Below are 55,406 nucleotides of genomic sequence, written 5' to 3'. Positions count from 1 at the left end.
CGGCTTATATCGAAGCGCTGACGCCTTCGGAAAAGGTGATGCGTCGTTGAGTTTGGCTTTGGGGTGAGGGCGCCGCGCAGCTCGTTGCGCGGGCCCAAGCCCGGTAAGAGGACTGTTGATGCAAGAGATTTCCACGAAGCCTTACCTGCTGCGCGCGCTCTACGAGTGGTGCACGGACAACGGCTATACGCCGCACATCGCGGTCCGGGTCGACAATCAGACGCGCGTGCCGCGTCAGTTCGTGCGCGACAACGAGATCGTGTTGAACATCAGCTTCGAGGCGACCAGCCAGTTGCAGATGGGCAACGAGTGGATCGAGTTCAGCGCGCGTTTTTCCGGCAAGTCGCACAAGATCGAGGTGCCGGTCGCGAATATTCTCGCGATCTATGCGCGCGAAAACGGCCAGGGTATGGCGTTTCCGGTCGAGTCGGCGGGCGGCGAAGCGCAGGATTCCGGCGCCGATGCGGTCCCGGCGGACGAGGCCGCAGCGCCGGCTGCGCCCGCAGCGCCGCGCGCGGTCGAGACGTCGCCGGCGAGTGACGCAACTGCGACGAAGGCGGATAGCGCGACGAACGTCCCCCAGCCGGACGATGATGGTTCGAAAGGTGGCGGAAGGGCTCGCCTCAAGATCGTAAAATGAAGTAGAATCACGGCCTCATGCCGGCTTAGCTCATCAGGTAGAGCGCTTGACTTGTAATCATGAGGTGGCGGGTTCGAGTCCTGCAGCCGGCACCAGTAGTACGAAACGGGGTTTCTGTTCAATCAGAAACCCCGTTTTTTTATTTGCGGGTCCGCAATTCAATTCACTGGCGTGCGATTAACCTGATCCTGCCGGGATGCACAAATGGTCGTATTGCGGATGGAAACGAGCTTGAATGCGTTGAACGCCAAAAGATGGCTAATGGCGATTAAACGTTAAAAAGACGAGTTGCGGACCGCGACGGGTCCGCAACTGAAGGACGGCCTATTTGTCTGACTGGGGCGCTAGGCGGACTATCACGCCGCGCCACTTTTGATCTCTCAGGTTCTTTTTTCAGCCATATTGTTACTAGTGAGAACTATACCGAGAGGATACGCGTCTGTCTATTTGCTCATTGAAGTCGATGTTAAAACGTCGCGTTACGCAATAGGCAGTCGATTCTCTATTTATGCATTTTGCATATTCTCGGCATTAAAGCTTTTCTGTCCCACAAAATGAATATTGGATCAGCGTCGAGAAAACGACGTGTATCGGCAATTGTCGTCGCAGGCCGGCTTGGTGATTGAAGTGCCTTTGCGTGCGATGGCGCCGACAGCACGGTGCGGGATCGCTCACGCCTTTCGCCATCAAGGCCGCCGGTTGGTCTTATCGAGCCTTTGCGCACAGTATCGGTGAGACCGCCAACGGCTCAAAATCACCATATCTCTTTCACCTTGTCGATTGTGGATTTTTTTGTCCACATTTCGTACGCCGACGCCCCGCTCCAATCCCGCCCGTCCGCGAATAGCGCACCGTGAAACCGCGCGACAGAGGTACTATTCGGGCGTCAGTCGGCATCGCTAACAAGTACTCCGGCGGGCCGCGCCCCCAACGACGCAACGTTTTCCGCACGTCGCTTCCGCAACACCGATCCCACCTCACCATGACCAGCCCCGCAACCATTACCTGGCCCGAAGCCGACGGCCCCCGCACCGCACGCTGGCGTTCCGAAGCCGCCGTGCCGCCGCCCAAACGTGTCATCGTCGCTGACGACCGTACCACCGCCGACTCGGCCTACCGCCTCGCCTGCGAAGGCACCGCGCTGCTGTGGAACGGCGACTTCCAGAACGCTCGTCAGTTGCTCCAGGCGGTCACGCGCCGGCTCGAGCGCAAACCGCGCAAGCACGGCGAAACGCCGGTCGACGCGTTCAACCTGCATCGTCAGGCGCAGTCGCAACGCGCGCGCACGCTCGGCATGATCCTGATTCCGCTCGACGCCGCTTACGGGATTCCACTGCGCCGCGCACCCGACGTGCAACAGGCCTGTACGGAAACCTACGGCCCGCCCAACGACGAGGCGTCGGTCGTGTCGCTGCGCGAACTGCTCGGTCTGATTGGCGCGTTTGAGTGGCGCAAGAAGGGTGTCGAGATTCCCGCGCTCGGCGAGCGCATCCATCCCCACTACGGCGTGTTTTCGCCGGTGCGTGGTGAGTACGTTGATCTCGTCGCGCGCACGCCGCTGCCGTCGCTGAACAAGGCGTTCGATATCGGCACCGGGACCGGCGTGTTGGCCGCGCTGCTCGCCAAACGCGGCGTAAAGAAAATCGTCGCAACCGATCAGGATCCGCGAGCGCTCGCCTGTGCGCGCGCGAACCTCACGCGCCTCGGCTACGACCAGCAGGTCGAGGTCGTGCAGGCGGATCTGTTTCCCGAAGGCCGGGCGCCGCTCGTCGTGTGCAATCCTCCATGGGTGCCGGCAAGACCCGCCTCACCGATCGAATATGCGGTCTACGATCCGGAAAGCCGCATGCTGCTCGGCTTCCTGAAGGGCCTCGCGGAGCATTTGTCGCCGGGCGGAGAGGGCTGGCTGATCCTGTCGGATTTCGCCGAGCATCTCGGCTTGCGGTCGCGCGAATGGCTGCTTGCCGCAATCGAAAAGGCCGGACTGACGGTGGTGGGACGCGAGGATATTCGCCCGCTCCATCCGAAGTCGACCGATGAGACCGATGCGCTACACGCGGCGCGGGTGGCCGAGGTGACGTCGTTGTGGCGTCTCAAGGCGCGTTAAGCGGATGAGGCGGGTGAGGCGGGGCGCGATGCGTTGGCGCGGCTGAGAGGCGGCGCGTCGCACATCACGCTGACGCGCCTCGCGTCCCGGGAAACCTCGTGATACGCCACACGGCAGCGCCGTCGTTGTGGTGCCAAAAGCGCATTGGCGGGCAAAAAGTCGGCAACAGGTGCGTGTGCCGCGAAACGAGAACGCTGCGTCTCTGCGCATCGCGCCGGTGTGTCTTGCGTCTTGAAGCGTGCGATACGCCACGCGCCTGCCGTCCTGTTATAGCGCCCAGAGCACCTCAGTTGACCGGACGGCGGAAGAAATGGTGAGGCGTGCTGCCGCGAGACCAGAAAGCGGCAACCCGCGGCGGCATCACGCCAGCGCGCCGCGCGCCTTAAGCGCCTTCAGATACGCCGCAGCCCCCGCGCCGGCCACCAATCCACTGGCAAAACAGGCCGTAAGCAGATAACCGCCAGTGGGTGCCTCCCAATCGAGCATCTCCCCGGCACAAAACAAGCCGGGCAGCCGCTCGATCATCAGATGCGCATCGAGCGCCTCGAACGGGATCCCACCAGCGGTGCTGATCGCTTCCGCGATAGGCCGGGCGCGCGTGAACCGCACCGGGAGCGCCTTGATCGCATGCGCGAGGCCGTTTGCGTCGGCAAACGCCTCCTTCGACAAAATCTCGTGCAGCAAAGCCAGTTTTACGCCGCCAATCCCGATTCTTCCGTGCAGGTGACTTGCCATCGAGCGTGAGCCGCGCGGCCGCGTCACGTCCGCGACGACTCGCTCGAGCGTCAAGCCTGGCGCCAGATCCAGCGCGATCGTCGCCTCGCCGTCGGCCAGAATCCGCTCGCGGATCGTCGCCGACATCGCGTAAATCAGGCTCCCTTCGAGGCCCGTTTCGGTCAGAAGTATTTCACCTTGTCGACTGTGGACTTTATTGTCTACGTCGGTCAGCGTGATGGCGACCGGCTTGATCGGCTGACCGGCAAAACGCTCGCGCAGATATGGGCTCCAGTCGGCGTCGAAGCCGCAATTCGCCGGCCGCAGCGGCGTCACCGGCACCTGACGGGCGGCCATCGGCGGGACCCACGCGGCGTCCGATCCGAGGCGCGGCCAGCTTGCGCCGCCGAGCGCGAACACGACGGCATCGCAACTCACGGTGTGCTCGCCGTCGGGCGTCTCGAACCGCAGCGTGTGCGCGATGGCGTCCTCCGCGTCGGGACCCCAGTCGCGCCACTTGTGCCGCATATGAAACCGCACGCCCGTCTCACGCAGCCGATGCAGCCACGCGCGCAGCATCGGTGCGGCTTTCATATCGGTGGGAAACACGCGCCCGGAACTGCCGACGAAAGTGTCGACCCCCAGATCCTGCAACCACGCCCGCAGCGCGTCGGGTCCGAAGACGTCCAGCAGCGGCGCGATCCGTTCGCGGCGCGCGCCGTAGCGGTCGAGAAACGGCTCGCGCGACTCCGAATGCGTGATGTTCATGCCTCCTTTGCCCGCCAACAGGAACTTGCGGCCGACCGACGGCATCGCGTCGTAGACGTCGACTTGCACGCCCTGCCGGGCGAGTGCCTCGGCTGCCATCAGGCCGGCGGGGCCGCCGCCGATCACGGCGACACGGGCGGAATCCAAGGAAGAGCGCATGCGGTCCTGCGGATAAGCGGAAGGAAGAAGCGGCGCGCCTGCCGGACCGAACGATCCCGAGCGGCGCGAAGGGCGCTATTTTCACACCGCGCACGGCACAGGGCAAACGCACGGCCAACACGGCAGGCCGAAAAAAGCTGCGTTCAGGGGCTTGCGCAGCCGTCCGGCGCACGTTCGCATCTGTGTTCCAGACCCGCGCGACCTATACTTTCAAACACCTTCCCTCGGACGCCGTGCGCGTCTTTCTCGCATCAAAACCAGGCCACCGACTGCTTACCGCCCCGACGCGGCCACCGCTGCGATCAATGCTGCACGCAAGGCCGGCAAATGCCGGCATCGCGGCGATCGCCGCCGCGCGACGGCCGGCGTCATGGCTCGCGCGTGCGCCGCTCGCGCGGAGGGTCGATTGTTTGAAAAATCAAGGAGCCAGCCATGAGCCGCAAATACATCGATTGCCGCGAATTCCCGAGCGAAATGAACTGCACCGTCGCGCTATCCGCCGACAGCGACAGCGAATTGCTCGAAGCCGCCGTGCAGCACGCCGTTGCGATCCACAAGCACTCGGATTCGCCGGAACTGCGTTCGCAACTCAAGACGCTGTTTCATGAAGGCACACCGCCGGCTGAGGCGCCGCGCGCGTGAGGGAATCGTCCTTGCGGACGAAAAATGTCTCGTCCGACCCGGGCGCGCGGCTTGGAGCCGTCGCCCGCGGATCGCGGCGTTCTCGCGTAAGGGGTTCTCCTGAACGCTAGCCGGGGTACGCCTCGTCCACCTTCAGCCCGGCGAGCTTGAAGATGACCCGCAGCGTTTGCGGTTTGATGTCGCGTCGCGACGCGAGCGTGGTCATCACGAAGTCGAGCACTTTGGCGTACTTGAGCATCGTCAGACACGTTTCCATGTCGACGCTGCCATCGCGCATGACTTCGGCGAGGCGCAGCATTTCGGTGGAGATGTCGCGCGCCATCTCCAGTTCGAGTTGCTGCTTCTCCGACCAGGCCGGCGTCGCGATGAGCTTCGCCAGCATTTCCTGAAATTTTTGTTCCACGTTTCCGTTGGGTACCGTATCCATTGCCGCCTCTTCTATCATCCGAGCACGCGTCCGGTTGAAGTCTCGGCGCGCTGCTTGTTACGTAACGTTCGGCCCACTTTCTGGGGCCGTCTTCCCCACATGCATTCGGTTCGCGTGTTCGGTGCCACGGCCGGCAGCTTCTTGTTATCGGCGACACGGCTTGCGGGATCGGCCGAAGCCGGGGCGCAAGCTGTTTTTCAGTCACTCCCGGCACGTTTCCCGTGATGCTTTTCGAGCAGGAAACGTTCCAGGTTAATGCATTTCTCGCATGGTTTCCGCGGCTCGCTGGGTGAGCGAGTCGCACTTTGGGTAAACTGGCAGCAACTTTTCCCTTTTTCCGTCATCTGTCGCACGTTCGCGCTGCAATTGTTGGCGGTACCTACGATGTCCAGCAAAACCCACGAAATCCGTCCGAACCAATCCGTCGAGTTGCTGAAGGAGCTCCATATCCTCACGCGCGACGGCAAGATGAATCAGGACAGCCGCCGCAAGCTGAAGCAGGTCTATCACCTGTTCCAGTTCATCGAGCCGCTGCTCAAGGACCTCAAGGACCAGCAAGGCGCCTTGACGCTCGTCGACCACGGCGCGGGCAAGTCATACCTAGGTTTTATTCTTTACGATCTTTTCTTCAAGGAGTTTCAGAGCGCGGCGGGTGGGGCTTCACACATTTACGGCATTGAAACCCGCGAAGATCTCGTTACGAAGTCCGAAGAATTGGCCGTGCGGCTGGGTTTCACGGGGATGTCGTTTCTGAACCTGTCGGTCGCGGAGTCGATTTCGTCGACGCGTTTGCCGGCGCAGATCGACATCGTGACGGCGCTGCACGCGTGCAATACCGCTACCGACGACGCGATCCGATTCGCGCTCGACAAGCGGGCCAAGTACATCGTAGTGGTGCCATGCTGTCAGGCCGAGGTGGCCGGCGTGCTACGGCAGAACAAGGGCAAGTCACTCGGCAACGCGTTGACCGAGATCTGGCGGCACCCGTTGCACACGCGGGAATTCGGCAGCCAGATCACGAATGTGCTGCGCTGCCTGCAGCTCGAGGCGCATGGGTATCAGGTCAGCGTGACCGAACTGGTCGGCTGGGAGCATTCGATGAAAAACGAACTGATCATCGCGCAATACAAGAATCTGCCGCGGCGCCGGCCGGCCGAACGGCTCAACGAAGTGATGGACACGCTCGGTATTCAGGAGTTGAAAGAGCGGTTTTTTGTTGAGGCCTGATGTGATGTGTTCCGGCCGATGAGGTGAGGCTTCTTCAGTGAGAAAAGCGGCTTTTGCGGGCGAGCGCCATTCGCGCCACCGGGATTGCATTGCCGCTCTCTGTCCCCGCGCCTACGTTCAGCGCTTCATCAATTCGTTCCAGCCTGCAAGACCGATTCGCCGCAACGTCGCCTGATTGCGCTCGTAAATATCTTCGGCATCGGGGAACGCCTGAACCGCTCTCTCGATGCTGTCTTCGCGCAGCAGATGCAGGATCGGATAGGGTGCCCGATTCGTGTAGTTCTCGATATCGTCCGGGGCGCTGCCTTCGAACTGGTAAGAGGGGTGAAAGCTCGCGATCTGAACGACACCTTCGAGCCGAAGCTGCTTGATGAGCCGGTCGGCGAAAAACAGGCAATCGTTGAAGTCGAGAAAATCGCCGAGCGCGCGCGGCAGGATCAGCAGCGTGGTGTCGATGGCCTCCGGATCGGCGGCCTCCAGCGTCTGCAACTCCGCTTCGAGATCGGTCAAGACGGCTTCCATGTCCACGGCCTCGCTCACGGCGTAGCGAATTTGCCCCTTCGTGTGCACGGCTTTCGCGAAAGGACACAAATTGAGTCCGATCACGGCCTCGGTCAGCCAGTGACGGGTGGCGGCAACGACGGCATCGTGGGATTCGGCGGGCAACGGCATGGCAGGCGACACGGCGGACAAAGGCGGGTGGGGAAAAGCACCATTCTAACGGCGCGAGCCGGCGCCGCTCTGCTCATGGCGCGATCCCCGGCGCGCAAAAGGCGCAACCCCGGCTCGACCCTGCTTCAGATCAAACCGCCCGCGTCCCACCGCATGCGGCGGCGATCAACTGCGCGGCGACTTTCGGTGCGGCCAGGATAGGCCCGCACCCTGGGCCGTAAGTCTGGCTGGCCGCATAGACGCCCTCCATCACCACAGCGAGTGCATTCGCGAGCGCCTCTGGATCGTCAGCGGCGGCCGCCGTCGACAGTTCGATGAGCCGTGCCATCAAACGCTGCTTGTTGCGAAAGACGAACTGCCGGGCCGGATGCGTGGGGTCCGAAAACTCCACCGACACGTTCACGAACGGACAGCCGCGATAGTCGTCCACCGACGCGCGCACCGAGAGGTCGTCGAAATACTGCTGAAGCTGCTTCGCCGGCTCGCCCGGATACTTCGCGAAACTCCTCTCCACGTAGCCGAAGAACCGCTCGTCCTGCTGTTCCAGATAAGCCATCACCAATTCGTCTTTCGACGAGAACTGGCGGTACAAACTCATCTTGTTCACGCCTGCACGCTCGACCACCGCGTCGACGCCAACCGTACGCACGCCTTCGCGGTAGAACAGTTCGCTCGCGGCGTGCAGCAGATTGCGCTGCGCCTGCGGCCCGGCCGTCTGCGCACCGCGCGCACGGGCTTTACCGGTCGGCTTGGGAGTGTTGCTCTCGGACATGATGGGCCACCTGATCGGAACTCAATTGACGCCTTGACATGTTACCGACCAGTAACTAATATCGCAACACTATTGTGACTGATCTGTCACAAATCATTTACGGAATTCGTAATAATGCGAACGACGCAGCCTGCGAGGCGAAGCGTCGATTGGAGAACCAATGAACTGGGCAGCGAGACTGATTGGCGGACGCTTCCACTACGGCTGGTTGACAGTCGCGGTGGTGTTTCTGGTATTGCTGGCGGCGGCCGGCACGCGCGCCACGCCGAGCGTGATGATGGTGCCGCTCGAGCACCAGTTCGGCTGGAGCCGCGCGACGATCTCGCTGGCGATCTCCGTGAACATCGCACTCTACGGCCTGATGGGGCCGTTCGCGGCGGCGGCCATGCAGCGCTTCGGCGTGCGTCCCACGCTGCTCGTCGCGCTCGGCACGATGGCGGCGGGCGTAGCGCTGTCGTCGCTGATGACGCATCCGTGGCAGATGGTGCTGATCTGGGGCGTGATGGTGGGCGGTTCGACCGGCGTCGCCGCGCTGTCGCTGTCCGCGACCGTGGTGACGCGCTGGTTCACCACGCGCCGCGGCCTCGTCATGGGCATTCTCACGGCCAGTTCGGCCACCGGCCAACTGGTGTTCCTGCCGATGCTCGCGGCCATCGCCGAGCATTACGGCTGGCGTCAGGTCGTGTGGGTCGTCGCACTCGCGGCGGCGGTGGTGATTCCGCTGGTCGCGTTTCTGCTGCCCGAGCGCCCCGTCGACATGAAACTGCGTCCGTATGGCGAACCGCACGACGCGCCGGTCGCGAGCACCGTCACCAAACAGAATCCGCTCGCTATCGCGTTCGGCACGCTGGCCATGGCGAGCAAAACCCGTGATTTCTGGCTGCTGTTTTTCAGCTTCTTTATCTGCGGCGCGAGCACCAACGGCTATGTCGGCACCCACTTGATCGCGATGTGCGGCGACTACGGCATGACTGAGGTGCAGGGTGCGTCGCTGCTCGCCGCGATGGGCATCTTCGATCTGTTCGGTACGACGCTGTCGGGCTGGCTGTCGGACCGCTTCAATAGCCGCGTGTTGCTGTTCTGGTATTACGGCTTGCGGGGCTTGTCGCTGATGTATTTGCCGCACGCGTTCGGTATCGACTTCTTCGGTCTGCCGTTGTTCGCCGTGTTCTACGGACTCGACTGGATCGCCACCGTTCCGCCGACCGTGCGTCTCGCAACCGATGTGTACGGCAAGGAAGCGGCGCCCGTGGTGTTCGGCTGGGTGGTCGCGGGCCACCAGCTCGGCGCGGCGTTCGCGGCGCTGGGCGCGGGCATGCTGCGCGCGAGCCTCGGCACGTACACGGTGGCGTCGATGATTTCGGGTGGGCTGTGTCTGGTCGCCGCAGTGATCGTGTTGCGGATCAATCGGCCCGCGAAAGTGCCGCAGCCGCAGGCGGTGTAAAGCTGCGCTGCGTTATGAAGCAACGAAGCAACATGGACGGCCACCGGGTGAATCCGGCGGCCGTTTCCTTTGGCAAGCCACGCGAAAACAAACTGACTGCTTGTTGGAGCGCGCGCGCCGAACCCCGGTTATGCTATGTGACCCCGGGCGACCGCCCGGCGATCATGAATTTCGACCGAGAGAAGCGCATGACCAACAAACCCGCCCCTACCGAAGTTGCCATTCACGAGCTGATTGCGGGCCGCTGGAGCCCACGCGCATATTCGAGCGAGCCGGTGAGTCGGGAGCATTTGCGCTCCGTGCTCGAAGCGGCGCGCTGGGCGCCGTCTGCCTACAACGCGCAGCCGTGGCGTTTTCTCGTCTTCGATCGCAGTGTCGATGAAGTTTCGTTCAAGCAGGCTTTCGCGACGCTGGTGCCGTTCAACCAGGGCTGGAATTCGCGCGCGCCGGTGCTGATCGCCGTGACCACGCACACGCTGACCAACAAGGGTGAAGTGAACCGCTGCGCCGCGTACGATGCCGGTTCCGCCGCGATGGCGCTGGTGTTGCAGGCACATGCGCTCGGGCTGGCCGCACATCAGATGAGCGGCTTCGATCCGAACGCGTTCCGCACGACATTCGCGTTGCCGAACGACGTCGACGTGATCGCGATCATTTCGCTCGGCCACTACGGCGAAGTCGACAAGCTCGATCCGGTGCTGCGCGAGCGCGAGAAATCGGTGCGTCAGCGTCTGCCGCTCGCCGACGTCGCCTACGGCGGCGGCTGGAAGAAGGCTCTGTGAGCGGCTCACCGCGCTAGATGCGAAAAGCGCGCGGCACCGTCCGCGCGTTGTTTATTCCACCTCGTCCGCGACGCTCGAGAGCGGCGTCGCCACATGTTCGAGCGATTTCCGCTCCGCGTCCACGCCCCAGATCGCCGCCACCACAGCCGCCACGAGCATCAGCCCCGATCCCACCAGGTAGCCCGAGAACACTGCGCTGCGCTGATGCGTGTCGATCAGTCTCCCGAAAAACGCCGGGCCGATGATGCCGCCGAGCGCCGTGCCGAACGCGTAGAAGATTGCAATCGCCAGCGCGCGGATTTCGAGCGGAAATGACTCGCTGACCGTCAGATACGCCGAACTCGCCGCTGCCGACGCGAAGAAGAAAATCACCATCCAGGCAATCGTCTGCGTGACGACGGTGAGCAACTGCTGCTCGAACAGATACCCGCTCAGCGTCAGCAGAATCGCGGACATGCCGTAAGTCGCCGCGATCATCTTGCGCCGCCCGATCACGTCGAAAAGCCGTCCGAGCAGCAGCGGTCCGAGAAAGTTGCCGAGCGCGAAGGGCAGCAGATACCAGCCGATGTGGTCGCCCGGCACCTGGTAAAAGTCGGTGAGCACGAGCGCGTAAGTGAAGAAAATCGCGTTGTAGAAGAACGCCTGCGCGGTCATCAACGTGAGGCCGACCAGCGCGCGGCGCCGGTGCACGTTGAAGAGCGTATGGAACACCTCGCGCAACGGCGTATGCGCACGGGCGCGCAGCCGCAGACGTGTGAGCTGGTCGTCGGAGAGCGTGTGGCCTTCGTCGCGAAAACGCCCTTCGATGCCTTCGACGATCGAGCGCGCGTCGGGCTCGTCGCCGTGCGTCAACAGCCAGCGCGGGCTTTCGGGCACCCAGATGCGCATTGGCAGGATCACCAGGGCGAGCACCGCGCCGATGAAGAAGCAGGCGCGCCAGCCCCAGTCGGCCGGCAGCAGGTGAGGATCGAGCAGCACCAGCGAGCCAGCCGCGCCGAGCCCGGCGCCGACCCAGAACGTGCCGTTGATGCCCAGATCGGTCCAGCCGCGCACCCGCGCCGGGGTGAATTCCTGGATCGTCGAGTTGATCGCCGTGTATTCGCCGCCGATCCCCGCGCCGGTCAAAAAGCGAAACAGCATGAAGCTGGCCAGATTCCACGAAAGCGCGGTCGCCGCCGTCGCGGCCAGATAGACGGCGAGCGTGATGAAAAACAGCTTGCGGCGGCCGAGCCGGTCGGTCAGCCAGCCGAAACCCAGCGCCCCGAGCACTGCGCCGGCGATGTATGCGCTGCCTGCCAGGCCCACGTCGGCGTTGGAAAAGCGCAACGACGGACTGGACTTCAGCGCGCTCGCGACGGCGCCCGCCAGGGTCACTTCGAGGCCGTCGAGCAGCCACGTGACGCCCAGCGCCACCACGATCAGCGAATGAAAGCGGCCCCACGGCAGCCGGTCGAGCCGCGAGGGCAGGTCCGTTTCGATCAGCGTGGCGTTTTTCTCGTGAACAGCGGCAGTCGGCGGCGCGCTCATTGCTTGAAGTCTCCTCAATCCGAAAATTTGGCGGCGTATCCTGTCGAAAAGAGCAATATTCGTTCCGTCGAACGATCTTTTGCGTTATAGCGGCCGTTCGAAAGCGTTAGTTGATGCTAGCTGAGCTTTCGTGTTACAAAGCCGCTCCCCTTTCTGTCCGCGCCAGCTGAGCGGCGATGCCTGCCATGAACTATTGCGCGATTGACTTCGGTACTTCCAACTCGGCCGTGGCCGTGCCTGACGGCGCTTTGCTCAAGCTCGCGCCGGTCGAAGGCGCCTACACGACGCTGCCCACCTCCGTCTTTTTCAACACCGACGAAGACACCCGCGAATTCGGGCGGGCGGCGCTGGCGGCGTACATCGACGGCTTCGATGGTCGGCTGATGCGCTCGATGAAAAGCATTCTCGGCTCGCCGCTCGCCGAAAACTCGACGGATCTGGGCGACGGCTCCGCGATCAAGTACACGGACGTGATCGCGATTTTTGTCGATCACCTCAAGCGCTCGGCCGAAAAGAGCACCGGCGGCGCGATCGATCGCGCGGTGCTGGGCCGCCCGGTGTTTTTCGTCGACGACGATCCACGCGCCGACCAGATGGCGCAGCAGCAGCTCGAGGCCGCCGCGCGCTCGGTCGGCTTGCGGGAGATTCACTTCCAGTATGAGCCGATCGCGGCCGCATTCGACTACGAATCGCATCTGACGGAGGAAGGGCTCGTGCTGGTGGCCGACATCGGCGGCGGCACGTCTGACTTTTCGCTGGTGCGGGTCGGGCCAGAACGGATGAAGCGCGTCGAGCGCAAGGACGACGTGCTGGCGCACCACGGCGTGCATGTCGCGGGCACGGACTTCGACCGCCGCGTCGAACTGGCGACGATCTTGCGCGAACTCGGCTATCAGTCGCTCGATCCGGAAGGGCGCGAGATCCCAAACCGTATCTACTTCGATCTGGCGACCTGGCACTTGATCAACACGGTCTACGCGCCGAAGCGCGTCAGCGAACTCGCGCTGATGCGGCACCTGTTTTCCCACGTCAAGCACCACGACCGCCTGATGCGCGTCGTGGAGCGCCGCCTGGGGCACGCGCTGGCGGCCCATGCGGAAGAGGCGAAGATCGGTGTGGCGGCAGGCGGCGAGACCGTCATCGATCTCGACGAAGTGGAAGACGACCTGCGGCTCGCCTTCGACGAAGCGCAACTCATCAAAGCCGGTCAGGATGAGACGCAACGCATCGTGCAGGCGGCGCGCGATACGGTCCAGGCGGCCGGCGTCGCGCCGCGCGACGTCAGCGCAGTGTATTTCACGGGCGGCTCGACCGGGCTCGCATTTCTATCGGGCGCATTGGCGGCGGCATTTCCGGATGCGAAAGCGGTATTCGGCGATCGACTCGCCAGCGTTGCAACGGGACTCGGTATTCACGCCCGGCGTCTGTTCGGATAACCGACAAACTAATCCCTCGCATACTGCGAAGATAATCAGCGCATTCAGTTTGCGATGGATATAAAAAAACCCCGCCGAGGCGGGGTTTTTTGCGTCCAGAAGGAAGCGTGTCGCTTACACCGGCTTGATGTTAGCGGCTTGCTTGCCCTTCGGGCCCGTCTTCACTTCAAACGTAACCTTTTGGTTTTCTTGCAGCGTCTTGAAGCCTTCCGTGCGGATTTCCGAGAAATGCGCGAACAGATCTTCGCCACCGCCGTCCGGCGTGATGAAGCCAAAGCCCTTTGCGTCATTGAACCACTTGACGGTACCGGTTTCCATATTACTTGTTCCTAAAGATGGTGAATAAGGCCGAAGCCCAGAGGGTGCATGAAAATCAAGGAAGGGGGTAATGGGACCAACCGGAGTACCGTTGATGGGCGAACTACGAAAGACCAATTCACTCGCCGCTTGAAATCCTGCCCGAACGTTATACGGGCATTTCCAGAGAAGGTCAACAGTATCGTCAAATCTTTTCCTGTATTTAACGGATAGGCGCAGTTTTTGCTTACAAAGCTTTCTGTCGCCTCGATCTTTTTGCCAGGGAGAACCCTTGGTTTCGCTGCATCAGGTCGGTGCAACCGTTAAACTACGCGCCGCGCGTCGGTTGCACCTGTCAGAACAGGTCCGCCGCGCACGCATGCGCGTCACCCGTCTCCAGCGCCACAAGCGATGTCACGCGGTGCCGACATGGTTCTGATACAGGAGAAGACGTGAAAAGTTCTATACAACGGAACATCGGGCCGTTCGCACTACTGCTGACCGGCTTGGGCTCGATCATCGGATCGGGCTGGCTGTTCGGCGCATGGAAGGCCGCCAAAATTGCCGGTCCCGCCGCCATTTGCGCCTGGGTCATCGGCGCAGTCGTGATTCTCGCGATTGCTCTGACCTACGCGGAACTCGGTGCGATGTTTCCGGAATCCGGCGGTATGGTGCGCTACGCGCGCTATTCGCACGGTGCGCTGGTCGGTTTTATCAGCGCGTGGGCCAACTGGATTGCGATCGTTTCGGTGATTCCGATCGAAGCCGAGGCATCCATTCAATATATGAGCACGTGGCCCTATGCGTGGGCGCATGCGCTCTTCGTCGACGGATCATTAACCACTAACGGGTTATTGCTGTCCGCCGGCCTCGTGATCATCTACTTCCTGCTGAACTACTGGGGCGTCAAACTGTTCGCGCGCGCCAATTCGGCGATCACGATCTTCAAGTTCCTGATTCCCGGCGCGACGATCCTTGGCTTGATGCTGACCGGCTTTCACAAGGAAAACTTCGGCGAAACAGGCACGTTCGCGCCGTACGGTTGGTCGTCGGTGCTGACGGCGGTCGCGACGAGCGGCATCGTGTTCGCGTTCAACGGTTTTCAGAGCCCGATCAACCTCGCTGGCGAAGCGCGCAATCCGGCCAAGAGCGTGCCGTTCGCGGTGATCGGCTCGATCCTGCTGGCGCTGGTGATCTACGTGCTGTTGCAGATCGCGTATATCGGCGCGGTGAACCCGAGCGACGTCATGAAGGGCTGGAGCCACTTCAACTTCGCGTCGCCGTTCGCCGAACTCGCAATCGCGCTGAACCTGAACTGGCTGGCGATCCTGCTGTACGTGGATGCTTTCGTCAGCCCGAGCGGCACCGGTACGACCTATATGGCGACCACCACCCGCATGATTTACGCGATGGAGCGTAACAACACGATGCCGAAGATGTTCGGCAACGTGCACCCGTTCTATGGCGTGCCGCGTCAGGCAATGTGGTTCAACCTGTTCGTGTCGTTCCTTTTCCTGTTCTTTTTCCGCGGCTGGAGCTCGCTGGCGGCGGTGATTTCGGTCGCCACGGTCATCTCGTACCTGACGGGCCCGATCAGCTTGATGGCGCTGCGCCGCGCGGCGACGGACCTCGAGCGTCCGCTGCACATCGTCGGCATGAAGGTGATCGCGCCGTTCGCGTTCGTGTGTGCGTCGCTGATCCTTTACTGGGCCAAATGGCCGCTCACCGGCGAAATCATTCTGCTGATGGTCGTCGCGTTGCCGGTGTACTTCTACTTCCAGGCGAAGTCGGGTTTTGCTGGCTGGGGCCGCGATCTGAAGGCGGCATGGTGGCTGGTCGCCTACCTGCCGATCATGGCGGTTCTGTCGCTGATCGGCAGCAAGGAGTTCGGCGGTTTCGGCATCCTGCCGTACGGCTGGGACATGCTGGTGGTGATCGCGTTCTCGCTGGTGTTCTACTACTGGGGCGTGAATAGCGGCTACCGGTCGGAGTATCTGGAAGAGCGTCAGACTCACGACGAAGTGCTCGAAGGCATTGCCGTGCACTAAGCGCCGCGCTGAGCCTGTCGGCCGGATCGCGGTTGGGTCCGGGACGAGAAAAAGCCCGCCTGAGTTGCTCAGGCGGGCTTTTTTGTTGGCTGTCGCGTGGGAGGGCGTTGGCTGCTTACCGGCGCCAGACTCAGGCGCTGCCGAACACGTAGTTCGTCATCGCGAGCGAGCGCTGATAAGTGCCGAGCGACTGGATGGCCAGCGAATAATCGTCGTCCGCCGCGCCCAATGCGGCGAATACGGGCAGCAGATGCTCGTCGGTCGGATGCATCAACACAGCGTGCGGCGCCTGGCGGCGGTAGTCAAGCAGCGCATCGACATCGTGCGCGGCGAGTTTCGTTTCGAACCAGTCCGTGAACTCGGTCACGCGCGGATCAGCATCTTCCGGGCGCGCGGAGAAATCGGCGGCGCGCAGATTGTGCGTAATCTGGCCGGAGCCGATCACCATCACACCATCGTCTTTCAACGCGCGCAGCGCACGACCTACTTGGAAATGATGTGCGGCGTCCATGTGCGGCTGGATCGACAACTGCGCGACCGGCACGTCCGCGTGCGGGAACATCAGCAGCATCGGTACCCAGGCGCCGTGGTCGAGCCCGTGCGGCTGGGTGTCCGCGCGGATACCGTTTTCGCCGAGCAGAGCGGCGGCGCGGTGAGCGACATCGGGCGCGCCCGGCGCCGGGTACTGGATTTCGTACAACTGACGCGGAAAGCCGTAGAAATCGTGGATGGTTTCCGGCGTCGTGGCCGTGCTCGCCAGCGGATGCGCGGTGCCCCAATGGGCCGACAGCATCAGTACAGCTTCTGGACGCGGCAGCTGCGCGCCTAATACGCCGAACGCCGCGGACGGCATCGACGGATCGATCGGCAGCGTGGGCGCGCCGTGGGACAGGAAAAGCGAGGGTAGGCGGTTCATGGCAGCAACGCAGTCGCAGGGACACGGCGCAAAAGTTGGGTTGCTATCAATATAGGCCCGCACCATCGTTTGATAAACGGGTGAAGAGAGAATAGATTGTGTCGCCGTTGTTATCAATTCGGGCGCGCAGCGCACCGGGCAGAGGCGGTAGGACAACGTCTGCTACTGCTGAGCGTCGCGCAATCCCGTCCACGAGGGCGACAAAGCCGGTCCGAGCGCGAACAGGTCCAGCACGCGCGCCACGGTGTGATCGACCATTTCGTCGATCGAGGCCGGTTGGTTGTAGAACGCAGGCAGCGGCGGGAAGATCACGCCGCCCATTTCGGTAACGGCCGTCATATTGCGCAGATGCGCGAGATTGAACGGCGTCTCGCGAACGAGCAACACGAGGCGGCGACGCTCCTTGAGCGTGACGTCGGCGGCGCGGGTGATCAGGTTGTCGGAAAAGCCGTGCGCGACGCTTGCGAGCGTCTTCATCGAGCAGGGGGCGACCACCATGCCGTCGGTGGCGAACGAGCCGGACGCGATGCTCGCACCGACATCGCGCACCGAATGGACGACATCCGCGAGAGGATGCACGTCTTCCTTGCTCAACTGGAGTTCGTGCTGGATATTGAGCCAGCCTGCGCTCGAAATCAGCAGATGGCTCTCGACGCCGCCGAGCCTGCGCAGCGTCTCGAGCAACCGGATGCCGTAGATGGCGCCGCTCGCGCCGGTGATCGCGACGATCAGCCGGCGTGGCGCCGCAGCGCGTGTTTCCATGGCTCGCGGCGCCTTATCGGGATAAACGGAACGGCAGGGGCCGCTCAGGCCGCGGCGAACAGTTGCTGCAGTTCGCCCGATTCGTACATTTCCATCATGATGTCCGAGCCGCCGATGAACTCGCCCTTCACGTAGAGCTGCGGAATGGTCGGCCAGTTCGAGAACGTCTTGATGCCCTGGCGGACTTCGTCGTCTTCGAGGACGTTGACGGTCTTGAGCTCACCGACGCCGCACGCTTTCAGAATCTGGATGGCGCGACCGGAGAAGCCGCACATCGGGAACTGAGCGGTGCCCTTCATGAAGAGGACGACGTTGTTTTCGTCGACGATTTGCTTGATGCGTTGTTGCGTATCCATGACTGACCTTGCGGTTCCGTGATGTGTAGGGAGTAGGCTGAAATGATAGCGGATTTCGGTACGGCCGGCCGAGGGTCGATTTGTCCGTGCGTCCACTGTGAGTGTTCAGCGGGGTAGTCGGGGGCATGCAGGCGCCTCGCCGCCCAGCCGCCCGCCAGTGATCCGCTCGATACCGGCAAGATCCCGTTCCGAGCGCACCTGCGTGAAACCTTGCGCGCTTAGCAGCGCGCGCACGGCTTGCGCCTGATCGTAGCCGTGCTCGATCCACAAGGCGCCATGAGCGGCGAGGTGAACGGGCGCGCCGGCGACGATGGCGCGGATCGCGTTGAGCCCGTCGGCTTCATCGGTGAGCGCGCCGCGCGGCTCGAAACGCAAATCGCCTTCCGACAAATGCGGATCGCCGCTCGCGATATACGGCGGATTGCTGACGATCACGTCGAAGCACAGTGCTGGCTCGAGCGAGTCGTACCAATCGCTTTGCCCGAGCGATACGGTGCCGCCCGGGCGTTTCGCCTCCAGCAGGCGAGCGGCGTTACGCGTGGCCACCGCCAGCGCTTCCGCTGAACGGTCGAGCGCCCAGACCCGCGCGTCGGGCCGCGTCGATGCAATCGCCACGGCAATCGCGCCGGTGCCGGTGCCGAGATCGAGCACGCGCGGCCGCGCGATGTTTTCCATCGCCGCCAGCGCGGTTTCGACCAGCAATTCGGTCTCGGGACGCGGAATCAGCACATCCGGCGTGACTTCGAAATCCAGCCCGAAAAATTCCCGCGCGCCGACCAGTTGCGCGACCGGCTCACCGGCCACGCGCCGCGCTTGCAGTGTCAGGTAACGCTGGACGCTCGCGCTGTCGAGCGCTTCATCGCTGCGCGTGATCAATTGCGTGTGCCGCCAGCCGAGCACGTGCGTGAGCAGAATCCGCGCTTCGAGCGGCGGCAGCGGCGAGGCGCGCAGCAGTGCGGCGGGCGTGCTCGCCGTGGCCGGGGGCGCCCGGTCGGCGGGGTTGTCTGGCGTGGCGGGCATCATCGGCGTGTCAGTCCGCGTCGCCTAGGGAGGCCAGCAACTCTGCCTGATGCTCGCTGACGAGCGCCGCGATCAGTTCGTCGAGATCGCCATCCATGATCGCGTCGAGCCGATACAGCGTCAGGTTGATCCGGTGATCGGTCAGCCGCCCTTGCGGGAAGTTGTACGTGCGAATCCGCTCCGAGCGGTCGCCCGAGCCGATCAGGCTCTTGCGTGTGGCGGCTTCCTTCGCCTGCTGTTCATGCGACTGCTTGTCCTTGATACGCGCGGCGAGCACCTTCAGCGCGCGGTCCTTGTTCTTGTGCTGCGAGCGGTCGTCCTGACACTCGACGACGATGCCGGTCGGCAAGTGCGTGACGCGCACCGCGGAGTCGGTCTTGTTGATGTGCTGCCCGCCCGCGCCGGACGCGCGGAACGTGTCGATGCGAAGATCGGCGGGATTGATCTCGACTTCGCCGATTTCGTCAGCCTCGGGCATCACCGCGACCGTGCAGGCGGACGTGTGAATGCGGCCCTGCGTTTCGGTGGCCGGCACGCGCTGCACGCGATGGCCGCCGGACTCGAACTTCAGCTTCGAATACACGGCTTCGCCGGCGATCCGCACGATCACTTCCTTGTAGCCGCCGAGATCCGATTCGCTCGCCGACATCATCTCGACCTGCCAGCGATTGCGCTCGGCAAAGCGCAGGTACATGCGCAGCAGATCGCCCGCGAACAGCGCGGACTCGTCGCCGCCCGTGCCCGCACGGATTTCGACGAAGATATTGCGGTCGTCGTTCGGATCTTTCGGCAGCAGCATTTTCTGCAGCTCCGCGCCGAGCTGCTCCATGCGGTCGCGCGCCGCGCGAATTTCATCTTCCGCGAAGTCGCGCATCGACGTGTCCGCCAGCAGTTCCTGCGCGGTTTCCTCGTCGCTGCGCGCCTCGCGCCATAGCGCGTAATGCTCGACCACCGGCCCGAGTTCGGCGTGCTCGCGCGTGAGCTTGCGGTATTGATCGAGATTCGAGGTGATGTCCTCGCGGCTCAACAGGTCGTTCAGTTCGGCCAGCCGCGTAGTGAGCTGGTCGAGCTTGCGTTGCATGCTCGTTTTCATCGGACGGGTTTCGGAGCGGGCTCCGGGAAGGACGGCGACTAGGGGTGTGGGCGGATGCCCTGAACGGAAGCACGTCGCGCGCCACTGGCGGGCGGCGCGGACAGCGCGGCTGGCTGCGCCGCTAACGCTCGGTGGAACCGGAGTGCTTGTAGAAACCGCTCATCAGTTCGATGAGCGTGTCGCGGCTATCGCCGCTCGCGCGATTGAGCGCGTGCGTCGGGCCGTGGATCAGCTTGTTGGTGAGCGCTTGCGACAGCGCTTCGAGTACGGCGGCCGGGTCGTCGCCGCGTGCGAGCATCTTCTGCGCACGCTCGACTTCGGCGCGGCGCAGCACGTCGGCCTGCGTATGCATGTGGCGGATCACCGGCACGATGCTGCGTGCGTCGAGCCATTGCATGAAATTCTGCACACGCGTTTCGATGATCGCTTCGGCCTGCGCGACCGCGGCTTGCCGTGACGCATTGCCTTCGCGGACGATCGCGCCGAGGTCGTCGACGGTGTACAGGAAGACGTCTTCGAGCTGGCCGGCTTCGGGCTCGATATCGCGCGGCACGGCGAGGTCGACCATGAAAATCGGCCGGTGACGACGCGCTTTGACTGCCCGCTCGACCGCGCCGAGCCCGATGATCGGCAACGTGGACGCCGTGCACGACACGATGATGTCGAACTCGTGCATCCGCGCCGGCAGCTCCGACAGCGGAATAGCCCGGCCGTTGAAGCGCTCGGCGAGCCGCGAACCGCGTTCGGCCGTACGATTGGCGACCACCAGCTCACGCGGATGTTGCGCGGCGAAGTGCGTCGCGCACAATTCGATCATTTCGCCCGCGCCGATGAACAGCACGCGCTGGTTCGAGACCTTGTCGAAAATCCGCTGGGCGAGTCGCACAGCGGCTGCCGCCATGGAAACCGACTGCGCGCCGATTTCGGTCGTGCTGCGCACTTCCTTCGCGACGGCGAAGGTGCGCTGGAACAACTGGTTCAGATAGGTGCCGAGCGCGCCGGCTTCCGACGCGGTGCGCACCGCGTCCTTCATTTGTCCGACGATCTGCGTCTCACCCAGCACCATGGAGTCGAGCCCCGACGCGACGCGGAACGCGTGGCGCACGGCTTCCGACTGCGGCAGCGCGTAGACGTGGGGCGCGAGTTCATCGATGGGCAGGTTGTGGTACTTCGAAAACCACTGGATCGCGGCTTCTCGCGCGGCCTGGTCGTCGGTGGCGCAGTAGAGCTCGGTACGGTTGCAGGTGGACAGAATCGCCGCTTCCGGCGCCGTGCGGGCCGTGTGGCCGAGCCAGACGCTTTTGAACGTGTCCAATGCAGGCTTGATCTGTTCGAGCGGAAACGCCACGCGTTCGCGCAGGGCGACAGGCGCAGTGTGGTGATTGATTCCGATCGTGAGAAGCTGCATTTTCGGGGGCTATGGTTTAGCCCAATATTATAGCGTTTTCACGATTCTTACATCCTGCACCCGCCAACCCGCCTTCAATCTGCCTCCACAACGGCTTCTGGCGGGATCGCGTCGAGCTGATAGCCGTAGCCGTACACCGGCGTGAGGGCATAGCCGAGTTCGGGGCGCAACTGCAATTTGTTGCGTACCCGTGACGCGTGTGTGTCGATCGTGCGTGACTTGACGTCGCGGCGGCGCGCCCAGACGGTTTCGAGGATGTGCGCGCGCGACACTGGGCGCGCCAGATTGTTGAACAGCAGCAGCGCGAGGCGGAATTCCTTGGGGGTCAGGATGACCGTCAGTCCGCGGAAGGTGACGGCGAAATGCGCCGTGTCGAATGCATAGCCGCCGATCGTGTCTCGCCGCCGGTTGGCCGGCCGCCGCAGGCCGGCGCGGCGCAGCAGCGCGTCCACCCGGGCCAGCATTTCCGGGCCGCGCACCGGTTTGTTGAGGCAATCGTCGGCGCCGGCGTGCAATGCGGCGACGATCTGGCTTTCGCGCGGCGCCGACATCAGCACGATGACCGGCAGGCTCGGCAGGATGGAGCGGGCGCGCGCGATCACGTCTTCGGCGCAATGGTCGCCGGCCCAGCTGGCCGTGATCAGAAGATCGAAGAACTCGTCGGTGGCACGCTGCAGGAAGGGCGCGCTGGCGGTGAACTGCTGGCACACATGGCCGCCCGCGAAGATCAGCCGCTCGACCAGTTTGGCGTGTTGCACATCCGGTTCGATGAGGGCGATTCGCATAGCGCGGCTTCAGCTGGCAACGACCGGGAATTGGATTTTTCCGCACAGTGTGCGGCTTGCCTAACCTCATCCCGACCCCTAAACTCAACCGCTATGCGGAAAGCGCCGTGCTGAACTTCCAATAGTTAATGAGACAAAAATGCTAGCTGTCGTGCCCCCTTGCGAATATCAGACAAATCGGAAAATGCGCGAGCTCGGCCGCTGATGGGTTGGCCCGGCATCATCGTGTTGGGGGTGGCGATCGGACTGGCGGGCTGGTCGCTGCATCCGTTGCGCCGCGCGAGCCGCGCCCGTTGGTGGGTGGCGCTGCTGGCCGGTGTGCTCGGCGCGAGCGTCGCGCGCATGGGCGGCAACGTGACCGGTCTCTTTCATGACGGCGATACACTGGAATGGCCGGTATGCACCGCCATCGCGGTTATCGCCGTTGCCGCGACGCTCGGCTTGCTTTCCCGTCGATGAATCTTTGCAGGTGACTTCCATGAATGCCCGACTCCCCGAAACTTCCTCCATCCCCGAACGGCTCGCGAGCCTGCGCAGCGCGATGGCGCGCGAAGGCGTCGCCGCCTATCTGGTGCCGTCCGCGGACCCGCACCTGTCCGAGTATCTGCCTGAGCGCTGGCAAGGCCGTCAGTGGCTGTCCGGCTTCACCGGCTCGGCCGGCACGCTGATCGTCACCGCCGACTTCGCGGGCGTCTGGACGGACAGCCGTTATTGGGAACAGGCCAGTGCGCAACTGGCCGGCACCGGTGTGCAATTGATGAAGATGACCGGCGGTCAGCAGACTTCGCCGCATTTCGAATGGCTTGCGCAGAACGTGGCGACGGGCGGCACAGTCGGCGTGGACGGGGCGGTGCTCGGCGTGGCGGCGGCGCGGGCATTGGGCCAGGCGTTGAGCGCGCGCGGCGTGCAACTGCGCACCGACGTCGATCTGTTCGACGCGATCTGGCCGCAGCGTCCATCGCTGCCGAGCGCTGCCGTGTTCGAGCACGCCGCGCCGCATGCGAGCGTCGAGCGCGCGGAAAAGCTTGCGCGAATTCGTCGCGCGATGGCAGACCAGGGCGCGCAATGGCACTTCGTCTCGACGCTCGACGACCTCGCGTGGCTGCTGAATCTGCGTGGCGCCGACGTCAGCTATAACCCGGTATTCGTCGCGCATGCACTGATCGGCGTCGATCGGGTGGCGCTGTTCGTCGCCGACGGCAAAGTGTCGCCGGAACTGGCCGCCGCGCTGGCAGGCGACGGCATCAGCGTCGAGCCGTACGCGAAGGCGGCGGATGCGCTCGCGGCACTGCCCGCCGGCAGCACGCTGCTGATCGATCCGCGCCGCATCACGTACGGTTCGCTGCAAGCGGTGCCGTCGACGGTCAAGGTGGTCGAGTCCGTCAACCCCTCCACCTTCTTCAAGTCGTGCAAGACGGCGGCGGAAGCCGGGCATGTGCGCGCGACGATGGAGCAGGACGGCGCAGCGCTGGCCGAATTCTTCGCGTGGTTCGAAAGCGCCCTGGGCCGCGAGACGATCACCGAGCTGACCATCGACGAACGCCTGTCGGCCGCGCGCGCGCGCCGTCCGGGCTTCGTGTCGTTGAGCTTCGCGACGATCGCGGGCTTCAATGCGAACGGCGCGATGCCGCACTACCGCGCGACCGAGGAAGCGCATTCGGTGATCGAGGGCGACGGCCTGCTGCTGATCGACTCTGGCGCGCAGTATCTGAGCGGCACGACGGACATCACGCGCGTGGTGCCGATCGGCTCGCCCACCGACGCGCAGCGGCGCGATTTCACGACCGTGCTCAAGGGCACGATGGCGCTGTCGCGCGCGCAGTTCCCGCGCGGCATCCGTTCGCCGATGCTCGACGCGATCGCTCGCGCGCCGATCTGGGAAGCGGGCGCCGATTACGGCCACGGCACCGGCCACGGGGTGGGCTACTTCCTGAACGTGCACGAAGGCCCGCAGGTCATTTCGCACTACGCGCCCGCCGAGCCGTGGACTGCGATGGAGGAAGGCATGATCACGTCGGTCGAACCGGGCATTTACCGGCCCGGCAAGTGGGGCGTGCGGATCGAAAACCTCGTGCTCAACGTGCCCGCCGGTAAAACCGAATTCGGCGACTTCCTCAAGTTCGAGACGTTGACGCTGTGCCCGATCGACACACGCTGCCTCGAACTGTCGCTGTTGCGCGAGGACGAGCGCGCGTGGCTCAACGCGTATCACGAAACGGTGCGCGCGCGCCTGTCGCCGCACGTGTCGGGCGACGCGAAGGCGTGGCTGGAACTGCGCACGCAACCCATCTGAGCGCCGCTTCCAGAGTCGGCTAACGGAGAACGCATGACGATCAAGGCAGTGGTGTTCGATTTCGGCGGCGTGCTGATCGACTGGAGTCCGGAGTATCTGTATCGCGAACTGATTCCTGACGACACCGAGCGTCGCTGGTTTCTGACGCACGTCTGCTCGATGGATTGGGTGGTCCGTCAGGACGGCGGTCAGCCGATCGTCGAGGCTACCGACGAACTGATTGCGAAGTTTCCCGATCACGAAGTGTTGATCCGTGCGTTCTACGAGCGCTGGCACGAGATGGTGGCCGGCGTGCTGGAGGAGGGCGTCGCGATCATGGAAAAGCTCGAAGCCGCCGACGTGCCGCTGTTCGGCCTCACCAACTGGTCGGCTGAGACTTTTCCCTATGCATGGGAGCATTACCCGGTGCTGCGGCGGTTTCGCGACATCGTCGTGTCGGGGCGGGTCGGGCTCGTGAAGCCGGATCCGGCGATCTTCGCGGCCATGCGTGAGCGGATCGACGTGCAGATGCCAGGCGTTCAGCCCGGCGAGCTTGTTTTCATCGACGACAATCTGAAGAACGCGCAAGCCGCGAGCGCGCTCGGCTGGCAAGGTGTGCATCACACCAGCGCCGCGCAGACCGAAGCGAAGCTGCGCGAATTGGGACTGCCGGTTTGAGCCGCGCGAAGCTCGTTTGAACGGCGCCACGAGGGAGAAGGGCGCGTGCGCTTTATTCGCAGCGCCGCCTTCGTTTCACTATTGCGCCGCGGCTCGCCTGCTTTCACCGTCCTTCGCCTGCCATGGCCTGCAAGCGAGCGGCCCTCGCACCCCACACCGCCGTCCGAACTACTGACCCAGCAGGTTCTTCAACGCGTTCTCCAACCCTTTCACCGTCTCCCCCGCGCCTTTTGCCACGCCTTCGACGCTCACGCCCAACGCCTTCGCAAAGCCCGCGCCGAGCCGCTTCATGAGGCCTTCCCGCACCGAAAATTTCGGGTCGCGCAGATCTCCGTCCAGCACGAAATGCAGCGTGATATCGCCGTTGTGCGCCTTGAGCGCGGCCACGGCCGCCTTGGTCGGGATCGACAGGAAGGTGTCGAGCGGATTGTCGCTGTCGGCGAGTTGCAGATTGTGGACCGTCACGGTGCCGGGTGCATGCAACCGATAGTTGCGCACCGTCGATTCAACCGTCAGGTCGACCGTGCCGCCTGTCACCTGCGCCCGCGCGCCGGCCTTCTTCAGCAAATACGGATCGAGCATCACGATGTCGATGCCGCGTAGCTGGCTGGTGGTCTGCGAATCCCTGCTGGCGATCTTGATCCAGCCGCCGAACGACACGGTGCCCGTATGCGCCGGGCCTTTGATCGAGCCGCTGACGCTGACGTTGGTCGGCTCGCTGAGCGCGGGCAGCTTCAGATTGTCGACGCTCGCGTTGGCGTTGCTGACCGTCACCTTGAACGGCGGCGGCCCGACCGTCATGTCGTAGAAATGGAAGTTGCCCTGCTCGAAGCGGATGTGATCGACCTGTTTCTCGTGGGAGGCGGGCGTTACCAAACCGCCGGTGTCGCCATCGGAGCGGTTCACTGCTTCCCGCAGGTTCGGCAGCAGGTTGATCGATCCGTCCTTCGTGCGCAGCACGGCCATGTCGAAGCCGCGCACCACCACGCTGCGGATATGCATGCGCCGCGCGAGCAGATCGCGGATGTCGGGGGTGAGGGTGATCTCGTCGGCTCTGAGCGGGGCGCCGGCCGGCCAGCCGGGCGGCGCCTTGATGAGCACGCGCGTGAGATGAATCGAGGTCAAACCGACGTCGATGCTTTCGGCGCTGCCGAGCGGGCCGAGCACCGCAACCACGCGATTCTTGACCTCCTGCTGCGCGAACCGCAGCGCGCCGACCGCGAGGACGATCAGCACCAGCAACACGCCGCCGATGGCGACCAACCAGCGCTTGCCCTTCGACATCGCCATGCTTGCCTCCTCGCCACCACGTGGTGCGTAGTGTGGCTGTGACTGGTTCTGGTTTGCATGCGCCGCTCGGGCGCAAGTCTATTCCGGCGGGACGGCTGCGTCTGCCGGAACGACGACATGTATCACGCCGCGACCCGCAATGCGTGTGCCTTGCCGCCCATTTCGTCCGACGTGCCGCGCAAGTGGCACGGGCATGGTGTGCCGGGCATGGCCATGCGCCTGTGCAGAGAAGAGCCGCGGGGAGCGAAACAGTCGCCGGAATGATCCGAAACCGCGCAGCCGGAATGGACCGACAAAGAGAACCAGTCAGGCGAACCCATGAAACGAAACACCAAAGCGACCCGCCGCACACCCACGAGGCGGGTCGCCGAACGCCACGTTACCGGGTGATCGGCTTGTAACGCAGACGCTTCGGACGCGCACCTTCTTCACCGAGACGGGCGCGCTTGTCCGCTTCGTATTCCTGGTAGTTGCCGTCGAAGAACGTGACTTGCGAATCGCCTTCGAACGCGAGGATGTGCGTCGCGATCCGGTCGAGGAACCAGCGATCGTGCGAGATCACCATCACCGAGCCTGCGAACTCGAGCAATGCGTCTTCGAGCGCGCGCAGCGTTTCGACGTCGAGGTCGTTCGACGGTTCATCGAGCAGCAGCACGTTGCCGCCCGCGATCAGCGTCTTGGCCAGATGCAGCCGGCCGCGCTCACCGCCCGACAGATTGCCGACGACCTTCTGCTGATCGCCGCCCTTGAAGTTGAAGCGGCCAATGTACGCGCGCGACGGCGTTTCGTACTTGCCGACCGTCAGCACGTCCGCCCCGCCGGAGATTTCCTCGAACACGGTCTTCGAGCCGTCGAGCGCGTCGCGGCTCTGGTCCACGTAAGCGAGCTTGACGGTCGGGCCTTGCACGATCTCGCCCGAATCCGGCTGTTCACGGCCGGTCAGCATGCGGAACAGCGTCGACTTACCCGCGCCGTTCGGCCCGATGATGCCGACGATCGCGCCCGCCGGAATCTTGAAGCTGACGTCGTCGAGCAGCAAACGATCGCCATACGACTTCCTGACGTTCTTGAACTCGATCACTTCATTGCCGAGACGATCGCCGACCGGAATGAAGATTTCCTGCGTTTCGTTGCGCTTCTGGTAGTCCTGGCTGTTCAGTTCCTCGAAGCGGGCGATACGCGCCTTCGACTTCGCCTGACGGCCCTTCGGGTTCTGGCGCACCCACTCCAGCTCCTTCTTGATCGCCTTCTGACGCGCCGATTCCGACGACTCTTCCTGCTTCAGGCGCTCTTCCTTCTGATCGAGCCAGCTGCTGTAGTTGCCCTTCCACGGAATGCCGTGGCCGCGGTCGAGTTCGAGAATCCACTCGGCGGCGTTATCGAGGAAGTAGCGGTCGTGGGTCACGGCGACGACGGTGCCCGGGAAGCGCGTCAGGAACTGTTCGAGCCAGTCGACCGATTCCGCGTCCAGGTGGTTGGTCGGCTCGTCGAGCAGCAGCATGTCGGGCTTTTCGAGCAGCAGCTTGCACAACGCCACGCGGCGCTTTTCGCCGCCCGACAGATGCTCGATCTTCGCGTCCCAAGCCGGCAGGCGCAGCGCGTCGGCGGCGATTTCGATCTGCTGTTCGGCGCTGCCGCCATCCGACGTGGCGAGGATCGCTTCGTACTTCGCCTGCTCGGCGGCGAGCGCGTCGAAGTCGGCGTCCGGCTCGGCGTAGGCCGCGTAGATTTCGTCGAGCTTCTTCTGCGCGTTGAACACGTCGCCGAGACCTTCCTCGACCGCTTCACGCACCGTCTTGGTCGGGTCGAGCTGCGGTTCCTGCGGCAGATAGCCGATGTTCAGGTTTGGCATCGGCGTGGCTTCGCCTTCGATGTCCTTGTCCACACCGGCCATGATGCGGATCAGCGTCGACTTGCCCGAGCCGTTCAGGCCGAGCAGGCCGATCTTCGCGCCGGGGAAAAACGACAGCGAGATGTCTTTCAGGATTTGACGCTTGGGCGGCACGATCTTGCCGACCCGGTTCATGGTAAAGACGTATTGGGCCATTTGCTTGCAATAGACGTTGACGACGCCGGCCGCGTGGGGGCGGGCAGTCGTTGGGTGGATGGGTAATCGGTGTTAGCGGTGTTGAGGCCAGGCGGCATGCCCGGCGCCGGCCGGCGCGGCATCGAGCGCGGCGTCGAACTTCGCGACGCCCCGCGCGCGGGCGGGTGGTTCAGGTGGCATTGTACTTCGCGCGGCGGGTGGGGCGGCAGGGGCGGCGCGTGGTGCCGGAGGTCGGCTCGTGTGTCGAGGCGCGCGGCGGCGTGGTGCTCAGAGCCAGTCGGCGACGCCGCCGTGTCGCGAACAGGTGCCGCCGTGATGTTGGCTGAAGCTGTAGGTGCCGTCGCGGCAGCGCGCGCTCGCGCCTTGCGGCGCTTTGCCGGACAGCGCACGGGCCGGCGCGTGGACGGTGTTGCCGTCGCGATTGGTGTAGGTGTCGTGATTGCCGAGGTCGGCTTCGTCGGGTGTCGTGCCGGGGGCGACGTATGCGAGCGCCGGCGCTGCCGCCACGCCGAACAACAGCGCGACGGCCACCGTCGCATGGCGGCCGAGGCGCGTGAGGACGATGCCTGTCATGCTCCGGGTGATTGTCATTCTGGTCGCGCGTGAATGTGCGTGCGCTTCGGGCAGGTCTCAGTTGGCGCGCCGTCCCGTCGCCGGATCGAAGAAATGCAGATGCGCCGCCGGCAACGCCACTTGCAGCGCTTCGCCCGCCGCGGGCCGATGCGCGTGCGGCAAGCGCACCGTCACATCGTGCTTGCCCCAGCGGCCGTGCGCGAGATTGTCCGCGCCGAGCAATTCACAAGAATCGACGCTAAGCGTCGCGTGCCAAGCGTCCGCGTGGCCAGGGTTCATGTGCTCCGGGCGAATGCCGAGCGTCCACTCGCGGCCTTTGGCGACCTCCCGGCCGATCGATGCCGCACCCGCCAACGGCAGTTTCGGACCGTTGCCGGCGACGTCGAACGTCGCGCCGTCATCGGACACGCGGCCTTCCAGCAGATTCATCCCCGGCGAGCCGATGAAGCTCGCGACGAACACGGTAGCCGGCCGCTCGTAGACCTCGGTCGGCGCGCCGATCTGCTCGGCGTGGCCCTTGTTCATCACGATCACACGCTGCGCGAGTGTCATCGCTTCGATCTGATCGTGCGTCACGTACAGGCTCGTGGTGGCGAGGCGCGCATGCAGCCGCTGGATTTCGAGGCGCATCTGCACGCGCAAACGCGCGTCGAGATTCGACAACGGTTCGTCGAACAGAAACACCGCCGGCTCGCGCACGATCGCGCGGCCCATCGCGACGCGCTGCCGTTGTCCGCCGGACAGCTCGCGCGGCTTGCGTTGCAACAGCGCTTCGAGTTCGAGAATCTGCGCGGCGGCCTGCACGCGCTTCGCGATCTGCGCCCGCTCGACACCCGCGATCTTCAGCGCGTAGCCCATGTTCTCGGCGACACTCATATGCGGATACAGCGCGTAGTTCTGGAACACCATCGCGATGTTGCGATCCTTCGGCTCCAGTTCGTTGACCACTTTGCCGGCGATCGAGATGCGGCCGTCGGAGATGCGTTCGAGTCCCGCGACCATCCGCAGCAACGTCGACTTGCCGCATCCGGACGGCCCGACCATCACGACGAACTCGCCGTCGGCGACGTCGACGTCGATGCCGTGCAGCACGAACTGTTTGCCGTCGTAGGTTTTTTTAACGCCTTGCAAGGTCAGTGCAGCCATGCCGTTTTAGCCTTTCGTTGCTTGCCGCGTGGTGCGCGGTGTTTTGTGTTCAATGCCGTCGTCGTGTCCGGGTGTCGCCATGCCACGCCGGCTCGATTACTTCTCGGAATCCACCAGCCCGCGCACGAACCAGCGCTGCATCGTCAGCACGACGGCGAGCGGCGGCAACATCGCGAGCAGCGTCGCGGTCATCACGAGGTGCCATTCGGTCGCGGTGTCGCCGGACGCGATCATGCTGCGGATGCCGACCACCGCGGTCATCAGCGATTGCTGGCTCGTGATCAGGATCGGCCACAAGTATTGATTCCAGCCGTAAATGAACGTGATGACGAAGAGCGCGGCCATATTCGTCTTCGACAGCGGCAGCACGACGTCCCAGAAGAAGCGCATCGTGCCCGCACCGTCGATGCGCGCCGCCTCCATCAGCTCGTCGGGCAGCGTCATGAAGAACTGGCGGAACAGGAACGTCGCGGTGGCCGACGCGATCAGCGGCAAGGTCAAACCGCTGTACGTATTGCTTAGATGCATCGACGACACGACTTGCACGGTCGGGAAGATCCGCACTTCGACCGGCAGCATCAGCGTCATGAAGATCAGCCAGAACGAGAGCATGCGAAACGGAAAGCGGAAGAACACGATCGCGTACGCGGAGATCATCGACACGGCGATCTTGCCGGTCGAAATTGCCAGCGCCATCACGAGGCTGTTGAATAGCATGCGGCCGAACGGTGCCGCCGCATTGCCGCTGCCGTGCGACCAGATGGTCGCGACGTTCTCGAACAGATGCGTGCTCGGCACGAGCGACAGCGGCACGGTGAAAACCTCGTGCTCGCTCATCGTCGCGGCGCAGAACGCGACGTACACCGGAAACACCACGAGCACGACGCCGAGAATCAGCACCGCGTGGCAGAACAGGTCGAAACCGCGTCGGTTCTCGATCATGAGTATTGAACCCTGCGTTCGATGAAGCGGAATTGCACGACCGTCAACGCGACGACGATCACCATCAGGATCACCGACTGCGCGCCCGAGCTGCCGATGTCGAGCCCCTGGAAGCCTTCGGCGAAGATCTTGTAGATCAGCGTGCGGGTCGCTTGCGCGGGGCCGCCGCCGGTCGCAGCGTCGATCACCGGGAAGGTGTCGAAGAACGCGTAGGTGAGGTTGATCACCAGCAGGAAGAAACTGGTCGGCGACAGCAACGGCAGCGCGATGCCGAAGAAGCGCCGCACGGGACCCGCGCCATCGATCGCCGCCGCTTCGATCAGCGAGCGTGGAATCGCCTGCAAGCCCGCATAGAAGAACAGGAAGTTGTAGCTGATCTGTTTCCAGACCGACGCGAGCACCACCAGAAACATCGCCTGGCCCGCGTTCAGCGCGTGATTCCACACGATGCCGTACTTCGCGAGTGCAAAGGTGATGAGGCCGATGCTCGGATTGAACAGGAACGACCACAGCACCGCGGCGATCGCGGGCGCGACCGCGTACGGCCAGATCAGGAGCGTCTGGTAGGTCTTCGCGGCGCGCGTCACCCGATCGGCGCAGACCGCGAGCAGCAGCGAGATCACGAGCCCCGACACCGTGACGAGCGCGCAGAAGATCAATGTCGTATTGAACGACGACAGATAGAGCGGATCGGCGAGCAGCTGCCTGAAGTTGGCGAGCCCGACGAACTCGCTGGATGTGCCGAACGCATCCTGGCTCTGCGTGGATTGCCAGAGCGCCTCGCCGGCCGGCCACAGGAAGAACAGCAGCGTGATCGCGAGTTGCGGCGCGACGAGCAGATAGGGCAGCAGACTGGTGCCGAAGCTGGAGCGCTTTTCCATCGAAGATTTCCTGGGTTTGCTGCGACCATGGGTTTCGGCGCGAGCGCGCCGAAACCGTGCCGGTGAACGCCGGCTTGCCTGCCTAGTTGCCGGCTTTCTCGAAGCGACGCAGCAACTCGTCACCGCGCGAAACCGCCGAGTCGAGCGCCTGTTGCGGCGTCTTCTTCTGTGCCCAGACCTGTTCGAGTTCTTCGTCGATCACCGTGCGGATCTGCGGCATGTTGCCCAGACGCAAGCCCTTCGTGAACGGCAGCGGCGGCTTGTTGAGCATCTGGCGGATCGCCGTATCGCTGCCGGGGTTCTTCTCGTAGAAGCCTTGCTGGCGCGTCAGGTCATAGGCGGCCGTCGTGACCGGCAAATAACCCGTGTCCTGATGCCACTTCGCGGCCACCGGCGCCGAGCTCAGATACGCGAGGAACTTCGCCACGCCCTTGTAGACGGCCGGGTCCTTGCCCGACAACACCCACAGGCTCGCCCCGCCGATGATCGCGTTCTGCGGCGCGCCCTTCACGCTGGCGTCGTACGGCATCATGCCGGTGCCGAAATTGAACTTCGCATACTTCTTGATCGTGGCAAGCGAGCCCGACGAGTTCGTGATGATCCCGCAGTCGCCGCTATAGAACTTCGACACCGGTTCGTCCTTGCGGCCGACATAGGTGAAGGTGCCGTCCTTCTGCATGTTCTGCAGGAACTGGATGTGCGCGACTTGCAGCGGCTTGTTGAATTCGAGCTGCGCGTCGAGGCCGTTGAACCCGTTGTTCTGCGACGCGAACGGCGCGGCATGCCACGCGCTGTAGTTCTCGAGCTGAATCCAGCTCTGCCAGCCCGACGAATAGCCGCACGACATGCCCGATGCCTTGAGCTTCTGCGCGTCGACCTGTAATTCGGCCCAGGTTTTCGGCGGCTGGTTCGGATCGAGCCCGGCCTTCTTGAACGCGTCCTTGTTGTAGTAAAGCACCGGCGTCGAACTGTTGAACGGCATCGAGATCAGCTGGCCGGTTTTCGCGTCGCTGTAGTAGCTCGCGATCGTCGGCACGAACGCCTTCTGGTCGAGCGGCACGCCTGCCTGCTTGAACACGTCGGTGACGGGAATCACGGCCTTCTTCGCCTGCATCATCGTGGCGGTGCCGACTTCGTACACCTGCAGGATGGCTGGCGCGTTGCCGCTGCGATACGCGGCGATGCCGGCGGCAAGGGTCTGGTCGTAGGTGCCTTTGAACACCGGCACGATCGTGTAGTCGCTTTGCGACTTGTTGAAGTCGTTGGCGATGTCGTTCAGACGTTCGCCCAGTGCGGCTTCCATTGCGTGCCAGAACTGGATTTCGGTCGCGGCGTGGGCCGCCTGGCTAAAGCCGACGCTCAGCGCGGCGGCAATGGACAGCGAACGGAACAGCGGCTTGCAATTCATCGATTGTGTCTCCTGTGTCGATCGGAGTGGGTGCTTGAGCACGTGATCCAATCCCATGCACGGCAGTGCGGAACGGGCGCGGATGCGAATCGCGCGATTTTATTTGTGTTCGATGACGGTCCGGCGTCGGTTGCGGCTTTGGCGGCCGGGCGGCGTTGAACCGCGGATGGCGGGCGCCGGACGCAGCAATTTAACATCGGCTGTCATGAAACGGAAACAATCGAAATGGGCAATGCCCGTGGAGTCGGTGCGGTGACCGGCCGTCGCAGCGGAGCCGTGACGAAGCCGCGCGAGTGGTTCGCGCTCCTGTGCAATCGGCTGGCGAAAAAAAAAGCCCGCTGGAAGCGGGCTTTTTCTGGAAGGCGGATGCGGCCGTTAGACGTTGAACAGGAAGTTCATCACGTCGCCGTCATGCACGACGTATTCCTTGCCTTCGGCGCGCATCTTGCCGGCTTCCTTCGCGCCTTGCTCACCCTTGTAGGTGATGAAGTCGTTGAACGAGATCGTCTGCGCGCGAATGAAGCCGCGCTCGAAGTCCGTGTGAATCGCACCCGCCGCTTGCGGCGCGGTATCGCCGATATGGATCGTCCATGCACGCACTTCCTTCACGCCGGCGGTGAAGTAGGTTTGCAGGCCGAGCAGCTTGAAGCCCGCGCGGATCACGCGGTTCAGGCCCGGCTCTTCCATGCCCATGTCGGCGAGGAACACTTCCATGTCGGCTTCGTCGAGGTCGCCGATTTCCGCTTCGATCGCCGCGCACACGGCCACGACCGGCGCGTTCTCGGCAGCCGCGAACTTCGCCACGGCGTCCAGGTGCGGATTGTTTTCGAAACCGTCGTCCTTCACGTTGGCCACGTACATGGTCGGCTTCGCGGTGATCAGGCAGAACGGCTTGAGCGTGGCCTTTTCGTCGTCCGACAGATCGAGCGCGCGGACGGGCTTGGCCTGGTCGAGTTGCGCACGCGCCTTTTCCAGCACGGCGGCGTTCTTCGCGGCTTCCTTGTCGTTACCCGACTTGGCGGCCTTCGAATAGCGCGCGAGCGCCTTTTCGACGGTGGCGAGGTCGGCCAGCGCCAATTCGGTGTTGATTACTTCGATGTCCGACAGCGGATCGACCTTGTTGGCGACGTGAATCACGTTGTCGTCTTCGAAGCAGCGCACCACGTGCGTGATCGCGTCGGTTTCGCGGATGTTCGCGAGAAACTGGTTGCCGAGGCCTTCGCCCTTGCTGGCGCCCGCCACCAGACCGGCGATGTCGACGAATTCCACCACCGCCGGCAGGATGCGCTCCGGCTTGACGATCTCGGCGAGCGCCTTCAGACGCGCGTCCGGCACCTCGACCACGCCGACGTTCGGCTCGATCGTGCAGAACGGATAGTTTTCGGCGGCGATGCCCGCCTTGGTCAGCGCATTGAACAGGGTTGACTTGCCGACGTTAGGCAGGCCGACGATGCCGCATTTGAGGCTCATGGAAATCCTTCAGTGAATCAGTAAGTTGCGTGATGCGCTCGACGCTGGGTGCGGCTTCGGAAAGCCTTCGCGCGTGGCGTGGGGGCAATCGCAGCGGAGCGGGACAGGTCACCGAATCGGGGCGTTGGCTCGACGATCGAGTGCGAGTTTTCACGGAAAGCGCAATTGTAACCCGTTCGGGTGGGCGTACCGGTGCGCTGGCGGGAAAGCCGGGCGCGCTGAGGGGACGTGCGGCGGACGCGATCTGCGCCCGTTTTTGTGCGGCCACTGTAGAATCGACGGCTCAGGGCCGCCAGAGCTCTTTTCCGGGGAATAGATGTGCGAGTAGTGAGATGGCTGGGAACCGGCGTGACGGTGGTGCTGGTCGGCGGGGCGGTCGCGACGTGGTTGTCGCAGAATTTCGACGAAGCTCAGGCCAACACGGACCGGCAGACGGTCGAGTGCCTCACGAACCGCCTGACGCAGGACGATCGGGCGCGCATCGCGCAATTCGCCGATAAAAACGACTTCGAATCACTGTGGCGCGTGTACGACCAAGTCTTCCCCGATTGCGCCGTACGTGGCGACCAGCGCGAGCGCAAAGCGCAACTCGAAGCGAGCGCATGGCGCATTCTCCAGTCCGACCCGCGCTTCATGCGTCTGCGCGAAGCGAATGCGGCGATGGCATCGGGTTCGCAGCACTAGCCCTCAGGCGTGCGCCAGGCCCGATTTTTCGGGCGCAATGACCGCACCCGCCGATCCGTCCCCGGCAACCCCCGCGGCTATAATGCGCGGATGAACGCACACCACCAGACCTTTGATGCCGCCGTGATCGGCGGCGGGCTCGTCGGCAAGACCGCGGCGCTCGCGCTCACGCAAGGCGGCCTGCGCGTGGCGCTGCTCGCGCAAGCTTGTGCAGCACTGCCCGCCGGCGCCGCTTTCGATTCGCGGGTCTACGCGTTGTCGGCGAGTTCGCAGGCGCTGCTCGAGCGCTTGCGCGTGTGGCAGGCGCTCGATCTGTCGCGGCTCGGGCCCGTCTACGACATGCGGGTCTACGGCGACGCTCATGCCGAGCTCCATTTCTCCGCATTTCAGGCGTCGGCGCCGCAACTGGCGTGGATCGTCGAGTCGTCGGTGATCGAACGCGCGCTGGATGCGGCGCTGCGCTTCCAGCCGAATCTCACCTGGATCGACTCGCGCGCTCAGGCGCTGGACTTCACCGCAGAGAGCGCGAGCGTCGGTCTCGCAAACGGCAATGTCGTCGAGGCCGATCTGGTGGTCGGCGCGGACGGCGCGCATTCGTGGGTGCGCGCGCAGATCGGCTCGAAGATGAACCGCCACGACTACCGGCAAACCGGCGTGGTCGCCAATTTCAAAGCTGAGAAGCCGCACGGCGAAACCGCCTACCAGTGGTTCCGCGACGGCGAAATCATCGCGTTGCTGCCGATGCCGGACGGCCATGTGTCGCTGGTCTGGTCGGCGCGCGCCGAGCACGCCGAGCAACTGCTCGCGCTCGATCCGGCGCAGCTCGCCGCCGAAGTGGAGCGAGCGAGCGGCGGCCAGTTCGGCGCGCTCGAATGCGTGACGCCCGCGCAGGGCTTCCCGCTCGCGCTGCAAACGGTGGACCGGCTGGTGGCGTCGCGTGTCGCACTCGTCGGCGATGCCGCGCATCTGATTCATCCGCTGGCGGGGCAAGGCATGAACCTCGGCTTGCGCGACGTCGCGGCGCTCGCCGAGACAGTCGCCGGCAAGGAATCGTTCCGCGATCTCGGCGACATGGTGCTGCTGCGCCGCTACGAGCGCGCCCGCCGCGAAGATATCCGCGCCCTGATGATCGCCACGGACGGCTTGCAGAAGCTCTTCTCCGTACCCGGGCCGTTTGCGAAGGCACTGCGTAACAGCGGTATGGCTTTCGTCGGGGCGCAGCCGTTCATCAAGCGCTGGCTGGTGTCGGCCGCGCTTGGGTAAACGCGCGGCTGGCGGCCACGGCCGGCAACACAGGTATCATGAACGGATTGACGGCCTGCCGGTCCGACCCGGCACGTGACACAACGCGCGACACGCGCGATCGAAACAGGAATTCAGCATGAAAAAAACCTTCCGCATGGTAGCGGGCGCGCTCGCGATTGCCGCTTTCACGATCGGCTGCTCGGCACAGGCCGATCAGACGACCGACAAGCTCAAAGCCACGCTGCAAACGCGTCTGGCCGACGTGACGATCAAGAGCATCACGAAGTCGCCGATCGCAGGGTTGTACGAAGTGAACCTCGGCAGTCAGATCGTCTATAGCGACGCGAACGGCGATTACCTGATGCTCGGCGACATGGTCGACGCGAAGACCCGCAAGAATCTGACGGAAGCGCGTCTATCCGACACCAACCGGATCGATTTCGCCAGCCTGCCGTTCGCGAACGCCGTGAAGGTCGTGCGCGGCAATGGCGCGCGCAAGATCGCCGTGTTCTCCGATCCGAACTGCCCGTACTGCAAGCAGCTCGAAACGTCGCTGAAGTCGCTCGACAACGTGACGGTCTACACGTTCCTGTACCCGGTACTGTCTCCGGATTCGACGGCCAAGTCGAAGTCGATCTGGTGCTCGACGGATCGCGCGAAAGCGTGGGAAGCGTGGATGCAGAACCACCAGGCGCCCACCGCCGCCGGCACCTGCGACACCGCCGCGATCGACAAGAACCTGACGCTCGGCCACGCGATGAACGTCGAGGGCACGCCCACGGTGTTCCTCGCCGACGGCCGCCGCCTGCCGGGCGCCGTGCCGGCCGAGCGGCTGGACCGCGAAATGGCCGCCGTGCACTGAACCACGCGGCACATGCAGGAGCAAGGAGGCGCACAGGGCGCCTCCTTTCGCATCGGGCCTGCCGAAGCAATGCCGACGTGTCGAGTCTCACGCATAGATCCGGCGTCTCGATCGACGCCTCGATCAACTTTTCGTCCCCCATCTCCTAATCGCCGCCGATGAAGCCGATCCGCTACACCATCGTTCCGAAGCAACCCGCCGCCCATCTGTTCGAAGTCACCGTGACCGTCGCCGATCCCGACCCCGCCGGCCAGCGTTTCATGCTGCCGGTGTGGATTCCGGGCAGCTACATGGTGCGTGAGTTTGCGCGCAACATCGTCACGCTGCGCGCTACCAACGACGCGGGCCGCAAGGTGCGGGTGGAAAAGACCGACAAGCACACGTGGCAGGCCGCGCCGGTCAAAGGCGCGCTGACGCTGCGCTACGAGGTGTACGCGTGGGACCTGTCGGTGCGCGCCGCGCATCTCGACGACACGACGGGCTTTTTCAACGGCACCAGTGTGTTTTTGTCGCCGCTCGGTCACGAGGAAGCGCAGTGCGTGGTCGACATTCAGAAGCCGCACGGCGCGGCATATCGCAACTGGCGGGTCGCGACCGCACTGCCGGAAGCGCGCGGCACGAAACGCTATGGCTTCGGCGAGTATCGCGCGCAGAACTACGACGAGCTGATCGATCATCCGGTCACGCTCGGCGAATTCGCTCTGGCGACTTTCGACGCGCATGGCGTGCCGCACGACATCGTGATTGCGGGGCGTGTGGTTGGGCTGGACATGGCGCGCTTGAGCGCCGACCTGAAGCGCATCTGCGAAGCGCAGATCGCATTGTTCGAACCGAAGACAAAGAAAGCGCCCGTCGACCGCTATGTGTTCATGACGCAAGCCGTCACCGACGGCTACGGCGGCCTCGAACACCGCGCCTCCACGGCGCTGATCTGCAATCGCGGCGATCTGCCCGTGCAAGGCCGCGAAGCGATGAGCGAAGGCTACCGAACCTACCTCGGCCTGTGCAGCCACGAGTATTTCCACACATGGAACGTCAAGCGCATCAAGCCGGCCGTGTTCGCGCCTTATGACCTGAGCGTCGAAAACTATACGTCGCTGCTGTGGCTGTTCGAGGGCTTCACGTCTTACTACGACGATCTGATCCTCGTGCGCAGCGGCCTGATCTCGCAGGACGACTATTTCGGCATGCTCGGCAAGGTGATCGGCGGCGTGCAGCGCGGCAGCGGACGACTCAAGCAGACTGTTGCCGAAAGCTCGTTCGACGCGTGGGTCAAGTACTACCGGCAGGACGAGAACGCGCCGAACGCGATCGTCAGCTATTACACCAAGGGCTCGCTCGTCGCCCTCGCGTTCGATCTGACGATTCGCGCGCAGACCGGCGACCGCAAATCGCTCGACGACGTGATGCGTCTGCTGTGGCAGCGTTTTGGCCGCGACTTCTATCGCGGCAAGCCGGTCGGCGTCGACGAAAGCGAGATCGAAAGGATATTCGCGGAAGCGACCGGAGCGGAACTGGGCGAACTGTTCGCCGAAGCCGTGCATGGCACCCGCGATCTGCCGCTCGGCCCGTTGCTCGAGCCGTTCGGCGTCGCGCTCGCGCCTGAACTGGACAAGAACGGCAAGCCTTCGTTCGGCGCGCGTCTGCGCGGCGGCGCGGATTGCACGCTGGCGGCGGTCCACGAAGGCAGCGCGGCGCAAAAAGCGGGACTCTCGGCCGGTGACGTGTTGATCGCGCTCGACGGCCTGCGCGTCACCGGTTCGAATCTTGACGGGTTGCTCGCGCGTTACCAGCCGGGTGCGAAGGTCGAAATCCATGCGTTCCGGCGTGACGAGCTGCGCACCACGCAAGTCAAGCTGGACGGGCCGGAGGTGGTGCGCTACAAGCTCGCCGTCAGCGACAAGCGGCCCGCCGCGCGCAAGGCGCGCGAACGGTGGCTGGCCAGCTGATCGTTAGCCTTTGCGGCATTAATGGGCGGGCGAGGGCGCGGGATTGTTCTACCAGTGCAACAATCCTTCGCTGCCGGATGGCTTTTTCCCGGGGCGGTAAAAAACCACAATGCTTCCACTCGCGCAACATTGCGCGCCCCTACTGGAGTCAACCATGACCACGATCCTGCAAATCAACTCGGCAGCCCGCTCACAAGGCGCGAACTCGACGCTGCTCGTCAACGAGCTGACCGCAAAACTGCAACAGTCGAATCCGGGCGCGCAAGTCGTCGTCCGCAACCTGCAAGCCGAACCGCTGCCGCACCTGGACGACGCCATCCTCGGCGCGTTCTTCACGCCGGCCGAGCAACGCACGGCCGAGCAAGCCGCGATTGCCGCACGCAGCGAAGCGCTGATCGCCGAACTGCAAGCCGCCGACATCGTCGTGATCGGTGCGCCGATGTACAACTTCGGGATCTCGTCGCAACTCAAGACGTACTTCGACTTCATCGCCCGCGCTGGCATCACGTTCCGGTACACGGCGAACGGTCCGGAAGGTCTCGTGAAGGGCAAGAAGGTCTATGTCGTGTCGGCTCGCGGCGGCAAGTACCTGGGCACGCCGAACGACAGCCAGACGCCGTATCTGACGAGCTTCCTGGGCTTCCTCGGCATGACCGACGTGAACTTCATCTACGCCGAAGGCCTGAACTTGGGCGCGGACGCGGCCAACGCCGCGCTGGCTGCCGCGCGTGAAGCGATTGCTGCCGCGTAAGCTTGTTGCTGCTTCGATACCGTGCTCCGAAGCCGCCAATAACTGCGGATAGCAGCGAATAGCAGGGAAATGAAAAACGCCACGGACGCGAGTCCGTGGCGTTTTCTTTTTGCGGCGCTGCTTGCGTTTGTCACGCCAGCATTTGCGCTTCGTCGGGCAGACGCCAGTCGATGGGTGCACGGCCCTGCTTCACGAGGTACTCGTTGGCCTTCACGAAGTGGCCGCAGCCGAGAAAGCCGCGATGCGCCGACAGCGGCGACGGATGCGGCGCCTCCAGCACGTAATGCGACTTGCCGCCGAGCAGCGCGCGCTTCGCTTGCGCATGCGCGCCCCACAGCATGAACACGAGGCCGTCGTGGCGCATCGCCAGTTCGTGGATCAGCGTGTCGGTGCATTTTTCCCAGCCGCGTTTCGCGTGGCTCGCCGCGCTGTCGCGTTCGACGGTCAGCACCGTGTTCAGCAGCAGCACGCCTTGTCTGGCCCACGTGTCGAGGCAACCGTGACGAGGCGTTTCGTGGCCGAGACTCGCGGCGATTTCCTTGAAGATATTGCGCAGCGACGGCGGCGTGCGCACGTTCGGCGCGACGGAAAAGGCGAGCCCGTGTGCTTGCGGCGTGCCGCGATCCTCGCCGTGATACGGGTCCTGGCCGAGGATCACCACTTTGACTTCGTCGGGGCTCGTCAGGCGCAACGCGCGGAACACGTCGGTGGGATAGACGGTTTTGCCGGCGGCGCGCTCACCATCGACGAAACGGCACAGCGGCGCGTACGCGTCGCTGTCGATGAACGGCTTCAGATGTGTGCGCCATGCCGGGGGCAGGGCGGCGAATTGGGCTTCGAGCGTCGGTGGGGCGAAGTCGGTCGGCGATTGTGTGGTCATGTCACTGGCCGATGTGGATGCGGCGTCGCCGAACAGGGAAGCCTGCGACGGATTGGAGCGGGTTCGGGAAGCGGAGGTCATGGCGGGGGAGTGTCGCAGCAAACGGGCTTCGGCTCAAGGTGCCGAGGCGCCAGGGCCGCCCAACCCGTCTGTTCAACCCGCCCGCAACTGATACCCACGCTGCGCCTTGCTGACGTTGTCCGGCGCGAGTCCGCTTATCCGCTTGCCGAGTTCCGCCGCGAGCGCGTGCAGCGCAGCTTCATCGCCGGATTTCAGCTCAAGCTCAACTTCCGAGATGGGCGCACGGCGGTTCTCGCCGTCGACTTCCGCGAGCACGTCGCCCTCGTCGATCGCCGCTTCGATTTCCGCACCGTCCAATTCGACGTGCCACAGCGTACGCGTGAAGTTCGTGCGAAACAGTTCGATCAAGGTGGACGCCGCCTGGCGCAACGCATCCGCCGCAGCCGGTTCATCACAGGCCTGCAGCAAAGCGTCGATCTCCAGCTTCGCGCCCGCCACCGGCATTTCCCATTCGTGCCGGCTGTGCAAACCCTCCTTCGCATTGCCCACCGTCTTGAAGGTTTGCAGCCAGCCATCCGGCGTTTGACGCAGACGCAGCGCACTCTTCGAGCTCGCCAACCCAAGCTGCGGCGTATCGAAGTAAATGTTCACCAGTTTGACCGGGCTGCCTTCCCGGCCGGTGCGCGCGACGAACCACTGTTGCGCCGCCTGCACCTGCCCGGCCGGCAGCGCCAGCTTGATTTCGCGTTCCATCCCCATGATGCGTTTCCTTGCGTGTACCGTCGCGGCGTCTAGAAAAACATTCGCGCAAGCTCCACGCCCGGCTCGTCTGCGCGCATGAACGCCTCGCCGACGAGGAACGTGTGTACGTCCATCGCGCGCAGGCGCTCGACATCGGCACGCGCCAGAATGCCCGATTCGGTGACCACGATGCGGTCATCCGGAATCGCATCGAGCATGCCGATGGTGGTGTCGATCGACGTTTCGAAAGTGCGCAGGTTGCGGTTGTTGATGCCGATCAGCGGCGTTTTCAGCGTCAACGCTTCCTTGAGCTCGTTGCTGTCGTGCACTTCGACCAGCACCGCGAGGCCCAGCGAATGCGCGAGCGCTTCGAGGTCCTGCATCTGCGCAGTGTCGAGCGCGGCGGCGATTAGCAGGATCGCGTCGGCACCCATCGCGCGCGCTTCGACGATCTGGTACGGATCGACGATGAAGTCCTTGCGCAGCACCGGCAACTGGCACGCAGCGCGCGCCTGCTGCAGATACGCGACGCTGCCCTGGAAGAACTGCACGTCGGTGAGCACGGATAGACAGGCCGCGCCGTGCTTCTCATACGAACGCGCGATTTCGGCCGGGTTGAAGTGCTCGCGCAGCACGCCTTTGGACGGGCTCGCTTTCTTCACCTCGGAAATCACCGCGGCCAGCCCCGCCGCGTGCTTGGCGCGCAAGGCGCCGACGAAGTCGCGGATGTCGCGCGACGACGCTTCGAGGCGCAACTCTTCCAGCGGCGCGCTCTGTTCGGCCGCGCGGACTTCTTCGCGTTTGACCGCGATGATGCGGTCGAGGATGTCGCTCATAAGTGTCTCGCTACGTTGATTGCTACCTGATCATTGCTTGAATTGCTGGGTGAAGCGAATCAGCTCGTCGACCTTCGCGCGGGCCTTGCCGCTCGCGATCGCTTCACGCGCCAGTTGAATGCCATCCGCGATCGACGCCGCCACGTTCGCCGAATACAGCGCCGTGCCCGCGTTCAGCGTGACGATTTCGCGCGCGACGCCAGGCTTGTTGTCGAGCGCCTCGAGCAGCATCGCTTTGGATTCGCTCGCGTCCGCCACTTTCAGCGTGCGGTTCGACACCATCTGCATGCCGAAGTCTTCGGGATGAATCTCGTACTCGCGGACTTCGCCGTCGCGCAACTCACCGACTTGCGTGGCCGCGCCGAGCGACACTTCGTCCATGCCGTCCATCCCGTACACGACCAGCACATGCTTTGCGCCGAGGCGCTGCATCACGCGCACCTGAATGCCGACGAGGTCCGCATGGAACACGCCCATCAACTGGTTCGGCGCGCCGGCCGGATTGGTCAGCGGGCCGAGAATGTTGAAGATGGTTCGCACGCCGAGTTCGCGGCGCACGGCGGCGATGTTCTTCATCGCCGGATGATGGTTCGGCGCGAACATGAAGCCCATGCCGGTTTGCGCAATCGACGCCGCCACCTGGTCCGGTTGCAGATCGATATTCACGCCGAGCGCTTCGAGCACGTCCGCGCTGCCCGACTTGCTCGACACGCCGCGATTGCCGTGTTTCGCGACCTTCGCGCCGGCTGCGGCCGACACGAACATGGTGGCGGTGGAAATGTTGAAGGTGTGCGCGCCGTCGCCGCCGGTGCCGACGATATCGACGAAATTCGAGTTGTCCTGCACGTCGACGTGACGGGCGAATTCACGCATCACCGTGGCGGCGGCGGTGATTTCGCCGATGGTCTCTTTCTTGACGCGCAAGCCGGTGATGATCGCGGCCGCCATCACGGGCGAGAGTTCGCCGCGCATGATGAGGCGCATCAGATGCAGCATCTCGTCGTGGAAAATCTCGCGGTGCTCGATGGTCCGTTGCAGCGCTTCCTGGGGCGTAATCGACATGATCTCGTCTCTCTTCATCAAGCGGTGCGGTGGGCGGTTTTCGACTGCTTCACGAAGTTCTCGAGCAGTGCGTGGCCGTGCTCGGACAGGATCGATTCCGGATGGAACTGAACGCCTTCGACGGCCAGTTCCTTGTGACGCACGCCCATGATCTCGCCGTCTTCGGTCCAGGCCGAGACTTCGAGGCAGTCCGGCAGCGATTCGCGTTCGATCGCGAGCGAATGGTAGCGGGTCACGACGAAATGCTTCGGCAGATCGGCGAACACGCCTTTGCAGTCGGTTTCGATCGTGCTGACCTTGCCGTGCATGATGGTTTGCGCGCGCACTACACGGCCGCCGAACGCCTCGCCGATTGCCTGATGGCCGAGGCAGACGCCGAGAATCGGCATCTTGCCGGCGAATTCGCGCAGCACGTCGAGGGTGATGCCGGCATGTTGCGGATTGCTGGGGCCGGGCGACAGGCAGATGCGCTCGGGATTGAGCTTCGCGATGTCGTCCAGCGTGATTTCGTCGTTCCGATAGGTGCGCACGTCTTCGCCGAGTTCGCCGAAGTACTGCACCAGGTTGTAGGTGAACGAGTCGTAGTTGTCGATCATGAGCAGCATGGTGTGTCTCCGGTCAGAAGTCGCTATCGAGGCCGTCTTGAACCTGTTCGGCAGCACGCAGCACGGCGCGCGCCTTGTTCTCGGTCTCTTGCCATTCGGATTCCGGCACCGAATCCGCCACCACGCCCGCGGCCGCCTGCACATACAGATTGCCGTTCGCGATCACGCCGGTGCGGATCGTGATGGCGAGATCCATCTCACCGGTGAACGACAGATAGCCGACCGCACCGCCATACAGGCCGCGCTTCACGGGCTCCAGTTCGTCGATCAGTTCCATCGCGCGGACCTTCGGCGCACCCGACAGCGTGCCGGCCGGGAAGGTGGCGCGCAGCACGTCGAAATTGGTGGTGCCGGGCTTCAGCTTGCCTTCGACCGAACTCACGATGTGCTGCACGTGCGAGTACTTTTCGATCACCATCTTGTCGGTCACGACCACCGAGCCGATCTGCGCGATGCGGCCCACGTCGTTGCGCGCGAGGTCGATCAGCATCACGTGTTCGGCGATTTCCTTCGGGTCGTTCAGCAGTTCGGTCGCGAGTTCGGCGTCGCGTTCCGGCGTATTGCCGCGCGCACGCGTGCCGGCGAGCGGGCGAATCGTGACGATGCGATCCTCGCCGCGCTTTTCCTGACGCACCAGAATTTCCGGCGACGCCCCAACCACATGAAACTCGCCGAAGTTGTAGTAGTACATGTAAGGCGACGGATTTAGCGAGCGCAGCGCGCGATACAGCGACAGCGGATTGTCGCGATACGGCTTGGTCAGACGCTGGCCGACCTGCACCTGCATCAGTTCGCCGGCGGCGATGTATTCCTTCGCCTTGCGCACGGCGGCCAGATAGTCGTCCTTCGCGAATTCACGGTAGGTCTCGGTGCGCACGCTGGCCGAAGTGACCGGGGGTTGCACGGTCGTACGCAAACGCTGGCGCAGTTCGCGCAAACGGTGTTTAGCCTTCGTGTACGCCTCGGGCTGCGTCGAATCGGCATACACGACCAGATAAAGCTTGCCCGCGAGATTGTCGATTACCGCGACTTCTTCGGTGAGCAGCAACTGGATGTCGGGCAGATTCAGATCGTCTTTCGGCGCGCTGTGCGCAAGCTTTTTCTCGATGTAGCGCACCGCGTCGTAGCCGAAATAGCCGGCGAGGCCGCCCGCGAAACGCGGCAGGCCAGGACGTTGCGCCACTTTGAAGCGGGCCTGGAATTGCTGGATGAACTCGAGCGGATCGCCCTCGTGCGTTTCGACGACCTTGCCGTCGCGCACCACTTCCGACACGCCGTTGCGGGTGCGCAGCAGCGTGCGCGCCGGCAGTCCGATGAACGAATAGCGGCCGAAACGTTCGCCGCCCACCACCGATTCCAGCAGGAACGAGTTGGCGCCGTTGCGTTCGGTCTGCGCGAGCTTCAGGTAGAGCGAGAGCGGCGTTTCGAGGTCGGCGAGCGCTTCGGCGATCAGCGGAATGCGGTTGAAGCCCTCGTTGGCGAGGGACTGGAATTCGAGTTCGGTCATGTTCCGATCCTGTACGGTGGTCCGGCGGCAGCGTGCGTCCGGCAAAGCGGGGCGTTGCGAGGCCGGTCGGAGCGTGCGTCGACATTGCGACGTGATGATACCGACCGGCGCGAGTTTCCCATCGACGCGAGCAACGGGTTTCAGCGCACAGTTGTACTTTGCGGGTACACGCAGGCCGAATCAACCGATGCAGCGAAACTAGATGATGGAAAAAACGCGTGAGCGCAGCGAAGTAAAAAACGGTTGCCGAAGACGAGCTTCAGCGTACCTCAGGCGAGGTTAGCGCGACCAGCGACGCCAGGGCCAGGCTCCCCGGTCGATGCTAATCAGACTCCGTTTTTTATTCAGAAACATGAGGATGAAGGACTTTTCAAGTCGTGGAATGGTGCGCTGCGATCGCCTTGGCGGCGTCGAGCAGCGAGGCAACTATACCATCGGATTTTATTGTTTGTATAGCTTGGCCGTGGTTGTAGCCGTACGGCACGGTGAGCGTCGCCATGCCGGCTGCGCGGCCCGCCAGCGCGTCGTTTTCGGAATCGCCGATCGCCACGGTGGCTTGCGGTTCGACGCCAAGTTGCGCCGCGGCAGTGAGCATCGGCAGCGGGTCCGGCTTCTTTTTCGCGAGGCTGTCGCCGCCGAGCACGACGCTGAAATACTGTGCGAGCCCGTACTGTTGCAGCAACTCGACTGCGAACCGGTGCGGCTTGTTGGTCACGCAAGCGAGCTTCACGCCGGCATCACGCATTGCGATCAGCCCGGCTTCGACATCGGGATAAAGCCGCGTGTGCAGGCCGTTGATCTTCGCGTATTCCGCCTGATAGATCGCGAGCGCTTCGTCGAAGCGATCCTGCGCATGGTCCGCTTCGAAGCGCGGCGCGAGCACGCTGCGGATCAGATGCTCCGAACCCTTGCCGACATAGCCGACCACTTCCTCGCGCGAGGTTTCCAGCGCGTCGAGTTGCGCGAGCATGCCGTTCAGGCCGGCGGTGAAGTCGTCGGCGGTGTCGATCATCGTGCCGTCGAGGTCGATGATCGCGGCTTGCAGGCGCGGGCTGCTGAAGGTCGGGGCGGGGAGCGGAGCTGTCATAGGGCGTGCGGGTTTTGGTGCTGAACCTTAGTGCTGAACATTCGCGAGCGCGGCGCGCATCCTGTCGATCACGACCTTGTGATCGGGCTGGCCGAAGATCGCCGAACCGGCCACGAATGTGTCCGCACCTGCTGCCGCGATTTCCGCGATGTTGTCGACCTTCACGCCGCCGTCCACTTCCAGATGAATCTCGCGGCCGGTCCGTTCCTGATACGCGTCGATGCGCTTGCGGGCTTCGCGCAGCTTGTTGAGCGCTTCGGGAATGAACGACTGGCCGCCGAAGCCCGGGTTCACCGACATGATCAGCACGAGGTCGAGCTTGTCCATCACGTGATCCAGATAGCTCAGCGAGGTGGCCGGGTTGAACACCAGGCCTGCCTTGCAGCCGTGGTCGCGGATCAGCGAAAGCGTGCGGTCGATATGGTCCGAGCCTTCCGGATGGAAGCTGATCAGGTTTGCGCCGGCCTTGGCGAAGTCCGGCACGATGCGGTCGACGGGGCGCACCATCAGATGCACGTCGATTGGCACGTCGACGTGCGGGCGGATCGCTTCGCACACGAGCGGGCCGATGGTCAGGTTCGGCACGTAGTGGTTATCCATTACGTCGAAGTGAATCCAGTCGGCGCCGGCGGCGACGACATTGCGGACTTCGTCGCCGAGACGGGCGAAATCGGCGGACAGAATGCTGGGGGCGATGCGAAATTGCGTCATGGCGGGACCGGGTGCAAGCGGAAAGCGCTATTTTACCGTTTTGTGGCGCTCCGAACCGGCGCGCGGGCGGTTTGAGGTCGAGCTGAGTTCACCGCGGCGGCGGTGACAGTGCTGCGAGCCTTAACGGTCCTTGGCCAAAAGACATGTCCGGTTGCGGGCATGCCGCGCATCAAGCAGAATGCCAATCCATGCATATCGCTTCGCCGATGCACCGCAAACCATTGGCGTTCGGAGTTTTCCGCGATTTTTCACAGCCCGTTTCATCAGACCGGAATCAGGATGAGCCAGTACGAATTCAGCGTCTCGGCGCAGGTGCAATATCTGCCTGAAGAGTCGGACCCGGAGCGCCGCCAGTATGCATTCGCATACACGCTGACTATCCGTAATACCGGCCAGGTGCCCGCGCAGTTGATTGCGCGTCATTGGGTGATCACCGATAGCGAAAATACGGTGCAGGAAGTGAAGGGCCTGGGAGTGGTCGGCCATCAGCCGCTGCTCAAACCGGGCGAGCATTTCGAATACACGAGCTGGGCGGTCATTGCTACGCCGGTCGGCACCATGCGCGGCGATTACTTCTGCGTGGCGGAGGACGGCGAGCGTTTCGACGCGCCGGTGCCGGAGTTTATTCTGCGCATGCCGCGCACGTTGCATTGAACCGGAGGGCGGGCCCGCGGTCATTAAATGTTCAACTGCGCAGCGCTTCGGCGCGCGGTTTATCGCATAGCGTTACTGCCGTTTTTGCTGCTTCGGTTGTTCGCTTCGGGTTGCGCGCGTGGCTTTCTTCCTGCCGGATGATGTCCATACAACGATGAAGACGAGCAGGAAGAGCGCGAGGAGCGCTTCCAGCGCGAAGATGAGCATCGGGTATTCGTCGAACAGATCAGACATGGCGGTTTCCATCAAGAACGAACATTGTATGCGTTTTGTCCGCACGGCCGGAGCATGGCTCGGCGCGCTTTCGGTTGCGGTGCTGCTGGCGTCCTGCGGCGGCGGGGCGGTCCGGCCGTCGGTTGCGCCGCCCACGGGTGCCGCGATCATTCCCGGACAGATTGCCGCGACGCGCCTCACGGCAGTCGCCTGGCGGCAGGTGCCGGGCTGGCAGGACGATTCGCTGATCGGTGCGACGGCCGCGTTACGGCAGAACTGCGTGAGGCTCGCGCGCCAACCGAACTGGTCGCGTGCCTGTGCCGCGGCTTTGCAAATCGACGATCTCGACGTCACCAGCGCGCGGGCTTTTTTCGAGGCTTATTTCACGCCGTTCCAGCTGGCCAATAACGACGGCACGCTCGACGGGCTCGTCACCGGTTACTACGAGCCCTTGCTGCGTGGCTCGCGTACGCGGCACGGCGTGTATCAGACGGCGCTGTATCGCTGGCCCGCCACGTATCGTGCGGGTTCGGCGCTGCCGGCGCGTGCGCAGCTCGAGCGCTCGGGCGTGCTCAACGGCAATGAACTCGTGTGGGTCGACGATCCGATCGAAGCGTTCTTCCTGCAGGTGCAGGGGTCCGGGCGGATCGTGATGGAAGACGGCAGCGTGATGCGCGTCGGCTTTGGCGGCACCAACAACCAGCCGTACAAGTCGATTGGGCGGTGGCTGCTGGATCGCGCCGAACTCACGCCGGCACAGGCGACTATGCAGGGCATCAAGGCATGGGCGCGCGCGAACCCGACGCGCGTCGAGGGGCTGCTGGACACGAATCCGCGCTTTGTCTTCTTCCGTGAGATGCCGTCCGGTGAAAGCGCACCGAGCGGCGGCGCGGACGGTCCAGTTGGCGCGCTCGGCGTGCCGTTGACGCCGGAGCGGTCGATCGCGGTCGATCCGACGTCGATCCCACTCGGCACGCCGGTGTTTCTACAGACCACGCGTCCGTTGACGAACTCGCCGATGAATCGCCTCGTGTTCGCGCAGGACACGGGCTCCGCGATCAAGGGCGGCGTGCGCGCCGACTACTTCTGGGGCCTCGGCGACGACGCCGGCGATCTCGCCGGCAAAATGAAGCAGGGCGGCCGGATGTGGTTGTTGCTGCCGAATTCGTGAGTGTTGGGTGATCGGTGTAGCGGCGGTTTTCCGATAACGGAGCAGCCGACGCGTGTTTTGGCTTTGCACAGCGTGTGCCGCAGCACGAAGCATTCGACATGATTCCCGCACGCGGGAGAGCTACGCTGAATTATTGAAAAAGGCGTCACACCCGGTTGGGATTCCGGACGTGACGCCTTTTTTGTAGGGGCGACTTAAAGCCCTTGCTTGCGCTTGTCCACCACGCGCCGTGCCTTGCCAACCGAACGCTCGATGCCGTTTACCGCCAGCACGTTTACCACCGCGCTCACGCCGATCAGTGCCTTGATGTCATAGGCGAGCGCCTGTTTGGCTGTGTTCAGCGCGGCCGTATCCGGCGCGGTTTCCGGGCAGGGTTCGACGTTCAGCGTCAACACGTCGAGCGGGCCTTCCTTGGTCAGCACGATCTGATAATGCGGCGCGAGCGCGTGCTGCTTGAGCAGCAGTTCCTCGATTTGCGTCGGGAATACGTTCACACCGCGCACGATCATCATGTCGTCCGAGCGGCCGGTGATCTTTTCCATTCGGCGCATCGTGCGGACGCTGCCCGGCAGCAGACGCGTGAGGTCGCGCGTGCGGTAACGGATGATCGGCAGTGCTTCCTTGGTCAGCGAGGTGAACACCAGTTCGCCGAGTTCGCCGTCCGGCAGCACCTCGCCGGTTTCGGGATCGATGATCTCGGGATAGAAATGATCTTCCCAGATGGTCGGGCCGTCCTTCGTTTCCACGCACTCCGATGCGACGCCCGGGCCCATCACCTCGGACAGGCCGTAGATGTCGACGGCATCGATGCCCATACGCTTTTCGATCGCCTGACGCATGTCGTTGGTCCACGGCTCCGCGCCGAAGATGCCGAGGCGCAGCGAGCAAGTGGCCGGGTCGATGCCTTGACGTTCGAGTTCGTCGGCGATCGAGAGCATGTAGCTCGGCGTCACCATGATGATGTCCGGGCGGAAGTCCTGGATCAGTTGCACCTGCTTCTCGGTCTGGCCGCCGCCGAAGGGAATCACGGTGAGGCCCGCGCGCTCGGCACCGTAGTGCGCGCCGAGGCCGCCGGTGAACAGGCCGTACCCGTAGCTCACGTGAACCTTGTCGCCGCGCTTCGCGCCGGCGGCGCGAATCGAACGCGCGACGAGATTCGCCCACGTGTCGATGTCGCGCGCGGTGTAGCCCACGACGGTCGGCTTGCCGGTCGTGCCGGACGACGCGTGAATGCGTGAAATCTGCTCCTGCGGGACGGCGAACATCCCGAACGGGTAGCTGTCGCGCAGGTCTTTCTTGGTGGTGAACGGAAAGTGCGCCAGATCCGCCAGCGTCTTGACTTCGCTCGGGTGCACGCCGGCTTCGTCGAATTTGCGCCGATAGACCGGCGAATTCTCATACGCATGATTCAGCGACCATTTGAGTCGTTCAAGTTGAAGCGCGGCAAGTTCGTCGCGGCTGGCGGTCTCGATCGGATCGAGCGGAAGGGCGGTCGTCATTGAATGTCTCCTTGCTGCCTCAATGCCTGAGTCTATGTACGGTGCGCTTGTGCGCAAAAAACCGGGGACCGGCTGTTATTTTGGATAGCGTCGACGCTCGGACGCTCGGACGCTCCGATGCTCCGACGCTGCGTCGCTCGTTTGCCGCGGCACCACTGCGGCGTTGGCCGCGGCTTTACCGTGGGGTTCGCCGCGCGCTGGCCTTTCAATCGCCCGTGGGAACCAGGTTGCCTTTGATTTGCGCCGATTTGCCGCGAAACATGGCGACGGTTTCGTCGGCGCGATTGGTGACGCGAATATCGTAGATGCCGGTGCGGCCGCTCAGTGTCTGCTCGACCGCCTCCGCTGTCAGCACGTCGCCGCCGTGCACCGCTTTCAGGAACTCGATCGAACAACCGGCCGCGACCGTGTTGATGTTGTACGTGTTGCAGGCGAACGCGAACGTCGAATCAGCGAGCGTGAAGATCAGGCCGCCGTGGCAAATCTGGTGGCCGTTCAGAAAGTCGTCGCGCACAGCCATGCGCAGGCGTGCGTAGCCTGGACGCACTTCCAGGATTTCGAGCCCGAGCGCACGGCTGCAAGCATCGTTCTCGTACATCGCGGCGGCGGTTGCGCGGGCGAGTTCGTCCTGCGTCATCTGTTTGGCGTGACTGGTTTGAGTGGACATATCAGCGGCCCTCGAAGCGTGGTGCGCGTTTTTCCACGAAGGCTTGCACACCTTCTGCGTAATCATGGGATGCACCGAGCGCACGTTGCAGATCGCGCTCCAGGTCGAGTTGCTGGTCGAGGGTTTGCGTCGCGCCCGCGCGCATTGCCTGCTTGATTGCGGCGATGGCGCGCGTGGGTTGCTGCGCGAGTTGAGCCGCGAGTTTGGCCGCAGCGGCGGCGAGTTCCGCGTCCTCATGCGTCTGCCAGATCATGCCCCAGCTTTCGGCTTTTTCCGCGCCGAGTTTGTCGCCGGTGATCGCAAGCCCCAGCGCGCGCGCCATGCCGACGCGCTGCGGCAGCAGCCACGTGCCGCCCGAGTCCGGCACGAGGCCGATCTTCACGAAAGCCTGAATGAAGCTCGCCGAGCGCGCCGCAAGCACGAGGTCGCAGGCCAGCGCGAGATTCGCGCCGGCGCCGGCAGCCGTGCCGTTGACCGCCGCGATGACCGGCAACGGCAGCGCTTGCAGACGGCGGATCAGCGGGTTGAAATGCTCGTCGATCAGATCGCCCAGATCCGTCATTGCGCCGGGCGTGAAATCGAGGTCGGCGAGATCCTGGCCGGCGCAGAAGCCGCGCCCCGCCCCTGTGAGCACGAGTGCGCGCGCGCCCGATTTTTCAACCCGGTCGAGCGCGTCGCTCAATTCCCGATGCATGGCGCGCGTGAAGCTGTTGAGCTTGTCAGGGCGGTTCAGCGTGATGGTAGCGACGTGACTCGATGTGTCGAGATCCAGGCGAATCGCTTCATATGACATTGGGTGTCTCCTCAAAGTCTCTTTAGCTGACAGTCACTACGGCGTTGCTCTTAAAGCCGTTCGATGACCAGCGCAATGCCTTGGCCCACGCCGATGCACATTGTGCACAGCGCAAAGCGGCCGTTGATCCGTTCCAGTTGATACAGGGCGGTCGTGATCAGACGCGCGCCGGAGGCGCCCAGCGGATGGCCGAGCGCAATGGCACCGCCATTCGGATTGACGCGCGGATCGTCGTCGCGCAGACCGAGCGTGCGCAGCACGGCCAACCCTTGCGACGCGAATGCTTCGTTCAACTCGATCACGTCGAATTGTTCGAGCGTCATGCCGAGTTGCCTGAGCAGCTTTTGCGTCGCAGGCGCCGGCCCGATACCCATGATGCGCGGCTCGACGCCTGCGGTTGCCATGCCCACCACGCGTGCGCGGCGGCGCAGGCCGTACTGGTCGGCTGCCTGCTGGTTAGCGAGCAACAGTGCGCAGGCGCCGTCGTTCACGCCGGACGCGTTGCCGGCCGTCACACTGCCGTCCGGCCGGACCACGCCCTTGAGCTTGCCCAGACTTTCGAGCGACGTTTCCCGCGGATGCTCGTCGAGCATGACGCGCACGGGGTTCCCCTTCTTCTGCGCGACATCGACACCGACGATTTCCTCGGCCAGCGTGCCATCACGTTGCGCGCGGGCTGCTTTTTGCTGGCTCGCGAGCGCGAACGCGTCCTGGTCCGCACGGCTCACGCCGAATTCGACGGCGACGTTTTCCGCGGTCTCGGGCATCGAGTCGACACCGTACTGGCGCTTCATCAGCGGATTGACGAAACGCCAGCCGATGGTCGTGTCGTGAATGTCGGCTTGGCGTGAGAACGCGCTCGCGGCTTTGCCCATCACGAACGGCGCGCGCGTCATGCTTTCGACGCCGCCGGCAATCATCAGGCGCGCTTCGCCTGCCTTGATCGCGCGCGCGGCGGTGCCGACCGCATCCATGCCGGAGCCGCACAGGCGGTTGACGGTGGCGCCCGGCGCGTCCGTAGGCAGACCGGCCAGCAATGCCGACATGCGAGCGACGTTGCGATTGTCTTCACCGGCCTGATTCGCGCAGCCGTAAATCACGTCGTCAAGGGCGCGCCAGTCGACGCCGGGATTGCGCTCGATCAGCGCCCTGATCGGCACGGCGCCGAGATCGTCGGCACGGACATCTTTCAGGGCGCCGCCGTAGCGGCCGATGGGTGTGCGAATCGCATCGCAGATGAAGGCGTCGTTCATTGGAGTTTCCGCTGGACGGAGCGGCGCTCAATACCGATCCGATGTCTCATGTTAGTTGGGGCGCACGACCCGGTCCATTCGGCCAAACGGCGTAGGAAAGAGGCCGTGCTTTTTCTTATGCCGCTGTCTCGGGCTCTTATGCCATTCAGCCAGCTACCGCCGGCGCCGCTTTCGGTTCAACATGAATGCGGCTTTGAACGACGCGGAAGCGGTTGGCGACAAAGGCTGCATCGGCCAGCGCGGCATTGGCTGCGGGGTTCGCCCCCGTGCCGTGGAAGTCGGAGAAGGCGGCGGACTGGTTGACGAATACCCCGCCCGTCAGATTGATCGACAGTGCTACGCCGCCGCGAATCGACGCCTCGTGGGCATCGTCGAGCACGGCCGGGTCGGTGCTGTAGACCGACAGTGTCAGCGCGCCATGCTCGGCGGCGATCGCGCCAGCGAGTTCGAGCGACTGCGCGGTCGAGTCTGTCGCGATAACGAACGAGATCGGGCCGAACCACTCTTTGGTGAACTGCGCGTGGTCGGTGGCGGCGTCCAGTTGCAGCACGAGCGGCGTGCGCACGCGAGCGTTTGCAAACGCCGGATGCTCGAGCGCCTGACTCTCAACCAGAACGCGGCCGAATTTTGAGGCTTCACCGATGCGCTGGGTAACGCCTTCGTTCTGAATCGCGCCGAGCAGTTCGACCGCACGGGATGGGTCGGCGACGAGCTTTTGTACCGAGCTGGCAATGGCTTGGGCGACGTCGTCGAAACTCAGCGAGCCGTTGGCGGTGCGGATGCCGGTGCGCGGCACGTAGATGTTCTGCGGAGCGGTACACATCTGGCCCGAGTACAGCGCCAGGGAGAATGCGATGTTGCGGGCGGCCGCTTTGATGTCGTCGACGGAGTCGATCACGATCTGGTTGACGCCGGCTTTCTCGGTGTAAACCTGCGCCTGGTGCGCGTGGCGCTCGAGCCACGTGCCGTTCTCGGTGCTACCGGTGAAGTCGATGAGCTTGATCTCCGGGCGCAAGGCCAGTTCCTGGACGAGTGCGCCGTCGTTCGGCTCGGTGGCCAGCAAGGTGACGACGTTCGGATCGAAGCCTGCTTCGCGCAGAACGTCGCGCGCGATTCGCACGGTCAGCGCAAGCGGCAGAATCGCGCCCGGGTGCGGCTTGACGATGACCGTGTTGCCGGTGGCGAGATCGGCGAAGAGGCCTGGATAGCCGTTCCATGTCGGGAACGTGCAGCAGCCGAGTACAAGGCCGGTGCCGCGTGGCACGACGGTATAGCGCTTGTGCATCGCGAGAGGCGGATTCTTGCCTTGCGGTTTTTCCCAATGCGCGTCGACGGGGATACGACGCAACTGGTCCCATGCATACACGACTGCTTCGAGCGCACGGTCTTGTGCATGCGGGCCGCCGGCCTGAAAAGCCATCATGAACGCCTGGCCGGTCGTGTGCATCACGCTGTAGCCAATTTCGAAGCTGGCACGATTCACCCGCGCGAGGATTTCGAGGCTCA

The 55,406-nt window shown here is 63.8% G+C and carries 54 protein-coding genes and 1 tRNA gene (2 of these 55 only partly in view); 20 read left to right on the top strand and 35 right to left on the bottom strand.

Annotation, left to right across the window (positions count from 1 at the left end; genetic code table 11):
• The 4 genes from B0G69_RS04475 to B0G69_RS04460 form a co-directional block, all read left to right on the top strand.
• A protein-coding gene (locus tag B0G69_RS04475) for a glutathione S-transferase N-terminal domain-containing protein (RefSeq protein ID WP_006052302.1) crosses the window boundary here: on the top strand, positions 1-50 show its 3' end. 562 nt of this gene lie to the left of the window's left edge; only the last 50 of its 612 coding nucleotides appear in the window; the start codon falls outside the window, past its left edge; its stop codon occupies positions 48-50.
• A gap of 68 nt (positions 51-118) precedes the next feature.
• Positions 119-640, top strand: coding sequence for a ClpXP protease specificity-enhancing factor (locus B0G69_RS04470; protein ID WP_121315831.1), 522 nt, complete (start codon positions 119-121; stop codon positions 638-640).
• Positions 641-659: 19 nt separating this feature from the next.
• A tRNA-Thr gene (locus B0G69_RS04465) sits at positions 660-735 on the top strand.
• Between the two features lie 887 nt (positions 736-1,622).
• The gene (locus tag B0G69_RS04460; RefSeq protein ID WP_121315830.1) at positions 1,623-2,747 is read left to right on the top strand and encodes a class I SAM-dependent methyltransferase; all 1,125 of its coding nucleotides are present in this window, start codon (positions 1,623-1,625) and stop codon (positions 2,745-2,747) included.
• Between the two features lie 360 nt (positions 2,748-3,107).
• On the opposite strand, the gene B0G69_RS04455 is transcribed toward B0G69_RS04460, so the two are convergent.
• Positions 3,108-4,388, bottom strand: a complete 1,281-nt coding sequence (locus B0G69_RS04455) for a TIGR03862 family flavoprotein (protein WP_121315829.1) — start codon at positions 4,386-4,388, stop codon at positions 3,108-3,110.
• 432 nt (positions 4,389-4,820) lie between these two features.
• Between B0G69_RS04455 and B0G69_RS04450 the strand changes: the two genes are divergently transcribed.
• Positions 4,821-5,030 (top strand): DUF1059 domain-containing protein, encoded by a 210-nt coding sequence (locus B0G69_RS04450; RefSeq protein ID WP_121315828.1) that lies wholly within the window; start codon positions 4,821-4,823, stop codon positions 5,028-5,030.
• 106 nt (positions 5,031-5,136) lie between these two features.
• Here B0G69_RS04450 and B0G69_RS04445 read toward each other — a convergent pair whose 3' ends face one another.
• On the bottom strand, positions 5,137-5,457 hold the full coding sequence (locus B0G69_RS04445) for a hypothetical protein (RefSeq protein WP_012434486.1): 321 nt from the start codon (positions 5,455-5,457) through the stop codon (positions 5,137-5,139).
• Positions 5,458-5,841: 384 nt separating this feature from the next.
• Between B0G69_RS04445 and B0G69_RS04440 the strand changes: the two genes are divergently transcribed.
• Positions 5,842-6,684 carry an SAM-dependent methyltransferase gene (locus B0G69_RS04440; RefSeq protein WP_121319100.1) on the top strand — a complete coding sequence of 281 codons (843 nt, stop codon included), beginning with the start codon at positions 5,842-5,844 and terminating at the stop codon, positions 6,682-6,684.
• Between the two features lie 117 nt (positions 6,685-6,801).
• Here the strand turns inward: B0G69_RS04440 and B0G69_RS04435 are convergent, their stop codons facing one another.
• Entirely contained in the window at positions 6,802-7,356 is a 555-nt protein-coding gene (locus B0G69_RS04435; protein ID WP_121319098.1) for a DUF1415 domain-containing protein, read from the bottom strand.
• Between the two features lie 130 nt (positions 7,357-7,486).
• Positions 7,487-8,128, bottom strand: a complete 642-nt coding sequence (locus tag B0G69_RS04430) for a TetR/AcrR family transcriptional regulator (RefSeq protein ID WP_121315827.1) — start codon at positions 8,126-8,128, stop codon at positions 7,487-7,489.
• A gap of 160 nt (positions 8,129-8,288) precedes the next feature.
• Here B0G69_RS04430 and B0G69_RS04425 point away from each other — a divergent pair, with 160 nt between their 5' ends.
• Positions 8,289-9,572, top strand: a complete 1,284-nt coding sequence (locus tag B0G69_RS04425; RefSeq protein ID WP_121315826.1) for an MFS transporter — start codon at positions 8,289-8,291, stop codon at positions 9,570-9,572.
• A 188-nt stretch (positions 9,573-9,760) separates the two neighbouring features.
• A complete protein-coding gene (locus B0G69_RS04420) occupies positions 9,761-10,354 on the top strand; it encodes a nitroreductase family protein (RefSeq protein WP_175164739.1) in 594 nt (197 codons plus the stop codon).
• 51 nt (positions 10,355-10,405) lie between these two features.
• On the opposite strand, the gene B0G69_RS04415 is transcribed toward B0G69_RS04420, so the two are convergent.
• Positions 10,406-11,881, bottom strand: a complete 1,476-nt coding sequence (locus tag B0G69_RS04415) for an MFS transporter (protein ID WP_121315825.1) — start codon at positions 11,879-11,881, stop codon at positions 10,406-10,408.
• 185 nt (positions 11,882-12,066) lie between these two features.
• On the opposite strand from B0G69_RS04415, the gene B0G69_RS04410 reads away from it, so the two are divergent.
• Positions 12,067-13,317 (top strand): Hsp70 family protein, encoded by a 1,251-nt coding sequence (locus tag B0G69_RS04410; protein WP_121315824.1) that lies wholly within the window; start codon positions 12,067-12,069, stop codon positions 13,315-13,317.
• 114 nt (positions 13,318-13,431) lie between these two features.
• Here the strand turns inward: B0G69_RS04410 and B0G69_RS04405 are convergent, their stop codons facing one another.
• Positions 13,432-13,635: a cold-shock protein gene (locus tag B0G69_RS04405; RefSeq protein ID WP_007180251.1), complete on the bottom strand. Its 204-nt coding sequence runs from the start codon at positions 13,633-13,635 to the stop codon at positions 13,432-13,434.
• A 431-nt stretch (positions 13,636-14,066) separates the two neighbouring features.
• Between B0G69_RS04405 and B0G69_RS04400 the strand changes: the two genes are divergently transcribed.
• On the top strand, positions 14,067-15,662 hold the full coding sequence (locus B0G69_RS04400) for an APC family permease (RefSeq protein ID WP_121315823.1): 1,596 nt from the start codon (positions 14,067-14,069) through the stop codon (positions 15,660-15,662).
• A 130-nt stretch (positions 15,663-15,792) separates the two neighbouring features.
• On the opposite strand, the gene B0G69_RS04395 is transcribed toward B0G69_RS04400, so the two are convergent.
• The 7 genes from B0G69_RS04395 to B0G69_RS04365 all read right to left on the bottom strand — a co-directional run bounded on the left by B0G69_RS04395 (position 15,793) and on the right by B0G69_RS04365 (position 22,002).
• Entirely contained in the window at positions 15,793-16,578 is a 786-nt protein-coding gene (locus B0G69_RS04395; protein ID WP_121315822.1) for a class III extradiol ring-cleavage dioxygenase, read from the bottom strand.
• A gap of 162 nt (positions 16,579-16,740) precedes the next feature.
• The gene (locus tag B0G69_RS04390) at positions 16,741-17,340 is read right to left on the bottom strand and encodes a UbiX family flavin prenyltransferase (protein ID WP_121315821.1); all 600 of its coding nucleotides are present in this window, start codon (positions 17,338-17,340) and stop codon (positions 16,741-16,743) included.
• Positions 17,341-17,384: 44 nt separating this feature from the next.
• On the bottom strand, positions 17,385-17,696 hold the full coding sequence (gene grxD / locus B0G69_RS04385) for a Grx4 family monothiol glutaredoxin (RefSeq protein ID WP_121315820.1): 312 nt from the start codon (positions 17,694-17,696) through the stop codon (positions 17,385-17,387).
• A gap of 105 nt (positions 17,697-17,801) precedes the next feature.
• On the bottom strand, positions 17,802-18,719 hold the full coding sequence (gene prmC / locus B0G69_RS04380; RefSeq protein ID WP_121315819.1) for a peptide chain release factor N(5)-glutamine methyltransferase: 918 nt from the start codon (positions 18,717-18,719) through the stop codon (positions 17,802-17,804).
• Positions 18,720-18,726: 7 nt separating this feature from the next.
• Positions 18,727-19,809, bottom strand: a complete 1,083-nt coding sequence (gene prfA, locus B0G69_RS04375; protein WP_121315818.1) for a peptide chain release factor 1 — start codon at positions 19,807-19,809, stop codon at positions 18,727-18,729.
• Between the two features lie 121 nt (positions 19,810-19,930).
• Entirely contained in the window at positions 19,931-21,217 is a 1,287-nt protein-coding gene (gene hemA, locus B0G69_RS04370; protein WP_121315817.1) for a glutamyl-tRNA reductase, read from the bottom strand.
• A gap of 74 nt (positions 21,218-21,291) precedes the next feature.
• A complete protein-coding gene (locus B0G69_RS04365) occupies positions 21,292-22,002 on the bottom strand; it encodes a response regulator transcription factor (protein WP_121315816.1) in 711 nt (236 codons plus the stop codon).
• Between the two features lie 204 nt (positions 22,003-22,206).
• Here B0G69_RS04365 and B0G69_RS04360 point away from each other — a divergent pair, with 204 nt between their 5' ends.
• From B0G69_RS04360 to B0G69_RS04350, 3 genes are read left to right on the top strand one after another with little or no spacing between them, the layout of a single operon-like run.
• Complete coding sequence (locus B0G69_RS04360; protein WP_121315815.1) at positions 22,207-22,461, top strand: hypothetical protein; 255 nt, start codon at positions 22,207-22,209, stop codon at positions 22,459-22,461.
• 19 nt (positions 22,462-22,480) lie between these two features.
• Positions 22,481-24,295: an aminopeptidase P family protein gene (locus B0G69_RS04355; protein ID WP_121315814.1), complete on the top strand. Its 1,815-nt coding sequence runs from the start codon at positions 22,481-22,483 to the stop codon at positions 24,293-24,295.
• Positions 24,296-24,328: 33 nt separating this feature from the next.
• Entirely contained in the window at positions 24,329-24,952 is a 624-nt protein-coding gene (locus B0G69_RS04350; protein ID WP_121315813.1) for an HAD family phosphatase, read from the top strand.
• Between the two features lie 168 nt (positions 24,953-25,120).
• Here B0G69_RS04350 and B0G69_RS04345 read toward each other — a convergent pair whose 3' ends face one another.
• The 8 genes from B0G69_RS04345 to ychF form a co-directional block, all read right to left on the bottom strand.
• Positions 25,121-26,242, bottom strand: a complete 1,122-nt coding sequence (locus B0G69_RS04345) for a DUF748 domain-containing protein (protein ID WP_121315812.1) — start codon at positions 26,240-26,242, stop codon at positions 25,121-25,123.
• 379 nt (positions 26,243-26,621) lie between these two features.
• Positions 26,622-28,289: an energy-dependent translational throttle protein EttA gene (gene ettA, locus B0G69_RS04340; RefSeq protein WP_121315811.1), complete on the bottom strand. Its 1,668-nt coding sequence runs from the start codon at positions 28,287-28,289 to the stop codon at positions 26,622-26,624.
• A 267-nt stretch (positions 28,290-28,556) separates the two neighbouring features.
• On the bottom strand, positions 28,557-28,862 hold the full coding sequence (locus B0G69_RS04335) for a DUF3761 domain-containing protein (RefSeq protein ID WP_121315810.1): 306 nt from the start codon (positions 28,860-28,862) through the stop codon (positions 28,557-28,559).
• A 57-nt stretch (positions 28,863-28,919) separates the two neighbouring features.
• The gene (locus tag B0G69_RS04330) at positions 28,920-30,008 is read right to left on the bottom strand and encodes a sn-glycerol-3-phosphate import ATP-binding protein UgpC (RefSeq protein WP_121315809.1); all 1,089 of its coding nucleotides are present in this window, start codon (positions 30,006-30,008) and stop codon (positions 28,920-28,922) included.
• Positions 30,009-30,104: 96 nt separating this feature from the next.
• The gene (gene ugpE, locus B0G69_RS04325; protein WP_121315808.1) at positions 30,105-30,950 is read right to left on the bottom strand and encodes a sn-glycerol-3-phosphate ABC transporter permease UgpE; all 846 of its coding nucleotides are present in this window, start codon (positions 30,948-30,950) and stop codon (positions 30,105-30,107) included.
• Positions 30,947-31,831, bottom strand: a complete 885-nt coding sequence (gene ugpA / locus B0G69_RS04320; RefSeq protein ID WP_121315807.1) for a sn-glycerol-3-phosphate ABC transporter permease UgpA — start codon at positions 31,829-31,831, stop codon at positions 30,947-30,949. Before ugpA ends, ugpE begins: the two co-directional genes overlap by 4 nt.
• Positions 31,832-31,913: 82 nt before the next feature.
• Positions 31,914-33,239, bottom strand: coding sequence for a sn-glycerol-3-phosphate ABC transporter substrate-binding protein UgpB (gene ugpB, locus B0G69_RS04315; RefSeq protein WP_121315806.1), 1,326 nt, complete (start codon positions 33,237-33,239; stop codon positions 31,914-31,916).
• 375 nt (positions 33,240-33,614) lie between these two features.
• Positions 33,615-34,709 carry a redox-regulated ATPase YchF gene (gene ychF, locus B0G69_RS04310; RefSeq protein WP_121315805.1) on the bottom strand — a complete coding sequence of 365 codons (1,095 nt, stop codon included), beginning with the start codon at positions 34,707-34,709 and terminating at the stop codon, positions 33,615-33,617.
• A gap of 318 nt (positions 34,710-35,027) precedes the next feature.
• Here ychF and B0G69_RS04305 point away from each other — a divergent pair, with 318 nt between their 5' ends.
• From B0G69_RS04305 to B0G69_RS04285, 5 genes are all read left to right on the top strand, one after another.
• Positions 35,028-35,393, top strand: coding sequence for a hypothetical protein (locus B0G69_RS04305; RefSeq protein ID WP_199731140.1), 366 nt, complete (start codon positions 35,028-35,030; stop codon positions 35,391-35,393).
• A gap of 90 nt (positions 35,394-35,483) precedes the next feature.
• A complete protein-coding gene (locus B0G69_RS04300; protein ID WP_121315803.1) occupies positions 35,484-36,656 on the top strand; it encodes a UbiH/UbiF family hydroxylase in 1,173 nt (390 codons plus the stop codon).
• Between the two features lie 118 nt (positions 36,657-36,774).
• On the top strand, positions 36,775-37,500 hold the full coding sequence (locus B0G69_RS04295) for a DsbC family protein (protein WP_121315802.1): 726 nt from the start codon (positions 36,775-36,777) through the stop codon (positions 37,498-37,500).
• Positions 37,501-37,658: 158 nt separating this feature from the next.
• On the top strand, positions 37,659-39,449 hold the full coding sequence (locus B0G69_RS04290) for a PDZ domain-containing protein (protein ID WP_121315801.1): 1,791 nt from the start codon (positions 37,659-37,661) through the stop codon (positions 39,447-39,449).
• Between the two features lie 154 nt (positions 39,450-39,603).
• A complete protein-coding gene (locus tag B0G69_RS04285; protein ID WP_121315800.1) occupies positions 39,604-40,200 on the top strand; it encodes an NAD(P)H-dependent oxidoreductase in 597 nt (198 codons plus the stop codon).
• 130 nt (positions 40,201-40,330) lie between these two features.
• Here B0G69_RS04285 and B0G69_RS04280 read toward each other — a convergent pair whose 3' ends face one another.
• The 8 genes from B0G69_RS04280 to rpe form a co-directional block, all read right to left on the bottom strand.
• A complete protein-coding gene (locus B0G69_RS04280; protein ID WP_121315799.1) occupies positions 40,331-41,161 on the bottom strand; it encodes a uracil-DNA glycosylase in 831 nt (276 codons plus the stop codon).
• A gap of 72 nt (positions 41,162-41,233) precedes the next feature.
• Positions 41,234-41,860 carry a CYTH domain-containing protein gene (locus B0G69_RS04275; protein WP_121315798.1) on the bottom strand — a complete coding sequence of 209 codons (627 nt, stop codon included), beginning with the start codon at positions 41,858-41,860 and terminating at the stop codon, positions 41,234-41,236.
• 32 nt (positions 41,861-41,892) lie between these two features.
• Positions 41,893-42,678: an indole-3-glycerol phosphate synthase TrpC gene (gene trpC, locus B0G69_RS04270; RefSeq protein WP_121315797.1), complete on the bottom strand. Its 786-nt coding sequence runs from the start codon at positions 42,676-42,678 to the stop codon at positions 41,893-41,895.
• Positions 42,679-42,708: 30 nt separating this feature from the next.
• Positions 42,709-43,740, bottom strand: a complete 1,032-nt coding sequence (trpD, locus tag B0G69_RS04265; RefSeq protein ID WP_121319094.1) for an anthranilate phosphoribosyltransferase — start codon at positions 43,738-43,740, stop codon at positions 42,709-42,711.
• Positions 43,741-43,757: 17 nt separating this feature from the next.
• Entirely contained in the window at positions 43,758-44,345 is a 588-nt protein-coding gene (locus B0G69_RS04260; protein ID WP_121315796.1) for an aminodeoxychorismate/anthranilate synthase component II, read from the bottom strand.
• 13 nt (positions 44,346-44,358) lie between these two features.
• Complete coding sequence (gene trpE / locus B0G69_RS04255; protein ID WP_121315795.1) at positions 44,359-45,852, bottom strand: anthranilate synthase component I; 1,494 nt, start codon at positions 45,850-45,852, stop codon at positions 44,359-44,361.
• Between the two features lie 370 nt (positions 45,853-46,222).
• Positions 46,223-46,939 carry a phosphoglycolate phosphatase gene (locus tag B0G69_RS04250; RefSeq protein WP_121315794.1) on the bottom strand — a complete coding sequence of 239 codons (717 nt, stop codon included), beginning with the start codon at positions 46,937-46,939 and terminating at the stop codon, positions 46,223-46,225.
• A gap of 27 nt (positions 46,940-46,966) precedes the next feature.
• A complete protein-coding gene (rpe, locus tag B0G69_RS04245) occupies positions 46,967-47,650 on the bottom strand; it encodes a ribulose-phosphate 3-epimerase (RefSeq protein ID WP_121315793.1) in 684 nt (227 codons plus the stop codon).
• A gap of 279 nt (positions 47,651-47,929) precedes the next feature.
• Here rpe and apaG point away from each other — a divergent pair, with 279 nt between their 5' ends.
• Complete coding sequence (gene apaG / locus B0G69_RS04240; RefSeq protein ID WP_121315792.1) at positions 47,930-48,304, top strand: Co2+/Mg2+ efflux protein ApaG; 375 nt, start codon at positions 47,930-47,932, stop codon at positions 48,302-48,304.
• Positions 48,305-48,376: 72 nt separating this feature from the next.
• Here the strand turns inward: apaG and B0G69_RS40940 are convergent, their stop codons facing one another.
• Entirely contained in the window at positions 48,377-48,538 is a 162-nt protein-coding gene (locus B0G69_RS40940; RefSeq protein ID WP_158608918.1) for a hypothetical protein, read from the bottom strand.
• Between the two features lie 28 nt (positions 48,539-48,566).
• Between B0G69_RS40940 and B0G69_RS04235 the strand changes: the two genes are divergently transcribed.
• The gene (locus tag B0G69_RS04235) at positions 48,567-49,688 is read left to right on the top strand and encodes an MltA domain-containing protein (protein ID WP_121315791.1); all 1,122 of its coding nucleotides are present in this window, start codon (positions 48,567-48,569) and stop codon (positions 49,686-49,688) included.
• Between the two features lie 194 nt (positions 49,689-49,882).
• Here the strand turns inward: B0G69_RS04235 and paaK are convergent, their stop codons facing one another.
• The 5 genes from paaK to paaN form a co-directional block, all read right to left on the bottom strand.
• Positions 49,883-51,187, bottom strand: a complete 1,305-nt coding sequence (gene paaK, locus B0G69_RS04230; protein WP_121315790.1) for a phenylacetate--CoA ligase PaaK — start codon at positions 51,185-51,187, stop codon at positions 49,883-49,885.
• 205 nt (positions 51,188-51,392) lie between these two features.
• The gene (gene paaI / locus B0G69_RS04225; RefSeq protein ID WP_121315789.1) at positions 51,393-51,854 is read right to left on the bottom strand and encodes a hydroxyphenylacetyl-CoA thioesterase PaaI; all 462 of its coding nucleotides are present in this window, start codon (positions 51,852-51,854) and stop codon (positions 51,393-51,395) included.
• A gap of 1 nt (position 51,855) precedes the next feature.
• Positions 51,856-52,647 (bottom strand): 2-(1,2-epoxy-1,2-dihydrophenyl)acetyl-CoA isomerase PaaG, encoded by a 792-nt coding sequence (gene paaG, locus B0G69_RS04220; RefSeq protein ID WP_121315788.1) that lies wholly within the window; start codon positions 52,645-52,647, stop codon positions 51,856-51,858.
• A 50-nt stretch (positions 52,648-52,697) separates the two neighbouring features.
• Entirely contained in the window at positions 52,698-53,900 is a 1,203-nt protein-coding gene (pcaF, locus tag B0G69_RS04215) for a 3-oxoadipyl-CoA thiolase (RefSeq protein WP_121315787.1), read from the bottom strand.
• A 145-nt stretch (positions 53,901-54,045) separates the two neighbouring features.
• A protein-coding gene (paaN, locus tag B0G69_RS04210) for a phenylacetic acid degradation protein PaaN (RefSeq protein WP_121315786.1) crosses the window boundary here: on the bottom strand, positions 54,046-55,406 show its 3' portion. The gene runs 340 nt beyond the window's last position; only the last 1,361 of its 1,701 coding nucleotides appear in the window; its start codon lies off the right edge, out of view — the gene reads right to left on this strand; the stop codon is at positions 54,046-54,048.

The organism is Paraburkholderia sp. RAU2J (assembly GCF_003634845.1).
In the GTDB taxonomy this organism is placed as follows: Bacteria; Pseudomonadota; Gammaproteobacteria; order Burkholderiales; family Burkholderiaceae; genus Paraburkholderia; species Paraburkholderia fynbosensis.
The sequence above is the reverse complement of the archived record's forward strand: the minus strand, read 5'-3'. Positions and strand labels throughout refer to the sequence as shown.

Bases quoted from the DNA above. Each gene is read 5' to 3' on its own strand.
- B0G69_RS04470 (WP_121315831.1), top strand. From the start codon at position 119: ATGCAAGAGATTTCCACGAAGCCTTACCTGCTGCGCGCGCTCTACGAG.
- B0G69_RS04460 (WP_121315830.1), top strand. From the start codon at position 1,623: ATGACCAGCCCCGCAACCATTACCTGGCCCGAAGCCGACGGCCCCCGC.
- B0G69_RS04455 (WP_121315829.1), bottom strand. From the start codon at position 4,388: ATGCGCTCTTCCTTGGATTCCGCCCGTGTCGCCGTGATCGGCGGCGGC.
- B0G69_RS04450 (WP_121315828.1), top strand. From the start codon at position 4,821: ATGAGCCGCAAATACATCGATTGCCGCGAATTCCCGAGCGAAATGAAC.
- B0G69_RS04445 (WP_012434486.1), bottom strand. From the start codon at position 5,457: ATGGATACGGTACCCAACGGAAACGTGGAACAAAAATTTCAGGAAATG.
- B0G69_RS04440 (WP_121319100.1), top strand. From the start codon at position 5,842: ATGTCCAGCAAAACCCACGAAATCCGTCCGAACCAATCCGTCGAGTTG.
- B0G69_RS04435 (WP_121319098.1), bottom strand. From the start codon at position 7,356: ATGCCGTTGCCCGCCGAATCCCACGATGCCGTCGTTGCCGCCACCCGT.
- B0G69_RS04430 (WP_121315827.1), bottom strand. From the start codon at position 8,128: ATGTCCGAGAGCAACACTCCCAAGCCGACCGGTAAAGCCCGTGCGCGC.
- B0G69_RS04425 (WP_121315826.1), top strand. From the start codon at position 8,289: ATGAACTGGGCAGCGAGACTGATTGGCGGACGCTTCCACTACGGCTGG.
- B0G69_RS04420 (WP_175164739.1), top strand. From the start codon at position 9,761: ATGACCAACAAACCCGCCCCTACCGAAGTTGCCATTCACGAGCTGATT.
- B0G69_RS04415 (WP_121315825.1), bottom strand. From the start codon at position 11,881: ATGAGCGCGCCGCCGACTGCCGCTGTTCACGAGAAAAACGCCACGCTG.
- B0G69_RS04410 (WP_121315824.1), top strand. From the start codon at position 12,067: ATGAACTATTGCGCGATTGACTTCGGTACTTCCAACTCGGCCGTGGCC.
- B0G69_RS04405 (WP_007180251.1), bottom strand. From the start codon at position 13,635: ATGGAAACCGGTACCGTCAAGTGGTTCAATGACGCAAAGGGCTTTGGC.
- B0G69_RS04395 (WP_121315822.1), bottom strand. From the start codon at position 16,578: ATGAACCGCCTACCCTCGCTTTTCCTGTCCCACGGCGCGCCCACGCTG.
- B0G69_RS04390 (WP_121315821.1), bottom strand. From the start codon at position 17,340: ATGGAAACACGCGCTGCGGCGCCACGCCGGCTGATCGTCGCGATCACC.
- grxD (WP_121315820.1), bottom strand. From the start codon at position 17,696: ATGGATACGCAACAACGCATCAAGCAAATCGTCGACGAAAACAACGTC.
- prmC (WP_121315819.1), bottom strand. From the start codon at position 18,719: ATGATGCCCGCCACGCCAGACAACCCCGCCGACCGGGCGCCCCCGGCC.
- prfA (WP_121315818.1), bottom strand. From the start codon at position 19,809: ATGAAAACGAGCATGCAACGCAAGCTCGACCAGCTCACTACGCGGCTG.
- hemA (WP_121315817.1), bottom strand. From the start codon at position 21,217: ATGCAGCTTCTCACGATCGGAATCAATCACCACACTGCGCCTGTCGCC.
- B0G69_RS04365 (WP_121315816.1), bottom strand. From the start codon at position 22,002: ATGCGAATCGCCCTCATCGAACCGGATGTGCAACACGCCAAACTGGTC.
- B0G69_RS04360 (WP_121315815.1), top strand. From the start codon at position 22,207: ATGGGTTGGCCCGGCATCATCGTGTTGGGGGTGGCGATCGGACTGGCG.
- B0G69_RS04355 (WP_121315814.1), top strand. From the start codon at position 22,481: ATGAATGCCCGACTCCCCGAAACTTCCTCCATCCCCGAACGGCTCGCG.
- B0G69_RS04350 (WP_121315813.1), top strand. From the start codon at position 24,329: ATGACGATCAAGGCAGTGGTGTTCGATTTCGGCGGCGTGCTGATCGAC.
- B0G69_RS04345 (WP_121315812.1), bottom strand. From the start codon at position 26,242: ATGGCGATGTCGAAGGGCAAGCGCTGGTTGGTCGCCATCGGCGGCGTG.
- ettA (WP_121315811.1), bottom strand. From the start codon at position 28,289: ATGGCCCAATACGTCTTTACCATGAACCGGGTCGGCAAGATCGTGCCG.
- B0G69_RS04335 (WP_121315810.1), bottom strand. From the start codon at position 28,862: ATGACAGGCATCGTCCTCACGCGCCTCGGCCGCCATGCGACGGTGGCC.
- B0G69_RS04330 (WP_121315809.1), bottom strand. From the start codon at position 30,008: ATGGCTGCACTGACCTTGCAAGGCGTTAAAAAAACCTACGACGGCAAA.
- ugpE (WP_121315808.1), bottom strand. From the start codon at position 30,950: ATGATCGAGAACCGACGCGGTTTCGACCTGTTCTGCCACGCGGTGCTG.
- ugpA (WP_121315807.1), bottom strand. From the start codon at position 31,831: ATGGAAAAGCGCTCCAGCTTCGGCACCAGTCTGCTGCCCTATCTGCTC.
- ugpB (WP_121315806.1), bottom strand. From the start codon at position 33,239: ATGAATTGCAAGCCGCTGTTCCGTTCGCTGTCCATTGCCGCCGCGCTG.
- ychF (WP_121315805.1), bottom strand. From the start codon at position 34,709: ATGAGCCTCAAATGCGGCATCGTCGGCCTGCCTAACGTCGGCAAGTCA.
- B0G69_RS04300 (WP_121315803.1), top strand. From the start codon at position 35,484: ATGAACGCACACCACCAGACCTTTGATGCCGCCGTGATCGGCGGCGGG.
- B0G69_RS04295 (WP_121315802.1), top strand. From the start codon at position 36,775: ATGAAAAAAACCTTCCGCATGGTAGCGGGCGCGCTCGCGATTGCCGCT.
- B0G69_RS04290 (WP_121315801.1), top strand. From the start codon at position 37,659: ATGAAGCCGATCCGCTACACCATCGTTCCGAAGCAACCCGCCGCCCAT.
- B0G69_RS04285 (WP_121315800.1), top strand. From the start codon at position 39,604: ATGACCACGATCCTGCAAATCAACTCGGCAGCCCGCTCACAAGGCGCG.
- B0G69_RS04280 (WP_121315799.1), bottom strand. From the start codon at position 41,161: ATGACCTCCGCTTCCCGAACCCGCTCCAATCCGTCGCAGGCTTCCCTG.
- B0G69_RS04275 (WP_121315798.1), bottom strand. From the start codon at position 41,860: ATGGGGATGGAACGCGAAATCAAGCTGGCGCTGCCGGCCGGGCAGGTG.
- trpC (WP_121315797.1), bottom strand. From the start codon at position 42,678: ATGAGCGACATCCTCGACCGCATCATCGCGGTCAAACGCGAAGAAGTC.
- trpD (WP_121319094.1), bottom strand. From the start codon at position 43,740: ATGTCGATTACGCCCCAGGAAGCGCTGCAACGGACCATCGAGCACCGC.
- B0G69_RS04260 (WP_121315796.1), bottom strand. From the start codon at position 44,345: ATGCTGCTCATGATCGACAACTACGACTCGTTCACCTACAACCTGGTG.
- trpE (WP_121315795.1), bottom strand. From the start codon at position 45,852: ATGACCGAACTCGAATTCCAGTCCCTCGCCAACGAGGGCTTCAACCGC.
- B0G69_RS04250 (WP_121315794.1), bottom strand. From the start codon at position 46,939: ATGACAGCTCCGCTCCCCGCCCCGACCTTCAGCAGCCCGCGCCTGCAA.
- rpe (WP_121315793.1), bottom strand. From the start codon at position 47,650: ATGACGCAATTTCGCATCGCCCCCAGCATTCTGTCCGCCGATTTCGCC.
- apaG (WP_121315792.1), top strand. From the start codon at position 47,930: ATGAGCCAGTACGAATTCAGCGTCTCGGCGCAGGTGCAATATCTGCCT.
- B0G69_RS40940 (WP_158608918.1), bottom strand. From the start codon at position 48,538: ATGTCTGATCTGTTCGACGAATACCCGATGCTCATCTTCGCGCTGGAA.
- B0G69_RS04235 (WP_121315791.1), top strand. From the start codon at position 48,567: ATGCGTTTTGTCCGCACGGCCGGAGCATGGCTCGGCGCGCTTTCGGTT.
- paaK (WP_121315790.1), bottom strand. From the start codon at position 51,187: ATGACGACCGCCCTTCCGCTCGATCCGATCGAGACCGCCAGCCGCGAC.
- paaI (WP_121315789.1), bottom strand. From the start codon at position 51,854: ATGTCCACTCAAACCAGTCACGCCAAACAGATGACGCAGGACGAACTC.
- paaG (WP_121315788.1), bottom strand. From the start codon at position 52,647: ATGTCATATGAAGCGATTCGCCTGGATCTCGACACATCGAGTCACGTC.
- pcaF (WP_121315787.1), bottom strand. From the start codon at position 53,900: ATGAACGACGCCTTCATCTGCGATGCGATTCGCACACCCATCGGCCGC.